Here is a 57,535-nt window from a genome sequence, read left to right on the forward strand (position 1 = left end):
ATGGCAATCAAATGCCACTCGATGCAGTCGAAATATCCGACAACCACTACGACGAACTGCTGGCGGCTCTGGCGTCCGGTTTGGAGATTGTTGCCGGTGAGGACGGCGGCCCTGTCGCTGTCGATCCGCCATCACTGACACTTGAACAAGGATGGTCCTGCCTGCGGCACAGACGTGATCAGTTGCTCGCGGCCTCGGACTGGCGTGTTGCGTCGGATAGTCCGTTGTCGGACGACGCCATGGCCGCATGGAAAAACTATCGCCAGGCGCTGCGGGATTTGCCGGACGTTACCCCGGACCCGCTTGCTCCAATTTGGCCAGAACCGCCAAGGTGAGCGGTCTGTATTTTCGACCCCATCCCCCGCGCAGGCGGGGGCCGGGCGGTTGCAGCCGCCCGAGCCGGGGGAAGCAGCCCCCACAACCAATCCGGCCAGACTGGCCGATCCCGCCACCCCGCACGGAGGCGGGGAAGTTTTAGGAAAAAATTTTGGAGGAGTCTATCCGGTGTCCCTCGTGTCATAAAATGCTCGCACAAATCGAGGGAATTCCTTATGGTCGAGTGACCATCAAGTGCCCAAGATGTCGGGCGACTTTAAGCTGGAGGGCCGTTCCGAGCCCCGACTCCGAGCGTCAATGCACGCCAAAAACAACGGAGAACGGGTATGATCCCGGTAAAGCCCCTGCGTAGTCTTGTGTCGTGGGTGGGCGGTAAGCGCCGCCTCGCCCCGCAGATCATCCGCCGCATCGAAGCCATCGACCACGATCTTTATGCCGAGCCGTTCATCGGTATGGGATCGGTCTTTCTGGCGCGGGAGCGGAAACCAAAGTTCGAAGCAGTCAATGACCGATCCGAGGACGTGGTCAACCTGTTCTGCATCGCCAAGCACCATCCCCAGGCGTTGGTGGATGAAATGAGGTTGGCGCTTGTGGCCAGGGCGGAATTCGAGCGTCTCCTGCTCGTGGATCCCGCGACCATGACCGATGTCCAGCGGGCGGCCCGTTTCTTCTTCCTGCAGAGGCTCAATTACGGGGGCAAGCCCACCTCGAAGAGTTTCCCGGCGCGGGGCAACGGCTGTAAAGGTCTATCCGTGGATCGGCTCCTCGCGAACCTGGGGGCCGTTCAACGCAGGCTGTCACATACCGTTATTGAGAATATGGACTGGACGGAATTCCTGCGCAGATACGATGGTCCCAGAGCCCTGTTCTACGCAGACCCGCCATACTTCGACTGCGAGGGCTACTACGGCCCTGGCCTTTTCGCGAGGGAGGACCATGCCCGCCTTGCGGATGCCCTTCTGGACCTTCGCGGACACTTTATTCTGTCCATTAATGACGTGCCACAGATTGAAGCTCTGTATGCAGGTCGGGCGACTATCGAGCGGGTCGAGACCGTTTACACGGTCTCGGGCAGGCCCAGGACGGTGGTGGAGTTGTTGATTTCGGGAGGCGGGGCTTAGGCCCCGCTTTCCTTGCCAGCCCGGTAAGCGGCCTCAAGGGCCCACTTCATCGACCACACTGAGGTATCGTGGAAGTCGAGGCTGTCGCTGTGCCGCTCTTCAAGCGTCTCGACATGGAAATACTCCTGGGCGATGGTCAGGAGGACCGCGTCGCGGTCCGAGCCGTTTTCGATTTTGGTTTGGATGATCGCCTCGATGCGTTTACGAGCTTCGGTCATAGTGATGCCCTTCTCGCCTTATTGATGACGATTGTGGCGCCCAACAGGGCTTCGGCCTCGACCAGCGAGGTTTTAATGGTTGAGAGCCAGCCAATAGCTTCATTGGTCCGGCCTTCTTCGCTGGCACTGGCAGCTTCGCTGGCATCGGAGGCCATTTGGTAGAGGATCCCGTCAAGAAGTTGAATATTAACGTCGATGGCTGCGGTGAGTTCGGAGGTCGTCATTGGCTTGTTCCTTGGGTTGGTTCAATGACTCACTCATCGCGCTGGTGGCCGCCCCAGCCCAGCTATTTTTCTCCAAAACCATGTGTCGCGCACTCCAAAATCAAGTGGCGCGCTACACATCCCCGCCTAGGCGCGAAAGGGACGCATGCTTGTTAAGCCCGCCCCGACGCCGTCTAAACGATTGTTTCTTTTCGTCATTCCCGCGAAGGCGGGAATCCAGGGCGGGGACAACGGACAGAGGCGGTTGACGTGACCCAAGCGCACTTCACCATCGACAGCGAAATCAACCCTGGATCCCCGCGTGCGCGAGGATGACGAAAGCAAAAAATATCAAGTTGAAATGAAGCTCTACGAATCCCAGCGAGCCTGCCCAGTGACGGACAAAATAACGGAGCCGTTCCGCCGTCTTCCGCCCCTCACGCCCCCGGTCGGGCCTTCAGGCGCACCCCGGATGAGGGCCGCTCCTGGCGGATTTCTGGCCGGAAGCGCATCAGTTTCGCCGGGCGGCCTCCGGTCTCGGAGAAGACCTCGCCGGTTTCCTCCACCAGCCGGTTCTGCTCCACCAACCGCCGGAAATTCTGCTTGTGCAGCCCCGCCCCGGCCAGGGCCTCCGCCGTGCGTTGCAGGTGCAGCAGGGTAAAGCTCTCGGGCATCAGTTCGAACAGAACCGGGCGGTATTTGATCTTCGCCCGCAAGCGCCCCGCCGCCGTCGCCAGAATGCGCCGGTGGTCCGCCGCCATGGGCCGTCCACCCAGTTCCCGCACCGCCTCGGGCACGGGCATATGGGCGTCGGCCCAGGCCTCGGGGATCAGCCGGGCCTCATACAGCAGTTCGTAACGTTCGAGACAGCGTTCCTCATCCCAGGGCTGGCCGTCCAGACCAAAGGCCAGAATGACCCGGTTCAGGCGGTCCTTGCGGGCATAGCGGTCAGACTCTCCCCGCGCCCAAGCCCCCAGGCGGGTCGCCAGCACCGACCGCTCCGCTGCGTCCCGATCGCGCCGGTCCTCCCAGGGGAGGTAGTCGTACCAGGACCGCCAGGTTGCCTCCATGGCACCCGTCTCCTCCCCGTTTCTGCCTTCCCCGTTTCCGCCAACAAGGCCCGCCTCCCGAGTCAGGGCCAGATAGGCCAGAGACAGGGCGCGGGCGTCCGGGCGTCGGTCCTCTACCAGGGTGCGGTCCCGGTCGCCGAAGGTGTAGAGCTGCTCCACATGGCCCAGGCGCAGACGGGTTTGGTGCTCCACCCAGGACCGCAGGCCCGCTTGCAGGGTCCGGTGCTCCTCACGCAGGGGGCCGGAGGGGAACCAATCCGCCGCCACATCGGACCTTCGAACCACCAGAACGCGCGGATCCGCAGCGGTCACCGCAACGATGACCGCCGTCAAGTCCACCGTAACGGTGCTGGCCCCTTGGGACACGCTCTCCTCCGCCATTGTTCAGCCCGGCGACCCTACACCAGCCTAAGGGTATCGGCCATATGAACAGGCCAGGTCGTCCTCTGACATCGATCTTGCCCACTTTGCCCCATTGAATTGGCCGCGGATTTTTTTTACCGGGAAAGGGATCGTTGCTCATGGGTGACAATTGCGAAAACCGATCGTCCATGCCAGTCTATTATGATCAACTTTTGCCGCCCCTAATTGGATCCATTCATGTCGCTTCGCCTGAAGGTCGCACTCCTATCCGCCGCCCTTTTGGCGTGTCTTACAGCCGTTCTCGCGACTGCCCTCTGGGTGGTCGTCCGTCCGACATTCGATGATATCGAGCGCATCAGCGCCCAGGAGAGCATGGCCACGGTCCTGGCAACCTTGAAAGGGGAAGCGGAAGGACTGCGACGGCTGACCAAGGTTTGGGCCCATTGGGACGACACCTATGAGTACGCCCTGACCCGGGATCGCGCTTTCGAGGCAGCCAATCTGGTGCCCTCGAGCTTCATCAATTGCGAGGTGCATTTCTTCGCCATACTGGACAGTGAGGGGCGGACAATCTGGTCGACGACCCTGGACCGAGCCCTGAACGCCCCCCTGAAACAAGGCATGGACTTCTCGCTGGACGGGGCAAAGAACGGGCCATCGGCCAAAACTCTTTTCCAGGAGGCCCTCAGCGCGCCCGAAGGGAGCGTTGGCCTCATCCCCTCGCCCATAGGGCCCCTTCTGGCCTCCGCCCAAGCCATCCTGACCAGTGGCGATGAAGGCCCCGCCCGGGGTGTTCTGATCATGGGGCGTCGGCTCGACTACATTATGAGCCAGCATATTCCCCAGTATACAGACATCGATGTAACGCTGTGGTCGGCCAACACGATCGAACCGGATGGGGAAGGCCAAGGCACAGGGGGGATAGCGAACAGATCACCGATCCCTGACCAGGCACGCGCCCTGCTGGTGGCCGATTCCCCAACCCAAAGCATCCGGAGCGTTGGGACAGCCGGAAAGCAGGTCTCCCTGGCCAACCGGCTGGACGGCCTGGATGGCACGCCGCTGGCCGTTGCCGTGATCACACTGCCCAAGCGGCTCGAACCCCTTGGGTTAGAAGCCATCCGGTTGGCCATCCTGGTCGCCACGGGAGGAGGGCTGCTGTTCATCCTCACCTTCGCGACCGCGACCCGACGCATCATCCTTGATCCCCTTGCGCGCTTGCAGCGGCACATCACAACCATTACCCAGACCGGCGATCTGAACACCCCCCTCAATCTTGAGCGCACAGACGAAATTGGTGCCTTGGCAGAAGCCTTCGAGACCATGCGCAAACGCATCCGCACCCTCGCCCAGCAGGATCCCTTGACGGGTTTGCCCAATCGGGAGTTCTTCCTGACCCTGGCCGACCGGTCGCTGCCCCTCGCTCGGAAAGATGGGGGGCTGGTGGCCATCGCCTTCATCGACATTGACCGGTTCAAGACCATCAATGACAGTCTTGGCCAGGAGAATGGCGACGCCCTTCTCGCGCTCGTCGCCCGCCGCCTGTCTGCTCTTGCCGGACCAAGTGACCTTGTCGCGCGTTACGGCGGAGACGAATTCCTCATGCTCCTCGGCGGATTGGAAACCCCCCTATCGGCCCGAAACATGGCAAGTCGCCTGATCGGTGCCTTCGAACATCCCTTCACCATCGGGGGCCAGAGTATCTATGTCACGACAAGCCTCGGCCTGGGTCTGTTTCCCCGAGACAGCGATGATCTGACGACCCTGATCAGTCACGCCAACGCCGCCATGAATCACGCCAAGGCCCTGGGACGGAACAATTTTCAGTTTTTCGATGGGGACCTGAACATCCGCGCCCGGGAAATCCTGGCGATGGAAAGCTCTCTCCGTCAGGCGCTGGCGGAGAACCGCCTGGAACTCCGCTACCAACCCCAAGTCGATGCCAGCACCGGTCGCCTAACCGGTTTGGAAGCCTTGGTCCGCTGGAATCACCCCAATCGAGGCCTTGTCGCCGCAGAAGACTTCCTGCCCTTCGTCGAACAGTCCGGTCTCCATGCGACTCTGGACCGTTGGGTGATGGAGACAGCCTGTCGCCAATCCCGAAGCTGGCGGGACAAGGGCTTGTCCTTTCCCCCGGTCGCGATCAACCTGTCTGCCCGCCATTTCGAAGCGGACGACCTATACGACTTCATGGCCAATATGCTGGCATCTACCGGTGCGCGGCCCCAAGATCTGGCCATCGAAATCACCGAAACAGTGATGATGCGCATTTCAACCCGAACGAAAGACCTCCTGCGTCGACTGCGCAGTCTTGGGTTCCAGGTGGTCATCGATGACTTCGGAACGGGCTTCGCGTCTCTCAGCTACCTGCGGGAATTCCCGCTGGACAGGCTGAAAATCGATAAAACCTTCGTTGGCGAACTCCCCGGCAATATGGAAGATAGCGCGATCATCCGCGCTGTCCTGGCCCTCGCCCGGGAATTGGGTCTGGATGTCCTCGCCGAGGGCGTTGAGCGTCAGGACCAAGCCGATTGGCTCAGGGAAGCGGGATGCCACATGCAGCAGGGATACCTGCATGGCCACCCCCTGACCCCGGAGGACCTGGAGGAACGCCTGAGCACCACCCCCCAATGGTCCCAGGGAAGCATCGACCAGACCTCTCTGCAATATATCGCCCCATAGAGTATTTCGAGATCAACTTGGGTCGCTTCGCGAGCAAACTTGGCCTCGGAGATACTCTAAAACTTATAGAATGAGAGGAAAACTGGATCATCTTGAGTAACGCACCAAGCAACCCACGGGACAGGACCGTGCCTTATACTTTTTGGGCGATTGCCCAAGCCCATTTGGGGGCAAATGCCCCCAAACCCCCATTTCTCTTCTGAGAATAAGATCCCAGTGGGGGACAGGGCACAGCCCCGTGGCGGGAAAACATCCCCTGTCATGTACCTTGCAGCCAACCAGGCGAATTGATCTCACCCCTCGAATCTTCTATCTATAGAGGAAACATCGTTTATCTTTGTGTTTGGTCCGTTGCATAAAACGCTCCTTCGGAGTGGGCAACGCTTAGAATGCTCCAAGGCCAAGTTAGGCCGAGAATTGGCCCAACTTGATCTCAGAGCACTCTAGATCAATATATCGGTCAAACATGACCCTACGACGGAGTTCCCGCTTCCACGCGTTTCTTCCAAATTGACCAGCCACCCCGGAACACCGCGTCTCCCCCGGTGGGCCGCCCATGAAATTGGAGCCCCATGCCCATGCGAGTCCTACTCGCAGATGACCATTCAATCATCCGCAACGCCCTGAAATTCATTTTCCAGGACCTGGAGGACGACACCGACTTCGAGGAGGTTCGAGGCTATCCCCAATTGGAGGAACGCCTGACCCACGCCAGCCCCCTGTTAGACATGGTCGTGATGGACCTGCAGATGCCTGGATACGAAGGCTTGGGGCAAATCCGTCGCATTGTCGATGCGGCAGGCCCCATCCCCGTCGCCGTCTTTTCCATGATGGAAAACGTCGATGACATACGCGCCGTCTTGCGCCAAGGCGTCAGAGCGTTCATCCCCAAATCCACCGACGAAGCCCTGATCGGAACCCTGCTCAAACTGGTCGCGGGAGGAGGCACCTACATTCCGGCCCAAGTGAGCGGTCTGACTGACAACAAGACCACGGCACCCGCCCTGGCGCTGGATGCCAGCCTCGCCCCCGGCCTGGATCGGTCGATGGTCACCCAGGCGCCCGAAGATCCCCGCCTGGCGGGCCTGACCCGACGTCAGCGGGAGGTCTTGGCCCTGATGAGCCAAGGTCTCTCCAATATGGAAATCGGCAACCGCTTGGGTTTGAATCTGTCGACGGTCAAAACCCATGTCACGGGGATCCTGAAGGCCCTTGACGTGGATAACCGGACCCAAGCCGTTCTCATGGCCCGGGGCCTCACTTCTGGCTGACCGGAAAGGGCGTGAGGGTCGGGACAGTCGGGCTGGTTCAGCGCCCCCCCTCCGCTCCAAGACACCCGTTACGCGCCCATCTTGGCTTCGGCCAATTTGACCATGGCCACCAACAACCGGTTGACCGGGGTCGACACCCCCAGATCCGCGCCCTTGCGCACCACATAGCCATTCAAGTGATCAATCTCCGTCGCCTTGCCCCGGGCCATGTCCTGGGCAGTGGACGAAAACTGGTTGGGCATGGTCCGGGCCAGCCCTAAAATATAATCAATCGTTGGGTCCTTCAGGGCAATCCCCAAGGCACCGGCCACCGCAATGCATTCCCTACGCACATCCTCCATGGTCTCCTTCACCCCTTCGACGGCAACGATCTGCCCATAGGGCATCTGGGTCACCGCAGACAAAGCATTGTAGGCGCAGTTCAAAACCAGTTTCTCCCAAAGGGAACGGATCACCGTATCGGAGACCGTCACCGGGATTCCAGCCTGGGGCAGGACCTTGGTCAGGGTGGCGTTGGCCGGAGAGTCGCCGATCACCAGCTCCCCCCGACCATGGTGCAGCACATGGCCCGGCCCAGCCATTTCCGAGGCTACATAGACCGCCGCAGGAACCACGGACCGCCCGAGAACCGCAGACAGGCGCTCGGCATTGTCCACACCGTTCTGCAAAGACAGAACCACCGTTTCCGGGCCCAGGTGCGGAAGAAGTTGGCGCCCCGCCTCCTCCGTATCACCGGACTTCACGCAAAACAGAACCACCTCGCATCCGGCCAAGGCCGAAGCATCAGAGGCACCGTCCACCGCCACGGCACCGTCAAACTCGGCTGTCTTCAGGCGCAAGCCATGGGCTGCGACCGCTTCGGCGAAGGCGGGGCGCCCAACAAGGGTCACCCGGTGACCCGCTTGGGCCAGACGCGCACCGTAATAGCAGCCCACCGCGCCCGCGCCCAGAATACCGAAATGCATGACACCGTCCTCCGATACAGACCCATCGGTCCCATTTCATGGAAATACTGTCTCATTAGCGGAATGAGGAAAAGTGGACACCGGTTTTCCGTCCTCATTCCGCTCTAACCATTTGATCCAGGTTAGATCCCCTTACCCCGCCCGAAAAGAGTCAAAACGGTAGGGGCGCGTTCTCCTTGACCTCTTTCATCACGAAAAAGGTCCGGGTTTGACGTACCCCGGGCAAGGCAATCAGCGCCGCCCCATGCAGCCTGTTGAACGCGGCCATGTCCCGGACCCGGATCTTGAGCAGATAGTCGAAATCTCCGGCCACCAATTGGCAATCCAGAACCATATCCAGTTTGATCGCTGCCGCCTCGAAGGCTGCGAAGCTTTCCGAGGTGGACCGGTCCAGCACCACCCCCACCATGACCAGGGTGCCCAGGCCGACGGCCTCGGGCGCCACTGCGGCGCGCACGCCGGTGAGCGTCCCCTCTTCAAACAGACGCTGGGTCCGGCGGTGGCAGGTGGCCGGGCTGATATTCACCCTTGTGGCCAATTCCGCGTTGGTCAGTCGGCCATCGGCCTGAAGGGCACGCAGGATGTTCATATCGATGCGATCCAGGGACGCCATGGAGTTTCTTCCCCTCTCCGGTTCAGTGCATTGATCCCGAAGGGCGCAGGCAGCTCCCATCACGGACCAACCGATCCCGCCCTTGTTCCCGCAGGCAACATGACCAATACTAACCCAGTCATCATTTCGCAACCCGAAGGGATCGCAACCCGTGGGGACGCCAAGGATCAGAGCCCGCCCGCTAATGTCCTTTCACCGGCGCCTGTCCCTCTCCGAGGGCCAGAGGGCCGATGTTCTGGGCCGTAACAACCTCGACGAAGGACGGTTGGCAGAGGGGGAGGAAAGCCTCATCCCCCTAAGCGCCTTCGTCGGTGCCATGGAAGATCTCAGCCAGATAACCGGTAATCCCATATTGGGCTGGCGCCTGGGTGAGACCATCGACATGGCCGACCTGGGTGAAACGGGTCTGGCCCTGTCCCTCGCCCCCACCTTGGGCGATGCCCTGACCTGCCTGGGCGACAGTTTCGCCTCCATTCAGACCAGCACCTATTTACGGTTCCAGGTCGACGGAGACGTGGCGACGATGAAATATGCCATCCTCGACCCGACCATCTGGCCCCGCCAACAGGACGCCGAATTGACCCTGGCCGTCATCGCCTGCCTTATCCACCGGTTCGCCGGGGCGGCCAGCCGAGACAGCTTGACCGTGGAACTGGAACACGACCGCAACCCCGGCAGCCGCGCCCTGGCCGGTCACATCAGGGGGACCATCCACCATGGCGCCGCCCTCAACAGCCTGAGCTTTCCCGTCTCTTTGCTAGACCAGCGCCAAACCGATGGCCCAACGACGGATTTTCAGGCCATCAGCGGTCATCTCGAACGAAGCACCCATGCCCTGGTCGCCGCCCAGCCCCTGTCCGCCCGGGTCCGTCTGCTGCTGTTCCAGGGCATGGATGACGGCGCCGTGGACCAGGAAACCATTGCGAAAACCCTCGGTATGTCTCCCCGAGGTCTGCGCCGTCACCTGGTGGAGGAAGAAGGCAAGACCTTCCAGGACATCGTCGATGAAACCCGCCAAGCCCTGGCCAGCGCCTATTTGACCCGCACCCGGTTGAGCCTGGGGGAAATCGCCCTCCACCTGGGGTATTCGGATCAAACGGCCTTCACCCGGGCCTTCACCCGCTGGTTCGGCACCTCCCCCCGATCCGTCCGGCGGAACGCGTTTCTGTCCAAGTCGACCACCTGATCGAAGGGGCCCAAGCGCTCGGCCCCCGCATGGGCGACCAGGATCCGGGTCCGCTCGGGATAGGCGCCGTCGATGGCCGCAACGATGGCCGCCGCCGAATCCCCATCCACTTCCGACAGGCTTTCATCCAGGATCAACACCCTGAAGGGCACCAGAAGCGCCCGGGCCAGGGCCAAGCGCTGCCGCTGGCCGCCGGACAGGTCCAGGCCCCGCTCCCGGGCTTCCGTGTCCAAGCCCTGGCGATCCCGTTTCAGCCAATCGCCCAGACCGACCAGATCCAGCACCCGCCACAGGTCCGCCTCGGTAGCGTCCGGCGCGGCAAGCCGCAGGTTATCGGCGATGGTCCCCTGGAAGACCCACCCCACCTGAGGCACCACAACCACCGCCCGCCGCAGGGCCTGGGAGTCCAGTCGGGCGATATCGACGCCCTCGAGGGTCACCCGCCCCCGATCGGGCAGAAGGCCGCCGGTCAACAAACCGATCAGGGTGGTCTTGCCCCGCCCGGACTCTCCCTTTAACAGGATTTTCCTGCCTGCGGGCAGGGTCAAGGAGAGGTCCTCCACCACCGGATCCAGGGTTGGGCCATGGGCAAAGCCAACGCCTTCCAGAGCCAGGACACCCGGGCCGGACGGCACCGGCTCCCGTGGTCGGGACTGCCCCGCTTTCTCCCCTCCGCTTTCCCCTTCGCCCAGCAGGTCCAGAATGCGGGCGACGGCCACCTTGACCCGCGCCTGGGCGTGGTACAGGCCGAGCAGAGTGCGCAGCGGGCCGGTCAGAAATCCCAAATAGCCGAGAAAGGCCACCAAAGAGCCCAGGGGCCATTGCCCCTGAATCACCCACCATCCCCCCAACAGCAAAGTCGCGGTCCGGGCCAGGGCGCCGAGGATGGAGGGAACCGCCGTGGTCACTTCCCGCCAGCGCCGTTGGGCCATCAGGGCGTCCACCTGAGCCTCCTGCGGCGCGTCCAGCGCGGTGCGCCGCGCCCCCTCGGCCCCCAAGGCACGGATCACGCCCAGGCCCGCCACACTTTCGGCCAGGAAAGAGGAGAGGACTCCCCGGCGCTCCCGGACCCGGGCGGCCATCCGCTCCGTGCGGGGGCGGGCCCAGGCGAGGAACACCAGCTCCAGGGGCGTCAGGGCAATGGCCACCAGGGCCAGCCGCCATTCCAGAACGGCCAGCATCACCGCCCCGCCGCTCAGGCGCAACACCGCCCCCAGACCCGAGAGCAGGGCGTCGAAGGCGAACTGTTGGACCTCCCCCGCGTCGCCATCCAGGCGGGTCATGACCTCGCCAATGGGGGCGGAGCCGACCTGTCCCCGCCGGGGCCCTTGCCGCAAGACGGCATCCAGAACCCGCCCCCGCACCTCGGCCAACATTCTTGCGGAAAAGCGCAGATGAACCAGACCGCTGAGCGCCCCGCCCCCCACCGCCGCCAACCCCACGGCGAAGGCCAGCCCGGCCCAAAGGACCAGGGCTCCGCCATCCTTGGCCAGCAAGCCCTCGTCGATGATCAATTTGGTCAAATAGGGCGTGGCAAGTCCCAGGGTAGCCACAGCCAGAGAGAGAGCCAGCACCAGACCAAGCCCCCCCAGGAAGCGGCGCAGGACCGGCGCCATCCACTCCCCGGCTTGGGGACCGAATAGCAACCGGGAAAAGCTCCGCGCCAAACGATCAGCCAAAGGGTTTTGTGGGGTCATACTCCGGCCCTCCGGACTTCCCGCCCACGATGAAGGACCCTGGCGCGCAAGGCGTCGGTCATGTTCAAGGGATCGGCCCCAAGACCATCCCGCAGCAAGACCGCCACATGGGCTGTCAACCGGGCGCAGGCAATGCTCGCGCCGCCGGGTCCGGGAGGGGCACCGGATACGGCTCTCTCCGGTGAGGCACACCAAGCCCCGAAAATCGGTTGGGCCTCCGTGCCAAGCAAGGTGATGTCATCGAAGGCACAGCGGGCATCCCCGGTGGCGGCGATCACCCCTGGATAGGCGGCCGGGAAACACGGCCCTCCCTGTGCCGGAAAGGCCGCGACCAACAGGACACCTGCGCCAAGGGCCCGCTCCACCGCCTCGCGCAGGACCGCCCGGTCATGGGGCAGTCCCAAACTGAGGCAAACGACGCGGGCACCCTCGCCCACCAACCAATCGAGGGCCGCAGCCACCCGGGCCGGAGAGGTGACCGGTCGGTCATCGAAGATCTGGGCATGGAGGGGAACGAGTTTGGGCAGCCCCCGGCGCAGAATAGCGTCCACCTGGGTTCCATGGCCCAGGCGGTCGGGATGGGGCGGCCCCATATGGACCGCCCCATCCTCGTCCGAAAAGAAGCGGCGGGCGCCAACCAAGGTGGCCGAAGGCCCGCCGCTATCCACGATTCCGACCGGGGGAAGCATGTCGAAAACCATGGAAGGTCGTCTCCTATTCGAAGGGCGTATCCCGGTTGATGACCCGTACCGCAGCCACGGACATATTGGCCTCGCCGGGCATGGAAATCCGGCCCAGCATGTCCAGGCTCTCCGCATCGAAAACGGCGATATCTCCCATGGCCCCGCCGACGAACACCTTGGAGCCGTCGGTGGAGACATTGACCGCGTAATAGCTATGCGGCAACTCCACCCGCTTCAGCGGCTTGCCTTCGCCCAGGTCGAATTTGGACAACTGGGTATAGGCACCGTATACGATGTTTTTGTCCACAGGACTGACCGCCGTGGAGAAATAGAAGATATCCGTGTTCTCCACGTTCTTCATGGCCATCTCGCCGGTGTCCAGGTCCAGGGTCAGCAGACCGGTCCAATAGGCCGTGGGATCGGCCATATCCATGTCACTGCGCGCCGTGTAGTATGGCGTGGCCATCACGCCCGCCTGCTCCCACTGACTCCAGACATCCAGAATATCGGTGGGGTAAAAGCCCTCCCGCCCCCAGTTCTGAGTCGGATGGGACGCGATCTGCTTCCCGGTCTTGGCGTCGAAAACATAGAGCTCTCGTCCCAGGCCATAGAGCTTGGAGCCATCCTTAGAGTACATGACCAAGGTCATCTGCCGGGGCGCCTCGGCCCGGCGGAGCAGTTTGCCGGTCTTGGCGTCGTAGAAGGAAATCCGGGTGGGCTGGACCTGATATTCATGGGTCAGCAGCTTCACCGGGGATTCGTTAACCGCCAGGGTCGTTCCGTCCGGTGACAGATCCACGCCGAACATGGCTTTCACCCGGGTGGTGTCGTCGGACAGGTTCAGGCGCATGATCTCCGCACCGCTGTCCAAGTCGATCCCGACGATGGTTTCCCATTTGTTGATCAGCACATAGGCCATCTTGCCATCGGCGGTGGGCACGATGTTCATGGGCATCGGGCCACCATCCTTCAAGGGGATGGTCTTGGTGATCGCCATGGCGTCGGGATCGACGATCACCAGTTTGTCCGGCTTGGCCGCCGTCAGGATGTAATCCTTGGCGAGCGCTGCGCCCGTGTACAAGGCCGGGACGGCCAGGGCAACGGCGAAGGTAGCGGCCATAAGGGCCGCTTGAAAGGGTGTTCTCATATCCGAAACTCTCCGTGTCTTCGTCTTCATGTCGGTCCAGGGAAAACGGGAACTATGCGCCGGAAGGCGCCTATCCCTTGTCCTTGGGGAAGACCGACTGGAGATTGCGCCAATCCTCCTGGGCTGCGGGGGCGTCCGAGCTCCAGTCCGGATAGGTGTTCAGGGTGTCAGCCACCTGGGCGGGCCACCAGCAGGGGTCGGAACAGCCGTACAGGTCGGCCTCCATGGGCTGGCAGAGGGCGGCGACACCGCCGAAGGCATCCACTTCCCAACCGGGGTCGAAGGAGGTGGTGCAGCCCACCAGAGTGGTCATGGCAACCACTTCCTCCTCCTTGCCATCCTTGGCGGCTTCGATCAGTTGGCGGGCTTTATCGTTGACGGGTTTCAGGTGCTTCATGACGCAAGACTCCTGGGCTCGACATGGTGGCGGAGGAAGGACGGATTGGCGCGGGTGATGCGCGTATAGGCGCTCACGCCAAAATCCACCCAATCCCGCATGAGGTCACAGTAATGGGTCACGGGAGCATGGGGATCCCCCGAGCGCGCATAGGATTCGTGGTAGCAGCCGCCGGCGCAGAAGGAGCGGATCCGGCAGGTGGCACAGTCCCGGCCCGTGCGGTCCTGGGCGGCCTCGACGAAGGCGCCGAGGCGCGTCACATCAATGCCGCCAGAAACCGAACCATAGGTCGGCTGGTCCGAGCCCACAAACCGGTGGCAGAGGTGCAGGTCCCCCTCTCCGTCCACGGCCAGCATGCCCAGACCGGCGCCGCAGGGAACGGCCTTGCGCGTCCCCCTGGCAATGTCGGTGAGCAGTTGGTGCATGTTGGAGAACCCGATGTTCCGTCCGGCGATGGCCGCTTCCACATAAGCCTCGCCCAAGTCCTTCATGGCCGCGAAAACCTGAAGCAGGTCGTCTTCGGGCAGGTTGAAGGAGGTCATGGAGCCGGAAGTCACCGGGCCGAAGCCCACTTCGTAAAAGCCCAGCTCGTCATGCAAGTGCTTGTGGATGGCCGCGACATCGGTGACGCCCCGGGTCAGGGTCACGCGCGCACCGATGGGACGGGACCGGTAGCGACCCAGCAACATGCGGACCTTCTCGACCACCACATCGTAACTCCCTTGGCCGCCAATGGTCCGGCGGTTCAGGTCATGGAGCGCCTTGGGGCCGTCCATGCTGACCGTGAGCGCGAAGGCATGGGCATCCAGCCAGTCGACGATCTCTTCCGTCAACAGGGTGGCATTGGTGGTCAGGGAGAAGTCCACCGCCTTACCCTCGGCCTTGGCTTTGTCTTCGGCGTAGGCCACCACGTCTTTAATGAGCGGCAGATTGGTCAGGGGTTCGCCGCCGAAGAAAACGACGTTGACCCGATCCCGGGCCGCCGCCTGGGTAAACAGCAGGTCCACCGATTGGCGGGCCGTCTCGAAGCCCATCCGCAGCCCCTTGGCCGGGGTGGTCAGGTCTTCCTTGTAACAATAGGTGCAAGACAGATTGCAGCCGGTATTCACGTTCAGCACGATTGTGCTGAGGGGAATATCCTCCACCGCCTGGATAACGGGCGGGGACTCGAGGACCGCAGCATCCCGGAGGATGTCCAGCCGTGTCAGGGACTCCACACAGTCGGCCAGATCCTCCAGCGCATGGCGCGCCCCCAGGTCCCGGCGGAGATCCTCCGCCGACACCCGGTCTTCCCGCCGGAAGAGATCAAGAACTGCGGCACTGACCGCGTCCATCTCGAACAGGCTGGAAGACGGGACATGAACCAGCATCCGTTGGCCGTCCACGGTGATGTCATGCACGTTGTGGGGAACCAGGGTCAGCATGCCCATGGGTCTCTCCTTCACATGTGACGGGGTTAGCGGATCGGCCAATCGACGAATCGTTGGACGGTGACATAAAGCTGACCGGAGCCCTCCAGGGTTTTCCCGCCATCTGCCACGGTGGCGACGATGGACAGGTTGCCCGTATTGTTGGTGCCCTTGACCCGCTTCGGATTGGGACCGGCCGGACCGGGGGTGAACAGACCCATGGGGGAGATCGCTCCGGCAAATGTGGCGTCGTTCATGGCCGCCGCAGTCTCGTCGAAGTCCTCGCTTCGCCAGGTCGCTGCCATGGCGCCAACGCGGATATCGTCCTCCGTTTCCGGCACCCCATCGGGACCGTTCAGGTAACCGATCGCCTCGAACTGGGCGGGAACCTTGGGAATGGGACCACCGTTGCCGCCCACCCGGGCGAAGGTCACGGCGGGTTCCACGGCCACCCGATCCAGAGCGTCATAGACCACCAGGGAGCCAGGCAGTTCGGCCCCGCCCAGGGAGATGTCACGGGATCCAACCGCTGCGTCGGCGGCGGCTGTCACATCGAGCACCACCGTTCCCGCAGAGGCCTCGACCACCTTGGCCTCCAGGCCCGCCCCCAAATCGGGATCGCCGGAAAGATCCGTGCCCGTGAGGGTGACCCGAGTGGTTTCGCCGGGCTTCAGATAGGCCGGAGAAGCGGCCAGGAGCGCCGGGCCGGAGCCGACCTTGACTGCGGCCAAGGGTGCGCCCACCACGTCGTCGTCAACCATGAACCAGCGGCCTGTCAGGCCGGATCCATCGTCGGAGCGGGCCAGAACCTGCCGGATCTTGCCGCCCTCGCCGGACAGGCTGGCGCGCCATTCCCCGGCGCCGAAAACCCGGGCGGTTCCTTCGAAGGTCACCGGCTCCTTGCCCGCAACGGACAACGTCATGGACACGGAGAGGTCTCCGCCCTCCTTCGGGGTGGCGGTCATGCTGCCTTCGTAGTCCCCATGGCCCGGCCAGTGCCCGGCAAGACGCCAGTCCCCGGACAGGCTGGCGGGATCGATCTTGGCGGGGGCCTCGCCCAAGGGGAACATCTCGGCCAACTGGTCGACCATGTCAGTGCTGGCGATGCGCCACCAATCCCGATCCCGGGCAAGGGCCTGGTATTCGGCGGTCGGAAACTGCCCCAGATGGAAATTCATGAGACGGCGCCAGTCGTCCTTGGTCCGGCGCTGCAGCCCCACCCGGGCGAAGCTATGGCAGCGCGAGCACATCTCGGTGAATTCCTGCGTCGGACCAACGTCCTCGGCCACGGGCATCTTCTCCAGGATGTAGCGGTAGCTTTCGGTTTCGGCGATGGACAGGCCCCGCGTGTCGGCCAGATACTGCACGACGGTCGTCCGCTCCTCCGGCGTCAGGTCCACGCCGTTGTTGCGCATCATGCGCACCACTGTCATGTCCCACCCCTCGGGCGTGCGGCGCCCCTCGTCAATGCGCGGGATCAGGCCGCTGGCGTCCTTCTGGTGACAAACGCCGCATTTGGTGGCGACGATCTGCTCCCCGGTCAGCCCCTCAGCGGTCGCCACCCCCGCCGACAGGCTCAGCGGCGCCATAACACAGGCCCCAAGCACCAATGCTCTTGAAAACACTCCCATTCCTCCATCCTTTCCTGACGGACCCCAAGGGGAAAAAACCAAAGCGACACACATATTGCCGATGCAATCAATGGAGGCCCACCCTTCACAATGATCACTATTTCGGCACCGCACAATTGTGAACAAGAAATAGGCTACCCAGCTTTCAATGCCCGTTCTTGACATTTTCGGCCAGGACCAGCCAAACCGGACGCTTGGCCGAAAATGTCAAGACGGCCCTCATCAGACGGGGCGCCATGGGGGGCCACCAGGAACCGGATAGGGGGAGCAAAGCGATGATCGCCGATTTAGTCGTCTTGGGGGGTGGACCAGCGGGAGCCGTCGCGGCACGGTTGGCTTCAACGCGGGGCGCCCATGTTATCCTGGTGGATCCGGACCGGACCCCCGAACGCCTGGAGGGTCTGAGCGAGCGGTTGCTCGGCTGGCTACGGAGCCAAGGCCTGGACTCTCACCTGCCCGAGGACTCGCCCTTTGTCCCCCGCAAGGCCCTTTGGGCCGGACGGGAAAGCGCCCACAATGGGGAATACTTGGTGGAGCGAGCCAGCCTCGACCGGAACCTGCGCACCGCAGCGAAGGACGCGGGCGCCAAAGTGGTCACGGCCAGCGGCACGGTGGACCGATTGGGGCCAGGACCTGACGTCAACGTCATCCTGTCGGACGGTCGCCAGATCCTCACCTCGCGGATCCTTGATGCCCGGGGCCGCAAGGCCCATGGAAAGCGCCCGGTTACCCGCGGTCCGGCGACCTTGGCCATCGGCAGTTGGTTCAAAGACCGAAGCGACGCCGCCCCCGAAGCCCGAATCCTGCCCTTCCCCGAAGGCTGGCTGTGGATCGCCCGCCCCGGGGGAGGGCGCCTCTGGGTTCAGGCCACCCTGGATGCCCGGGAGGGAGACGGAGCCTCCCCCGCCACCCGTCTCCACGACGCCCTCGAGAGCGCCTCGCGGGTCGGTGCCCTGCCCGATGGCGGGCCCGGCGGCTGGCCCAATGGCGGGTCCGAGACGACACCCCTTGGGGATCCCTTGGTCCGGGACTGCGCACCGGTCCTGCCGACCGACAGCATCGACCTTCGCCAGATCCCTGCGGGGGATGCGGCGGCGGGCATGGATCCCCTATCGGGCAATGGGATGTTCTGGGCGGTCTCCGGAGCGCTGGCCGCCTTCGCCGTGCTTGAAACCCTGGCCGCCCGCCCGGGACCGGACAGCGAGGCCCTGAGCCGACGGTATTTGGAGGAACGGATCCGCGAGACCTATCTGCGCCAAGCCCGCCTGGGTCGGGATTTCCTTCTCCAGGAAACCCGCTACGCAGAATATCCTTTTTGGGCAAGACGCCGATCCTTCCCGGACAGCCTCCCCCTCCATGGCCCAGAGGAACCGCCAACCGGATCCATCACGATCAAACGGACCATCGTGGTCGAGAAAGGCCTCCTGGTGGAACGGGATATCCTGGTCACGGACCAGGAACCCTCCGGCGTGGCCTGGCTGGCCGACATTCCAGCGGTGGAAGCCTATCACATGCTGCAAACCGGCGCCGGAGAGGACGCCCTCGCCTGGCGCTGGGGACCGGAGGCGACCCGAGCCGCAATGGCTTGGTTTCGGGCCCGGGGTCTTGCGCCCCTTAGAGCGGAATGAGGAAAAGTGTGTGCGGTTTTCCGTCTCATTCCGCTCTAACTATACTCTGTCTCCTTGAAAAACCAAAAAACGCGGGTCTTTGCCCCGTCCCCCACCGGGGCCTGAGGCCCCGGACCCCCATTCGCTTTTTTACCAATGGGATCAAAGGGTCGGTGACCCTTTGCAGGTCTGGGCAGAGCCCAGAAACTGCGAAGCAGGGTTTCCGGATTTTCAAGGACACTGAGTATATATGATTTAGATCACGTTTATGAAATCAGGTCGGACAGACCTGATTTCATCGTGATCTAGAGTCTGTGGACAATTATCGCATGGCGATGATGGTTGCCGCGAGGTTTACGGTTACGACAAAGCTGGTATCGGTTTTGTCATATCGTGTATTCACTGCTCTGAAGTCTTTGATTTTAGAGAAATAGTTCTCCACCAGGTGTCGCTTCGATACTTGTCCACATCATGCGGGATCGGGACTTTCCGATCCCGTTTGGATGGGATAACCCGATCCCGTTTGGATGGGATAACGGCCTCGGCTTCCGCATCTTTGAGAATTTTGCGGAGTGCGTCGTTATCAAAGGCCTTATACCAAGCGGCGCGGGTTGAAACCCACGCCGCTTTTCTTGCGTTCAAACGCCAGGCGGGCTTTTACGCGCCATAAGGCGCGGCGGCCGCTTGGCCGCTTCCAAGGTGCGGTGAGGCAAACTCACCGCACCTGGGTATTATCCGCAAGGAGAGCCCCAAAAGTCAGGCCCGAAATCAAGTCAGGCGCTCCAACACTGTCATGTCGCTGTCCTGGCCATAGGGAAAATCGGATCAAATTGCCCAGCGCATCCACGAGGGCCAGGATTTTGGTTGTCAGTCCGCCTTTAGAACGGCCAATGGCCTGATTCTAAGTCCCCCTTTTGCGCCGCTTGCCTTTTGGTGCACGCTGACGATTGTTCCATCAATCAAGACATACTCGAAGTCTGGATCACCAGAGACTGCGGTGAAAATCCGTTCGAAAACACCGTCTTCCGCCCAGCGCCGGAAGCGTCGAAAGATACTGTTCCAGTTGCCAAAACTTGGCGGCAAATCTCGCCAAGGCGCGCCAACACGGACCCGCCACAAGACAGCCTCGAGAAAAAGACGATTATCCCGCCCCGAACGCATGCTTCCCTCCCCAAAAGGGAGGGTGAATCACAAATAACGACCGCACACAACACTATTGTCCACAGACTCTAGCCTTGAAAGGGATCGTGTTGAGCAGGACTATTCGGCACAGATCGTCGTCAACTCTCTGGTGGTCATTAGAAAATTCCGGTTCCTAAGGCTGGATTCACACTTGTGTTGCTGGGACTCTTTATCGCACTTGCCATCACCTTCTTGAGCCAAATCTGACGAGACTGGCTCTCAGCGGAAGGGGATGCCGCGCGAGAGGGAGTGAAAATCGCGAACAATCTGAAACAGATTGGGACAGACGGTAGGTTCGCCCTTGGTGTGACTATTTGCATTAAACAAGGTGTCCGCTTCCTTTTTCCAACCTAGCCTCACATGATGACCAGTTTCCCCACCTGTCTCCGACGCCCTCACCCGTGAAGGCCGGGGGCTTCCTGGCCGGTGTTCTCCACGTATTCCGTGTAGCCGCCGCCATATTGGTGAATGCCGTCCGGGGTCAATTCCAGTACGCGGTTGGACAGCGCCGCCAGGAAATGGCGGTCGTGGGATACGAACAACATGGTGCCTTCGTAGCTCGCCAGGGCCTTGATCAGCATTTCCTTGGTGTCGAGGTCCAGGTGGTTGGTCGGCTCGTCCAGCACCAGGAAGTTGGGTGGGTCAAACAGCATGAGGGCCATTACCAAGCGGGCCTTTTCACCGCCAGACAGGACGGCGCATTTCTTCTCCACGTCGTCGCCGGAAAAGCCGAAACAGCCCGCCAGCGACCGCAAGGACCCCTGGTTCGCTTGCGGAAAGTGGTCCTCCAGGGACTCATAGACCGAGCGGCTGCCGTCCAGAATCTCCATGGCATGCTGCGAGAAGTAGCCCAGCTTGACGCTGGGACCTACCGTCACGCTGCCGCTGTCGGGCTGTGCGGTCTGGGCGACCAGCTTCAGCAGCGTCGATTTCCCCGCCCCATTGACCCCCATGACACACCAGCGCTCTTTGCGGCGGATGGTGATGTCGAGCCCGTTGAGAATGACCTTCTCCCCATAGGCCTTGCGCAGGTCCTTGAGCACGGCCACGTCATCGCCCGAGCGGGGCGCGGGCCGAATGTCGAAGGCCACGGTCTGGCGGCTGCGGGGAGGCTCGAAGCGCTCGATTTTGTCGAGCTTCTTCACCCGGCTCTGCACTTGCGAGGCATGGGAGGCCCGCGCCTTGAAGCGCTCGATGAACTTGATCTCCTTGGCCAGCATGGCCTGCTGGCGCTCGAATTGGGCCTGTTGCTGCTTTTCGTTTTGCGCCCGCTGCTGCTCGTAAAAGGCATAGTCGCCGGAATAGCTGTTCAGCGTTCCCCCGTCGATTTCGATGATCTTGGTGACGATCCGGTTCATGAATTCCCGGTCGTGGGAGGTGATCATCAGGGCGCCGTCATAGCCCTTGAGGAAGTCCTCCAGCCAGATCAGGCTTTCCAGGTCCAAGTGGTTGCTCGGTTCGTCCAACAGCATGACATCGGGCCGCATGAGCAGAATGCGGGCCAGGGCCACACGCATTTTCCATCCACCCGACAGGGCGCCCACGTCGCCGTCCATCATCTCCTGGCTGAAGCTCAAACCCGCCAGAACCTCCCGCGCCCGGCCCTCCAAGGCGTACCCGCCCAGGTCCTCGAAGCGGGCCTGGGCCTCGCCGTAGCGTTCGATGACTGCGTCCATGTCGTCGCGGTCCGGGTCGCACATGGCGGCTTCCAGTTCGGCCAATTCCGCAGAAATGGTGCTGACCGGCCCGGCGCCGTCCATCACCTCGGCCACCGCGCTTTGCCCTGCCATGTCTCCCACATCCTGGTTGAAATAGCCGATGGAGATCTGCTTTTCGACGGACATCTGGCCCGCGTCCGGCGTTTCCTCGCCCGTGATCAAGCGAAACAAGGTGGTCTTGCCCGCGCCATTGGGGCCGACCAAGCCCACCTTTTCCCCCCGGTTCAAAACCGCAGAGGAATCAAGGAAGAGGATGCGATGGCTGTTCTGCTTGCTGATGTTTTCGAAACGGATCATGGGAGGCTTTATTCCAGGAGAAGAAGAGCCCCCTTATGCCACAGGATGCGGGAAAGGACAGAGTCCCGATCCACCGCTCGGCCTCTCTCAATCGCCGAGTCTACCCCTTATACCAAGCGGCGCGGGTTTAAACCCACGCCGCTTTTCTTGCGTTCAAACGCCATGCGGGCTTTTACGCGCCATAAGGCGCGGCGGCCACTTGGCCGCTTCCAAGGTGCGGTGAGGCAAACTCACCGCACCTTGGTATTAGGTGGCGGGCAGGGCTCCGGTTCGCTCAGGTGGCTTTTCGGGCAGGTTTCCACATCCCGGGGCGCCGCCTCGGCGAGGCCGATCCAGGCCTCCACCTCGGCCATGTCGAAGCCAGCGCGTTTTTCGCCTGCAACCGCCATCAGGGGGCGGCGGATCAACAGGGGCTCGGCCACCATCAGGGCCAGGGCTTGCGCTTCGGTCAGGCTGGCGGGATCAATCTCGCCGCTTTTGACCTTGGGATTGGCTTTGTTGAACCACTCGGGGACGGGCTTGGCCCCGAAATAGGGGCGGAGAGTCTCCGCCGTCCAGGGTTCGGTCAGCAGGTTCCGGGGGAGCAGAGCATGCCCGGCAGAGGTCAGCAGAGCCTTTTGCTGGCTGTTGTTCTTGCACCCGGGCTTTTCAAAAAACGTCACTGTCGCCATTGTCGCAGACTCCCGACTAGATCAAACCGCCTTAAATCGGAATCGATTTAAGGCGGAAAATTTGATCTAGAATCCTATAGTTAGAGCATCGAGTGCACCGGAAAACCGGGTCCACTTTTCCGCTCGATGCTCTACACCATGCCAGAATCGAGGCCCGATTGGGCCAGCAGGTCGTCCACTTGACGGCGGATTTCCCGCTCGACCTTGGTGTCCAGCCTGGTCAACCAGCCATAGGGGATGGCGTGCACGCCATAGGTGGCGCCCGCCAACATGCCCACCAGCGCGCCGGTGGTGTCGGCATCGCCACCCTGGTTGACGGTCTGGATCACGCAGCTTTTGAAACTGTCGGTCACGAAATAGTAGTGCAGGACCGTTTGTACGGTATCGACGATATAGGCCGAGGACTGACCCTTGTAGGGTTCGAAACGGAATGTCTTATGCTGCTCCACCAGACGATTGGCTTCTTCCCGGCAGGCCTTCATGCCGGCCCCGGCGATCAGCATGTGGACCATGCGGCCAAACATCAGGGTCGCTGCGTCGGACAGGGGGTGGTTATGGGTGATATGGGCCTGCTCCAGGGTCCATTTCTCGAGCGTCTCAGGCTGCCCCAGGGTGGCCAGGGCCACGGGAAGGTTGCGCATGGCCGCCCCGTTGCCCCCATCCCCATCGTGATAGGGGGTGAAGGTGGTGCCCTCGGTCATGTAGCGGCGGATGCCCCGGCGGCAGGTGTTGCCCACGTCGACGGGTTTGGACTTCAGCCACCGGGCGAATTCCTCGCAGATGTCGACAATGTCAAAGGTGCCTTTGTTGGCCAGGGACCGGCCGATGGACAGGCACATTTCCGTGTCATCGGTCACCTGACCGGGCTTGAGCCGCAGCCAGCCGCCGCCGATCATCTTGCGGTGCAGTCCATATTGGGTGGCGATCTCGCCCGGGGTCATGAATTCGACCGTGGCGCCCAGGGCGTCGCCAACCGCGAGGCCCAGGTAAGCCCCGAGGGCACGGTCATGGGGTGTGGGTCCACTCATCAGAAGTAGCTCGCCTTCACAAGATAGTCGCCCCCGATCACCAGATATTCCCCCTCGCCCTTGAGGGGGTGGATCGGAAGCAACGTGTTGAAGAAGATCACCTTGGATAGGGGGACTTGGGCCTCCAGGATGGTATCTCCGAAACAGTCCGCGACACTGCGATCGTCGGTGAACGACACCAGATTGTTCATGCGGACCACGCGGGTAGTTTTGTCAATTTTTTCAACGAGAGGGTGTTCCGAGAAGTCGTTGACCCCTCGGTACAGGGTCAGCCTTGGTCGTAGCGGAGAGACGAACCGTCTCAACGACCACTGACAGAACTCGTACATAATGTCCAGTTGCATATAGATGGAATTGTTGTGGAAACGGGAGGACATTTTCTCCTCCACATATTCGATCCAGGCGGTCGAGGAAAATTTGTCGATCCGAGTCTTATGGTAGGTCGGAATCAGGCCGAAGCGGCTTTCCACCCAGCCCTTGAGCACGGCGCCTTCCTTGGCGTTGCTGTCATAGCCCCACCCCTTCAGCAGGCGCAGATAGCTGGACCGGAAGCGGCGGACCGTCGGGTCTTCGTTTTTCTTCGGCTTCTCCCTTTGCTCGGGATCAAGGCCGAAGACCGCAGCCATGTATTTGTGGATGGCCTCTGCCGCGCTGTCCAGGTCCGGGGCTTCGGCCAGCATTTCGAATAGTCCCCGGTTCATTTCCCGGACGCCCGAGATATGCAGCTCCGGTGCGGCCTCGTTGAACCGGGAACAGGCCAGCACCCCCGTGGGAATCCCCACAAGGTTGGTGCTGTGGCCAATGGACCGGCTATCGGTGTCGATGTCCTTCACCCCTTGGTTCCCCCCCACGCTGGTGAAAAAATCGGCGTCTTCTCCGTCTGCCCTTTCCCTTAGCACTAATAGGGACTCCGGTGGAAGCGCCTCGCGGGCGGAGCTGTCATGTTCGGGGGGAAGGCGAGATCCGACATCCTGTCGGGAGTCCGCGTAGAGCGCGACGGACTCCCGACAGGATGTCGTGTTTGTCGCGTTTCCGACAGCCCTTATAAAAACCTTACAAACCGTATGAGAAAACGGCAATGTATTGAAAATAAACAAATAAACACAGGTGAGGCGATTTTTTTCTGATTTGGCACGGGTCGTGCAAAGAGGGGTCCGAGCGTGGCGGAGGCGAGGCCCCGCCGAACAAATCGACCAATCAGTGTAAAGGACCGATTTCATGACCGCACTGCGTCAGATCGCTTTCTACGGTAAGGGTGGCATTGGCAAGTCCACCACCTCCCAGAACACCCTGGCCGCCCTGGTCGATATGGATCAAAAGATCCTGATCGTTGGTTGCGACCCCAAGGCCGACTCCACCCGCCTGATCCTCAACACCAAGCTGCAGGACACCGTGCTGCACCTGGCCGCCGAGGCCGGTTCCGTTGAGGACCTGGAACTCGAAGACGTTTTGAAGATCGGCTACAAGGACATCAAATGCGTTGAGTCCGGTGGCCCCGAGCCCGGCGTCGGCTGTGCCGGTCGTGGCGTGATCACCGCCATCAACTTCCTGGAAGAAAACGGTGCCTATGACGACGTCGATTATGTCTCCTATGACGTGCTCGGCGACGTGGTCTGCGGCGGCTTCGCCATGCCCATCCGCGAGAACAAGGCCCAGGAAATCTACATCGTCATGTCCGGTGAGATGATGGCGCTCTATGCCGCCAACAACATCTCCAAGGGCATTCTGAAGTATGCCCACACCGGCGGTGTCCGCCTCGGTGGCCTGATCTGCAACGAGCGTCAGACCGACAAGGAAGTCGAGCTGGCCGAGGCCCTGGCCGCCCGTCTCGGTTCCAAGCTGATCCACTTCGTACCCCGCGACAACATCGTCCAGCACGCCGAGCTGCGCCGCCAGACCGTCATCCAGTACGACGGCACGAGCAAGCAGGCCGGTGAATACCGTCAGCTGGCCGAGAAGATCCACAACAACTCCGGCCAGGGTGTCATCCCCACCCCGATCACCATGGAAGAGCTCGAGGACATGCTCATGGAGTTCGGCATCCTGAAGTCCGACGAGGAAGCCCTCGCCGAACTGGAGGCCAAGGAAGCCGCAGCCAAGGCTGCCGCCAACTAAGGCTCGCCACGCGTGACCGCCCCCGGCACCGAACGATCGGGGGCGGACGCAGCGGGCCCAAGGGCCCTCAATAACAGGCTGGACACCCGTAACTTAGGAGAGAGGACCATGAGCCTCGATTACACCAACGACGCGGACCTTGGTAAAAAGGCCATTGAAGAGGTCCTTGAGGTCTATCCCGACAAAGCCAAGAAGAAGCGCGCCAAGCACCTTGGCACCATCGAATCCGACGGCGAGGGCGCCAGCTCTTGCGGTGTGAAGTCCAACGTCAAGTCCGTCCCCGGCGCCATGACCGTCCGTGGCTGCGCCTACGCCGGATCCAAGGGCGTGGTCTGGGGTCCGATCAAGGACATGATCCACATCTCCCACGGCCCCGTTGGCTGTGGTCAGTATTCCTGGTCCCAGCGCCGTAACTACTACATCGGCAACACGGGCGTGGACACCTTCGTGACCATGCAGTTCACTTCCGATTTCCAAGAGCGGGACATCGTCTTTGGCGGCGACAAGAAGCTCGAAAAGATCATGGACGAAATCAAGGAGCTGTTTCCGCTGGCTCGCGGTGTGTCCATCCAGTCCGAATGTCCGATTGGTCTGATCGGAGACGACATCGAGGCCGTCGCCCGCAAGAAGTCCAAGGACATCGGTCTGCCGATCGTCCCCGTCCGCTGCGAAGGCTTCCGCGGTGTGTCCCAGTCCCTGGGTCACCACCTGGCGAATGACGCCATCCGCGACTGGGTCTTCTCCCGCGATGAAGTGACCGAGGACGGCTTCACCCAGGGCGCCTATGACGTCAACATCATCGGTGACTACAACATCGGTGGCGATGCCTGGGCCTCGCGCATTCTGCTGGAAGAGATGGGCCTGCGGGTCGTCGCCCAGTGGTCCGGTGACGCGACCCTGTCCGAAATCGAGCGCGCGCCCAAGGCGAAGCTGAATCTCATCCACTGCTACCGGTCGATGAACTACATCTGCCGCCATATGGAAGAGAAGTACAACATTCCCTGGATCGAATATAACTTCTTCGGTCCCTCGCAGATCGAGAAATCGATTCGCACCATCGCCAAGCAGTTTGACGAGACCATCCAGGCGAAGGCCGAGGAAGTGATCGCCAAGTACCGTCCGCTCGTGGACGCGGTGATCGCCAAGTATGAGCCCCGGCTGAAGGGCAAGTCCGTCATGCTGTACGTGGGCGGTCTGCGTCCCCGTCACGTGATCACCGCCTACGAAGATCTCGGCATGGAGATCTGCGGCGCGGGCTACGAATTTGCCCATAACGACGACTACCAGCGCACCACCGAATACGCCAAGGAAGGCACGCTGATTTTTGACGACGTGACCGGTTTCGAACTGGAGAAGTTTGTCGAGAAAATGCGCCCCGATCTGGTTGGTTCGGGCATTAAGGAAAAGTACGCCGTCCAGAAGATGGGTGTGCCGTTCCGCCAAATGCACTCCTGGGACTACTCGGGTCCCTACCACGGTTACGACGGGTTCGCGATCTTCGCGCGCGACATGGACATGGCCATCAACAATCCGGTCTGGGCCATGCACAAGACTCCCTGGGCGACCAAGGAAGCCGCCGAATAAACCCGTAACCAGTCGTCATTGACCCACCAGTCATGGGAGAAAATCAGATGCCCCAGAGCGCTGATAAGATTAAGGACCACATGCCCCTTTTCCGCGAGCCTGAGTACAAGGACATGCTCGCCAAGAAACGGGCCACCTTTGAAGGCGCCTACTCCGACGAGAAGATCGCCGAAGTGGCCGAGTGGACCAAGTCCTGGGAATACCGGGAGAAGAATCTGGAACGGACGGCGCTGACCGTCAACCCCAACAAGGCCTGTCAGCCTCTCGGGTCTCTGTATGCCTCCGCCGGTTTCGATGGCACCCTGGGCTACGTCCATGGCTCGCAAGGCTGCGCGGCCTACTTCCGGTCGCACCTGTCCCGTCACTTCAAGGATGCCTCCTCCCTGGTATCCGACTCCATGACCGAAGACGCGGCGGTGTTCGGTGGTCTGAACAACATGATCGACGGTTTGGCCAACGCCTATGCGCTGTACAAACCCAAGATGATCGCAGTCTGCACCTCCTGCATGGCCGAAGTCATTGGTGATGACCTGTCCGCCTTCATCGGCAACGCGAAGGAAAAGGGCAGCATCCCCGCCGACTTCAAGGTCCCCTTCGCCCACACCCCGTCCTTCGTCGGCAGCCATGTCACCGGCTACGACAACATGATGAAGGGCATTCTGACCGCGTTCTGGGCCAAGGAAACCCGGGGCGAGGTCACCGGCAAGATCAACGTGATCCCCGGTTTCGACGGCTACGGCGTGGCGAACATCCGCGAACTGAAGCGCGTCCTGAACATGATGGAGGTCGACTACACGGTTCTCTCCGACACCTCGGATGTCTATGACACCCCGACCGACGGCGAGTTCCGCATGTATGACGGCGGGACCACCCAGGAAGAGACTTTGGAGGCCCTGAACGCCAAGGCCACCCTGTCCTTGACCGAGGCCTGCACCCCGCAGACCCTCAGCTACATCAAAGGCTTGGGCCAAGAGACCGCCGCCTTCCACTACCCGATGGGTGTGCAGGCCACCGATGAATTCCTGATGAAAGTCGCCGAGCTGACCGGCAAGGCGATCCCCGAGGAACTGGCCAAGGAACGCGGTCGTCTGGTTGATGCCATGGCCGACTCCATGTCCTGGCTGCACGGCAAGAAGATGGCCGTCTACGGCGATCCGGACTTCTGCATCGGGATGACCCGCTTCCTGCTGGAGTTGGGCATCGAGCCGGTCCACGTTCTGTGCACCAACGCCAAGAAGCCCTGGGAAAAGAAGATGAAGGCGATGCTGGAAGCCAGCCCCTTCGGAAAGGATACCCAGGTGTGGGCAGGCAAGGATCTGTGGCACCTGCGCTCCCTGCTCGCCACCGAGCCCGCCGATTACCTGATCGGCAACTCCTACGGCAAGTACCTGGAGCGGGATCTGGGCATCCCCTTGATTCGCCTGACCTTCCCGATCTTCGACCGGCACCACCACCACCGGTTCCCGACCATGTTCTACCAGGGCAGCCTGCGCGTGCTGACCACCCTGCTGGACAAGATCTTCGATACCATGGATCTGGACACCATCGACACGGCGGTCACCGATTACAGCTACGATCTGACCCGCTAGTCACCTGTCGAATATGGGGTGGAGAGTGGGAGCCCATCCTTCCCTCTCCAAACCAAAACAACCGCCCGGGAGCCCATCCTCCCGGGCGGTTTTTTTGTTCCAGATCCTCCAATATGCCTCCGGCTGAAAGGAAGGGCGAGGCAAGCCATTCGATGGAATGAGAGGGGGAGGTCGACTTGTCGAATCCATTGCGTCGTCTTTGGAGGAAGGAGCCTGTTTCTCTGAAGTGAGGACCGAATGGAATGAGTCCCATTTTACTTTCTGAAATTAGAATGAATAAAATTAGTTCGGAAAGACCCTTTTTTTGAACGATTTTTTTCCTTCTGAAAACATGTGCTGATGTCTCGTTTTTTAAATTAAGGGCTTGCAATTCATGAAAAGACGGCATGCTGTTCTATTTTAGTTGTAATTTCCAAATTACATAGGCTTCTATGATTTCGGCAGTTACTGTTTCCCGTCAATGAAGCGACAGTATATGTCAGAATTTGAATCTGTCCTTTCTCTAACCTGGAGATGAAAATGAATATAGGTGTGTCTATTAGGATATCTGCAGGTTTTTTTGCTTCATTGATCGCTCTCTTAGGTATTTGTGTCCTGAGTTATGTTTCTATCCAAAAGCTTTCCGCCCTTCAGGACGAAAGTACACAAAGAGTGACGAATACGTTCTTAATTTTCGAGTTGTCCGATATGGTTCCTCGTTTGTACCAAATTATTGCTGATGCCGAGATTAATCGTGATTTCAAGGCCACGGCGGAGGCCTGGGAGGCCGCGAAGACTCACATGGAGCGGCAGATCGGCCTTGTCAGCGGAATTGTCATTCAGCCTGAGAATGTGCATCTCAATCAAGACGCGAAAAAGGCCTATCTCGCTTTGGTCGATCTTTTTGAAGGGAAGATGTTGCCCCTGTTGAAGGAGAGTGATCAGTTCACGTCCGATATCCGGGATCTGGACGGAGAAATTGATTCTCAAGTCAGTATAATGGCGGAAAAATACAGAGCTATCCTCCAGTCTTTGCGTCACGAGGCCGACGATGCAGGCGGTGTTTTCGATCGTGTCTCATCAAGTACGACGACGATGACCGCAACGGTGGCGACTGTTGCCTTGTTTCTTGTTGTTCTGATTGGGGGCTTTACCGTCCGAAGCATTGTTGGTCCGATCCGGGCGATGGTAAACGCCATGCTTCGCCTGGCCGAAGGCGCATTGGATACCGATGTTCCCGCGACCAACCGCCGAGATGAAATCGGGCAGATGGCCGGTGCCGTCCAGGTGTTTAAGGCGAATGCCGTCGAAAAGGTTCGGCTGGAGGCGGAACAAGCGGAGGCAGAGATCCGAGCCAGGGAGGAAAAGCGTGTCGCCATGGACCAGATGGCTGACCAATTCGAAGCTTCGGTTGGTGATGTCGTGAGGGCGGTGACGGGGGCGGCCGTCGAAATGGAGGCAACGGCTCAGGCGATGTCGAAGGCGGTGGAGCATGCGGGAATGCGGTCATCGACCGTGGCAGCGGCGACCGAACAGACAGCGGCCAATGTTCAGACGGTGGCGTCCGCGACGGAAGAATTGACCTCGTCGATTGGCGAAATTGGTCGGCAAGTGCAGCAGTCGGCGCGCGTTGCTTCTGGCGCGGTTCAGGAAATGGACGTCACGAACAGGCAGATACAAAGTTTGGCAGAGGCCGCGCAGGAGATTGGCGAGGTGCTTGGCATGATTACGGATATTGCCTCGCAAACGAATCTTCTGGCGCTGAACGCCACGATTGAGGCGGCGCGCGCGGGCGAGGCGGGCAAGGGGTTCGCCGTGGTTGCCAATGAAGTCAAAAGTTTGGCGGGGCAGACAGCCAAGGCGACGGATCGGATCAGTGGTCAGATCGCCGACATTCAGGCGGCTTCGGACCAGGCCGTCAAGGCGATGAGTTCGATTGGGCAGACAATCAGTGAGATTGACTCCATTGCCGGTGCCATTTCATCCGCAGTCGAACAGCAGGCGGCGGCAACGCGGGAGATCGCTTGCAATATCGAGCAGGCTGCGAAGGGAACCCAGGACGTAACGGTCAATATCACTGACGTGGCCAAAGCGACGACGGAAGCCGGTGTTGCCTCGAATCAGGTGCTTGGATCCGCCAGGGGGGTGTCCCAGCAATCTGAAAAATTGGGCCGGGAAGTCGATGCTTTCGTTTCACGGGTTCGCGCCGCCTGACGATTGTTACATCAAGCGGCGCAGGCTGAAACCTGCGCCGTTTTTTCCTGCGTTCACATGTCACGCAGGCTTTACCGTGCCGGAAGGCGCGGCGGCTCCTTGGCCGCTTCCAAGGGGGCGCCTTTTCGTGGCCGGATGAACGGTACACGACAGGGGTGGCCCATCACGGGGCTTTGCCCCGTCCCCCACTGGGGCCGTCGACCCCAGCAGACCCCGAGCTTTTATTTGTTAAAGAAAAATGGGGGTTTGGGGGCATTGGCCCCCAAATGGGCTTGGGCAATCGCCCAAAAAAGACGAGACACAGTCGTGTTGTGTACCGGGGCAGGGTGCGTGAATAGATTTGATTTACGGCCTCCACTGCCTAAAGCTAGGGATTTTTTACCCTCTCCGGGGAACGTCTCCAAGCAGGTTGTGGTCTTCGTTGAATAGCGGGAAATGTTTTGCATTTTCTTTGGGGAGAAAGCGGGAGGAAAACTGGTTTTCCCTTTCCTTCCTTGAAAAGGGTGGGCTGATCTCATGAATAAATACTACCTAGTATTGTTAATGTGTTTCTAAATTTTCTCCATGGGTTTTATCCTGATCTTTAATGTGGTTGTGCTTTTCTTATTTTAGGGTTTACTTATTTCAGGGCGGCTATCGGATGTGAGAGGATGGCCGTTAGAGGGTAGGAACAGTGAACTTGAGAAGGTGGGCCAAATTTGAGGCTTGACCTTGGATAATAGAGCCGACGCCAGCCTTGAGGCGGTTCGTGTGGAGCCGAGATATGAGTCTGAACGAAACGGGTGTTGCCTCACCTGCGGAAGCGGGTGGCGCGCTGTTCATGGGGGAAAAGGGGGGAGAAAATGTCCCGTCTGGCCCTGATTACCTGACTCTGGGCGTTGAGGACCTCGCCAATTGGCCGGGCGGTGCGCGGCTTCTGGTGGCTGGGGACTATGGTCGTGACGGGAATGACCTGATCCTTCATGGTCCGGACGGCCCTCCCGTTCTCATTTCGGATTACTTTGGTTCGGAAACCCCTCCGGCCCTGGTGGGACCTGGGGGGGTGACCATATCTGCGGCTTTGGTAGACCGCCTGACCGGGGGCATGGCTCCGGGGCAGGTGGCTCAGGCTGCTACGGTCAACGAAGGAATTGGCGCCATCGGTTCCGTAACCCGGGCCGAGGGGACCGTGACGGTCATTCGAACCGATGGGACCTTGGTCGAAGTCCAGGCCGGCGATCCCATTTACCAAGGCGATGTCGTTTCCACCTCTGGGGATGGTGCGGTGGGCATTACCTTTGTTGATGGTTCGGCTTTCTCCCTTGGGGGAAGTGGCCGGATGGTCCTGGACGAGATGGTTTATGACCCGGGCACGGGAGAGGGGACGTCTGCGGTCAGTCTCGTTTCCGGCGTCTTTTCCTTTGTGTCCGGCGAGGTCGCCAAGAATGGTCCGGACGCCATGACCGTGGCCACCCCCGTGGGCACCATCGGCATTCGGGGAACCAAGGGCGTTATCACGTTGGTGGTGCCCGAGGGGACGAACCTGGAGGATTTGAACGGCTTGGCTGGCCGGGCCAATGCCTTGGGCCTGAACTTCCAAGTGGTTCTGCTGCCCGAAGCCAATGACACGACGGGCGAGATCATTTTTACCGGTTTGAACGGGCAAAGCCAGACCCTGAATCTGCCCTATGACGGTATCAAGGTGACCCTGTCTGACGTACTGGATCAAGTGGAATTAAATGTCTCTCGGTTCTCAGCCAATGAACTGGAGATGCGCCAGGATGAAGATCTGAACCGTTCCCTGGACTTTTTGCCATCGGACGGTGGCGAGGACGGCAAGAGCGGGGACCAGGGAAATCTGGATACAAATTGGGATGGTCTGTCGAATGTGGCGGAGATCATTGATCAGGATCCCAGTTATGTCGATCCCTTCGATGTGGTGGGCAGGGGAACAGGCCAGGGCAGTGGCGGGAATACGGGTAGTGTGGCGGATCTGATCAACAAGATCACCAATTCCGTCCTGGATATCTACAAGAGCACCTCCGGCGATATCGTTCGGACTGATGGCTATGGGGAGACATGGCAAAATGAGGAGACCGGTACTGAGGAAACCGCCGACTCCTCCGGGACGTCACTCAACAATGGGCGGTATGTGGTTGCGTTTTCCGGGGGGGTCTATAACGATCCGAATTCAACGCTTCCCCTTGAAATCACCGGCGGCAGCGGCGGTGATGAGATCACGACCGGCAGCGGAAATGATCTGGTTTTCGGAGGGGCGGGAAATGACATTCTGAAGACCAACGGTGGTGACGATATTGTCTATGGTGGATCGGGCGACGACATCATCATCGGTGGCTCCGGGCATGGCAATGACACCTATTTCGGGGGCTCAAGCGAGACCGACGATGACAGTGTCAATGACTGGGTGAAGTATCCCTCCGCGACTCATGCGATCACCGTCAACCTGACCACGGGGCGGGCCAATGGCGTAGATATCGACACCGATGTTCTGTACGGCATTGAGCATGTTTTGGGCGGCGACGGATCCGATAGCATCACCGGTAACGCTGCCAACAACATTCTGCAGGGCGGCGCGGGGGGCAACGATACTTTGGACGGCGCTGGGGGCACGGACACCCTGGAAGGCGGAAGCGGAGATGACGTCTTGGTCTATTCCGCTGGCAATGACCTCTATCGGGGCGGGGACGGGACCGATACCATCCTGGTGCAGAACGGAGCCACGCTAAACCTGACCTCTACTTGGTATTCCGAGATTTCCAGCATGGAGCGGATGGAGTTGGGGACAGGGGCCAATACCCTGGTGGTTGGATCTTCCACCAGTTGGTCGGCCATCTTCGGTAACACGCTTTATGTGAAGGCCGGAGGGGACGATACGGTTTCTGCGACCGGGTGGTCGTTCAGCGGAACCACTACCGAATCTGGTGTCACCTACAATACCTTTACCTTGGATGGCAAAACCCTGGCCATCCAGGACGGAGCCCAGTTGAGTGGGATCTCCACGGTCGAGGAGACCCCCTCCACGGTCGAGGAGACTCCTTCCACGGGCCAGGAGGCCCCCAAGGCCACCTTCGCTGTGGCCGATGCGTCCGGGGCCGAGGACACAGCTATTTCGCTAAATCCCACGCTTTCGGCCAATGGGTCGGAGGATACGCTGACCAAGGTGTTGGTGACGGGCCTCCCCAGTGGCGCCTCCCTGTCCTTGGGAACCTATGATGCGGCGGTCGGTGGGTGGGTGATTTCCTCCAGCGCTGACCTCGGAAATATGGCTTCTCTGAAGGTCACCCCGGCGTCCAATAGCGACGCAGATTTCACGCTGACCTTCACGGCGACCTACGGCGCCACGGGCTCCTCTTATACCGTGACGGACACGGCGGCCGTGACGGTTGCGGCGGTGGCGGATGCGCCCAGTCTGACGGTTGGCGGGGAAGGGGGCCTGATTTCGAGCGGTTCCATCGTGGTTTTCGATAACGACACCTACGTGGATTCCTCGCCGGATGGCAGTTCCGAGGCCGAGGCGGACAACCTGTTTCTGACGTTTCAGGACAATGGGCACGCGGTGTCCAAATTGACGGCTTTCGACGAGTCATCCTTGACAGCGGCACTGGCCAACGCTGATGTGTTTGCGATTCCGGAACTGGGAGAAGGGCGGTCGTCCTGGGTTGACGCCTTGACCGAGGGTGCGAAGGCAGCCATCCGGAATTACGTCAGCAATGGCGGGACGTTGATCGTCATGGGGGCGCACTCTTCTGGCGACGCGGATCTTCTGAACGATCTCTTCGATTTTTCCTTGACCCATGTTGCGGTTCCCGGCGCGTCGACCAAGACCGAGGCGGCGGCGGAGACGGTTTTTTCCTCCACGGCGTCGACCATTCCCTGGCTGAATGCCACGCGGGGGTTCACCACCTCCACCCTGCCGTCGGGTAGCACGTCGATCTATACCAACGGGGCCGTCACGACGGTGGCCTTGATGTCCTATGGCACTGGCCAGATCAGCTATTTGGGCGCGGACTGGTATAATACGGCGCCCAATGGAACACAGGATGGGGGGTGGCTGGATGTCCTGAAGGCAGCGACCTCCAGGACGGGGGCGGGTCTCACGGTTGATCGGGGAGAGCAGGTGACCCTCTCGCTGTCCGCGTCCCTGACGGATACGGACGGCAGCGAGACCATGGGGCTGGTGCTGTCGGGCATTCCCAATGCGGTCTCGGTCACCGTCGACGGAGAGACAATCGCCAAGAACGCGGACGGGACTGTCTCCCTGACCGCAGAACAGGCAACCAAGGCGATCAAGCTGGTGCCGGACAGCTCCTATACGGGCTCGTTTACCCTGACGGTCACGGCAACGGCGACGGAAACCTCCAACGGGGATACGGCCTCCACGGTTCAGACAGCGACGGTCACGGTCAATGATGTGACCACCGTTTGGCAAGGGGACACGGCACATGCCGACTTCCAATCTGCGGGCAACTGGTCGGGCGGTGTTGGTGTCAGTGAACTGGTGAAATGGATCATCAAGACCACCGATCCGGCCAGCTTCACGGTCGGATCGGTCACAACCCGGGGAGGGATCATTTCCGATGGGGGGCACCTGACTGTTTCGGGCGGGAACCTGATCCTGAACAGCGGGACCTCGACGGTGGAAAGCGGCGCCTTCCTCACGGTGTCGGGGGGAGGCTTGACCGTAAACGGCAGCCTGTCGTCCACAGGAAGCTTGAGTCTTTCTTCTGGCCTGATCGATGGGACCGGGGTGCTCACCTCCTCCGGAGATTTCGCCTTTAGTGGCGGAACCCTGGATTTGGACCAGACGGTTGCCCTGAGCGGGACGTCGGCTTTCTCCGGTACGGACCTGACCCTGAAGGGCAATCTGACCAACACCGGGCATCTGACCGACAGCGCCAGCCGGATCCTGCTCCAGGACAGCGCCATATTGACCAACGACGGAACCTTCACCGTCGCGGGCACGGTTACCCTGGAAAGCACCGATGACGCCAATAATGGTGCCTTTGTGAACAATGGCCTGCTCAATGGCTCGGGCACCCTGACCGTGAACGACGGTTTCACCCTGCATGGAACCATCGATCCGGGGACGTCGGAGGGCATCGGCAATCTGACGATCAGCCGTCCCGGGACCCTGTCCCTGGATACCAATCTCCACCTGAGCTTCGATCTGCAGGGGGGGACTGCGGCGGGGACGGATTACGACGCCCTGCATTTCATCGGAGGAACCTTGTCCGTGGAAGGGACGGAGGTCACGCTGGTCTCCGGAACGGACTCCGGGAGTTACCATATTCAGAACGGGGATTCCCTGGACCTGATCAGTTGGGCCAATGCCACTCGGACGGACTTCACCTTCAACGATGAGTCCCTGATCACTCGGGTCGCAGGGGTGGCCAATACCGTGGCCAAGCCCACCTATGACGGGACGGGCCTCCACATGGAGGGGCTTTCCGTTACGGGGGGATCCGCCACCAGTGGTCAGGATGTCTACGTGGGAACCACTGGTGCCGAAAGTTTTGACGGACAGGGCGGGAACGACGTGGTCCTGCTGCTGGATGGCGCAGACAGCTTCACCCTGCGGGGAGATGTCTCGGAATTCAACGGTTTCCTGGATGGGGGAAAGGGGCTGGATACCTTGGTCCTGGGCGACGACATGACCGGATTCAGCCTTGAGGCCATCGCCGAAGGCAAGGTGGAGCAGTTTGAGGTTTTGACCCTGGCCGACAGGTCGGGAGGGCTCTCCCTGGGGATCAGCCAACAGGGAGTACAAGCCCTGAACGGCGATACGGATGCTCTGGCGGGCATTCTGCCCAGTGGGTCGGGACTCACAGCCTCGTCCCTTGACGGGTTTGCCATCGTCACCGGTGATGCCGACGATACGATCATTCTGTCGGATGGGGGCTGGACTGCAGGGGGAACCGTTTCCATGGATGCCGTTGCCGACTCGGACAACACCCCGGAGTCCTATACGATATACACCAACGGGAATACGGCATTGTTCGTGGATTCTGACGTGGCGGTCACCACACCGAGTTGACCTTTTGTACCAAAGCGGCGCGGGGTGAAACCCACGCCGCTTTTAAGGTGCGGCAGGTTAAACTCACCGCACCTGGATATCACCGTTCCCGGAAGGCCTCGTGCCGGAGTTTCAGCACCGGTTTGATCAGGAACTCCATAACGGTACGCTCTCCGGTATGAATATCCACCGTGGCTTCCATGCCCGGTTTGATCTCGTAGTCACCGGGCTTGTCCCCCAGGTAGGTTTTATCCGTGCGGACCTGGACCCGATAAAAGGCCTGCCCCTTGTCGTCGATGGTGGTGTCCGGTGCCACTTGGGTCACGGTTCCCTCCAGACCGCCATAGCGGGCGTAGTCGAAGGTGGAGACCTTCACCGTGGCCTTTTGCCCCTCGGTCACATAGCCCCGGTCCATGGGATTGAGGCGGGCATTGACGATCAGGGTGTCTTCCACGGGTACGATTTCCATGATCGCTTCGCCGGGGTTGATCACGCCGCCGATGGTGCTGTGCTTGACGTTCTTGACCACGCCCTTGTTCGGTGCGGTGATCAGGGTCCGGCCCTGTTGATCATCGGCCCGGCTCATCATTTCCATGAGACGACCGATTTCCTGTTCGGCCTGACCGGTCATTTCCAAGGCTTCCCGGCGGAAGGAGAGCAGGGTCTCCCGCTCCCGCTCCTCTGTCTCGCCAATGGACGCCTTGGCCCGCTCGATGGCCGGTTCCAGGGCCTGGATTTGGCCTTTCAGGTCGGTGAGCGCCCCGGCGATTTCCAGGTGATTCATGCGGTTGGTCAACCCATCCTTCATCAGGCTGGCAGAAATGCCATAGCGCTCCTGGGTGATCTTCAGGTTGGCCTGGGCCGAGTCCAATTGGGCCTCCAGTTCCTTGGCTTCGTTCTGCCGTTGAGTCTTCTGGGTCGCGAGAACCTTCAAGGAGCTGTCCAGTTCCTTCAACCGGGCTTCATGGGCTTCCCGTTCTGTCTTGACCAATTCGGGACGCCGCGCGGCGATCTCCGGGGGGAAAGACAGGGGGGTGCCTTCCGCTTCGGCGGTCAACCGGGCCTGACTGAGACGCAGGGCATCCAGGCGGACGGTGATCTCCTCCGGGTTCATGGCCGTGGTGGGCAGGGTCAGTCGGACCAGCGGATCGCCCGCCTCGACCGAATCCCCTTCCTGAACAAAGATCTCGGTGATGATTCCTCCTTCCAGGTGCTGGATGATCTTGGTCTTGCCTTCCGGGGCGACCTCGCCCGGGGCGGTGGCCACCTCGTCCAATTGGGCCTGGCTGGCCCAGATCAGGAAGGCAGCGAACAGGGCCATCACCGTCCAGGCGAAGGTCCGCCAGGTGGGCAGGGGGTGGGATTGGCGCAGGGCTTCCAGTGGGGAGGGAGGAGGGGCAGAGGGAGGGGAGGGAGGAGAAGGAAGAACGGAGGCCTCTGCAGCCTTTGCGTCGGTGTTCATCGAAACCCTCCCTGGATGGTTGTCGAAGTGGTCATGGCTGTGGGGGCAGGGGTGGGTGCCGGGGCAGGGGGTGGAGGGGAGGGAGGGGGCGTGGCGCCGGACCCAAGGCCACCGGAGGGCACGACCTGGACCTGACCGGGGAACAATTTGGGCAGGACTTCCACTGCTGGTCCGGCCATGGCCAACCGCCCCTTGGCCAGAACCAGGACCCGATGGCAACGGGCGAGCAGGAGGGGACTGTGGGTGACCACCACCACGGTTCGGGTCTGGGCCATCTCTAGCAGGGCGTCACGCAGGGCTTCTTCTGCGGCCCGGTCCAGGCTGGCTGAGGGTTCGTCCAACAGGATGACAGGGGGTGATCCGGCGAGGGCCCGGGCGAGGGCCACTCTCTGACGCATGCCGCCCGATAGGGTGCGGCCCCCTTCGCCCACAGGTGTGGCATAGCCGTCGGCCAAGTCGATGATCATGTCATGGACGCCGGAAGCCTTCGCCGCCGCAGTGATCGACGCGTCGTCCAGTTCCGGGAGACCCATGGCGATGTTATCACGGATGGTGCCTTCGAACAGGGTGGTTTCCTGGGGCAGGTAGCCCATACGCTTGGCGATATCCGCCCGAGAGAATTGGGCGATATCGGCCCCATCGAGCAGGACGCGTCCTTTTTCCGGTGGATAGAGGCCCATCAGGATTTTCAAAAGGGTACTCTTGCCCCCGCCATTGGGGCCGATGATGGCCGTCAAACCGTTGGGGGTGATCTCGGCGGAGATGTCCTCCACTTGGGGCGCGCGGTCGCTGGTATAGCGGAAGGTCACCCCTTCCAGGGTGAGTCTGCCTTGGGTTTCGCCCAGGTCGACCGTGCCCGCTTGCCGATCCTCGGTCAGGGCGAAGACTTCGGCCAGGCGGTTGGCGGATTGGCGGAACCCAGCGAAGGTCCGCCAAGTTCCCATCAGTTGGTTCAAAGGCGAAAGAAGCCGCCCGCCCAACATATTCGCTGCGATCAGCCCACCGATGGTCATGGCCTGATCCATAATGGCCAGCGCACCGACAGTGGTCATGGAAAGGGTCGTTAGAATCGACAGCACCGCGCCCAGATTCATGAAGCCGTCGACCCGTCCTCCCCGGTTGATGGCGTTGCCCACCTGGGTCGCCAAGCGCCTTTCGTAATCGTCTCGCAGGGTGCGGTCCAAGGCCAGGGCCTTGACCGTGGTGCGGCCGTTGAGCAGTTCGGCTAACAGGGTATCCCGGCTGCCCAGGGAGTCCTTCTCCTGCTCGGCTGCGGACCGGACGGATCGACCGGAAACCAGGGCCAGGGTCATGAAGACGACCGCAGCGCAGACCAGCACCCAGCCAACCGGTTGGGCGATGACAAAAACAAGCCCCAGGAACAGTAGAGTGAAGGGCAGGTCGCAAAGCAGCAGGGCCGACGCACCGGACAGGGTGTTGCGGATGACGTCCACGTCCCGGAAGACCCGGAGCCAGTATTCCGCTGGCCGGTGTTCCAGGACGCGCAGGGGCAGGGCGGTCAATTTGTCGAACAGGCGTTGGCCCACTTGGCTTTCCAGGCGCAAGGCAACCGTCTGCATGATCCGCGCCCGGGATTGGCGGAGGATGAAGTCGAAACAGAGGAGCACGACCATGCCCAGAACGAGCCCTTGCAGGGTGGACAGGCCGGCATGGAAGACCACCCGGTCATAGACCTGTAGGACGAAGACGGGCGTGGCCAAGGCCGCAATGTTGATGAAAAAGGACATGAGCGCCACTTCCCGGAACGTGGGGGCCAAGGGGCGCAAGATCTCCTTTAGCCAACCCCTCCCCTCTCCTATGGTTGCCCCCTCCGCCTTGATCGGAGGGGTGGTCCCGTTGCTCATAGGTGCCTTCCTTCATGCATGTCCTGTTTGCGTGGCCCGCGTTTTGTTCGTCGACCAAAGAGGAGGATACCACGATCCGGAATGGGAACCAGGGGAGGCTGTTCACGCGAATGTTATATGAGTGACTCTTGAAATACTGCGTCGCAGCGAGCATCCTGTATCGAGGGGTGCGTGGAGTTCTGATTACAAGCCCTGTTTGCCACGCGCCAAATCAACTTGGGGACTCTGACGATATGAATAAGACGATGATTGCTCTGGCCACCGCTGCCGTTTTCGCTGCGGGTCTTGCCCAGGCCGCCGATCCGGATGCCTATGTGGATTACCGCAAGGCCACCATGGGCGCCGTTGGCGGTCACATGAAGGCCATGGCCACCCGGATGAAGGCTGGTCTTGATGTGCCAGACGACACCGCCCTGCACGCCACGGCCATTGCCGGGATCCTGGAAAGCTTCCCCGCCGCCTTCCCAGAAGGCACGGCCGGTGTTGGCAAGACCAAAGCCAAGGACGCCATTTGGGCGAATATGGATGACTTTAAGGCCAAGTCGACGAAGGGCGCAGAAGCCGCCAAGGCTTTGGCCGCTGCCGCAGAGTCCGGTGCGGATATGTCCGAGATCGGCGCCAAGCTGGGCGATCTGGGCAAGGCTTGCAAGGGCTGTCACGAGGACTATAAAAGCAAGTAAGTCCTCTGGCTGCACGGAAAAAAAGGGAGAGCCCAGCTTGGGCTCTCCCTTTTCTTGTCTTTATTGGGAGATAAGCGCTATCTTACAGACGCCTCCTGGGCGGTCGCGGAAAAGTCACCGCCGCGCAGGCGCTTGATCAAGCCACGGCACAGACCCCGCATGAAAGCACCGTGGTCAAGCCGAGCCTGACGAAGCAGGGCGTCGTGGTCGACGTGTTCGCAGGGCAGGTCGCCCAGGGACCGTCTTTCCATGATGTTGATACCCTTCGTCTTAGCAAGATTACTGGGCGGCAACTTTGGCCGTCTCGGCGGGCGCTTTGGCTGTCAACAAACGCTCCAGCATGCCGTGAAACCACGCGCGGATGGCTCGGGATTGCTCAAGGCGGGCCTGGCGGACAATGAGGTCGACGTCGGCACGGCCATCGATGGCGCGGTAGAAAGACTTGTGATCCATTTTGGTACCCATGATGTTGAAACTCCTCTGAGTGCAAGACTGTCCAGAGGCGTTTCCTCCAATGTTTCGTTGAGGTGAAAATAGGCCGGGACGCTTGGAATGAGAACGCACGATATGGGACAATCTCCTGTGCGTTTTTTGCAAAGCAGCATAAATGCGCATAAGGCTATGGTTATGCTGAGTTTTTCCTTTTTTTGAAGTGATCGGACGGGGTCTTGCATGGATATTCTGACCGGAATGCGCCTTTTTACCCGGGTTGTGGACGCGGGTAGTTTTTCCGAGGCGGGACGCGTCCTGGGCATGGCGCCATCGTCCGTTTCCCGACAGATCAGTGGTCTGGAGGACAGTCTGGGAACCCAGTTGTTCAACCGGACCACCCGCAAGCTGAGCCTGACCGAGGCCGGGGGTCTGTTCCACGAGCGGGTCCAGCGCATTCTGTTGGACGTGGAAGACGCAACCCAGGCGGTGACCTCTTTGGAATCCGCTCCCCGGGGTACCCTGCGGTTGAATGCGCCGGTGGGGTTTGGCAATTACCATGTGGCTTCAGCCCTGCCCCTGTTTCTGGCTCGCTACCCGGATGTGACGGTGGAGCTGTCCCTGTCCGACCAGTTCATTGATCTGGTTGACGAGGGCGTGGACGTGGCCGTGCGCATTGGCGCCTTGCGGGATTCCACTCTGGTTGCCCGGCGTTTGGCGGATAATCGGCGGCTGGTCTATGGCGCGCCGGATTACCTTCGACGCCACGGGACGCCGCAGACACCTCAGGACTTGGTAAACCACCACTGTGTGGTTTACCGATATCGTCCCGGACATCAAAGCTGGGTCTTTGAAAAGGATGGCGAGCGTCTGGAAATGACCGTGACCGGTCCGGTGTCGAGCAACAACAGTGAGTGTTTGCACAAGATGATCCTGGGGGGCGCCGGTTTGGCGATGTTACCCACCTGGATGGTCTACGAGGATGTGACCGCAGGGCGGCTTGTGCCGTTGCTGAAGGATTGGTTGATGTCCCCAACCAGTCTGGAAAGCGGCATTCACGTGGTTTTTCCGGAAAGCCGCCATCTGTCGCCCAAGGTCCGGGCCTTTATCGACTTCCTCGCCGACCACATTGGTAAGCCCCCCTATTGGGATCTAGAGTGAAACGGGATCAGTTTGAGTCAAGCTGGCCACAGTACACGACAGTGGGTGTTTTCCAATCTCGGGGCTTTGCCCCCAAATGGGTTTGGGCAATCGCCCAAAAAAGACGAGACACTGTCGTGTACTGTGCAAGCTGGCCCCGTTTCACTCTCGTTGTATAGATTTTAGAGTGCCTGCGAGGCCAAAGCCGCATCCAAGGCTGCCCCCAGACGGTCGACGATCTCCCGGGCATCAACCTTGGTGAGAATGAAGGGTGGCGCAAGCAGGACATGGTCCCCCCGCCGACCGTCGATGGTTCCCCCCATGGGATAGCAAATGAGGCCCCGCTTCAGGGCTTCGGCCTTGATTCGGGCATGGAGCTTCAAGGCTGGGTCGAAGACCGCCTTGGTTGTCCGATCGGCCACCAGCTCGACCCCCAGAAACAGACCTCGCCCACGGATATCTCCGACGGCCGGGTGGTCGCCGAAGCGCGTTTCCAAAAGCCCCCGCAGGTGAGCCCCCTTGCCCGCCACCTTGGCCAGCAGCCCGTCATCATGTAGACGCTTCTGCACAGCCAGGGCCGCAGCGCAGGCGGTCGGATGGCCCATGTAGGTATGACCATGCATGAACGCGCCGGATCCGTCGCGGATGGCCGCATACAGATGGTCTCCCACCAACATGGCACCGATCGGCTGATACCCGGCCCCCAGTCCCTTGGCCGTGGTCAGGATATCCGGCGCCACCCCGTCCTGTTCGCAGGCGTACAGGGTGCCCGTGCGCCCCATGCCACACATGACCTCATCAAGGATCAGCAGCACGCCGTGACGGTCGCAGATCTCCCGGATCCTCTTCAGGTAGCCCGGCACAGCGGGCACCGCACCGGAGGTTGCCCCCACCACCGGCTCGGCGATGAAGGCCGCAACGCTGGTCGGCCCCTCCCGCTGAATCGCGGCCTCCAGCTCATCGGCAGCGCGAAGACCGTAGGCCTCGGTGCTCTCGCCCTCGGCCCGGTCGCGGTAGTCGTAGCAGGGGGCGATATGGGTAACCGGCATCAACAGGGGTTCGAAGGGCTCCCGACGCCAGAGATTCCCCCCCGCAGCGAGCACGCCCAAGGTGTTGCCGTGGTAGCTCTGCCGTCGGGCAATGACCTTGTGGCGGGCCGGTTGACCGATCTCCAGGAAGTATTGGCGAGCAAGCTTGAGGGCTGCCTCGTTGGCCTCGGATCCGCCGGAAACGAAATACACCCGGGACAGGGTATTTCCCGGCAGAGTCTCCTCAGCCTTGGCAATCAGGATATCGGCCAGGTCTTCGGCGGGTTGGCTGGTGAAGAACCCCGTATGGGCGAAGGCCAGGGCGTCCACCTGGGCTTTCAGGGCGCGGCGGACCTTGGCGTCCCCATGCCCCAGGCAGGAGACCGCCGCCCCACCTGACGCATCCAGGTAAGACCGCCCCTCGGCATCGAACAACCGCATTCCCTTGCCGCCCACCGCCAAGGGGGGGCGGGCGGTACAGGAGCGGTGAAACACATGATCGCCGGACCGATCTGCGTTCGGGGGAATCAGGGTTGGGCTAGAAGACGGGAGAGAGGAAGTCATCGCTGGATCGTCCGTATGGAAGGATCACGCCAAAAGACGTCGAACGCGGCCAATTGCCGCTCGCTGGCCTTGATGCGGGTCAGGGCGTCTTCGCCCCCCCGGGCCGCCAGATGGGCCAGAAGCATCTGGACGACGCAAAGCGCGGGGCCAAGCCCCGGAAAAAACGTCCCGCCCCCTATGGGCAAGATCACCAGGGCCGCAGCCCCAGCCGCAAGCGGAGACCGGATGGAATCGGTCAGGGCCACCACCTTCGCCCCCTGGGCCAAGGCATGATCCCGGGCCATCACCGTCAACCGGGCATAGGGCCGTTCGCTGACGGCCAGCAGGACATCCCCAGGGCCAATCCCTCGCAAGCCATCCATGAAAGTCGCCCCTCCACCCTCCACCAACACCGCGTTCTCACGCATCAATTGGTACCCGTAGTGGAACACATAGGCCGGAGCATGACTGGCCCGCACCCCCAGGCAAAACACCCGGCGGGCAGCGAGAATCTCCTCTGCTGCTTGGGCCACGGCGGCCTCTGCCTCCGTAACGGCCAGGGTGGACAGGGCCATCAACTCTGCCCGGACAACCGCCCGGGCCGCGTCGCCCTCTCCCGTTTTCTCCCGCGCGGCAGTGGCCTGGAACCCGGCTGTAAAAGCGCCATCTCCCTCCCCCGCCTTTTCACGCAGTCGAGCCAGAAAGGGCGCCCGCAGGGCATCGAACCCGCTCCACCCCAGGGCGCGGGCCAACCGGGTCATGGTCGCGGGGGGCACGCCCGCCGCTTCGGCCAAGCGGCGCATGGACAGAAGGGCCACATCTTCCGGATGATCCAGAAGCCAAGCCGCCGCCCGCCGTGCGCCGGAGCCGAGCCCCTGCGTGTCGCGCAACCGGTTACAGGCGTCAGCATAGCTCATGGTGTCTTTGGTCATCTTTTATATGAAACATTTGATTCAGGCAGAGTCAATAAAAACGAAACAACTGTTTCAGTTCAGGGCAGTTGTTGGCCTGAATGGCAAAACCCTGGATTTTAAGCTTGCCTGGGTGGCGGGGGGCGGTAGATTCCCTCCTCCCCTGCGTCGGTTCCATCTGGATACCGAAGTCCCATTCCTTCCCAGGAGACCCCGATGGATCTGAAAGACCATATCCGCGAAGTACCCGACTTCCCGAAGCCGGGGATTTTGTTCTATGACATCTCCACCCTTCTGGCCCATCCCGACGCTTGGCAAGTCGCCATGGGCCGCATGGCCAAAGTGGTTGGCACCAAGGCGCCGGACGTCCTCGCGGGTATCGAATCCCGGGGCTTTCTGATGGCCGCCCCACTGGCCCTGAAGCTCGGTTTGGGCTTCGTGATGGTGCGCAAAAAAGGGAAGCTCCCCGGCCCCACGATCAGCCACGAATATGCCCTGGAATACGGCTCAGATGTGGTCGAGGTTCAGGAGGGCGCCATCGAGCCAGGACAGCGTGTGGTGATCCTGGATGACCTGCTGGCCACCGGCGGCACCTTGAACGCGGCGGCGGAACTGCTGACGAAGGTTGGTGGCAACGTGGTCGGCGCCGCCTGCCTGATCGAGCTGACTTTCTTGGGGGGTAGGGAGAAAGCCAAAATCCCCGTCGACAGCCTGATTTCCTACGATTCCTAGAGTATCTCGTCTTTTTTGGGCGATAGCCCAAGCCCATTTGGGGGCAAATGCCCCCACCCCCCACCCCCAACCGGGGCCTGAGGCCCCGGACCTCCATTTGGGATCAAAGGGTCCGCCGACCCTTTGCGGGTCTGGGCAGAGCCCAGCAACTGCGAAGCAGGGTTTCCGGATGTTCAAGGACACAGAGTATAAATTAAAACTTGGGGAGTGTTCGCCCCCTATATCACCTGAGCGTATCGGCCTGGTGTGATGCCAACAACCTCCTTGAAGCGCTTGGCGAAATGACTTTGCCCGGCAAAGCCGCAGGCTCCGGCCACCTGGGCGAGTGGCATCCCCTGGGCGATCAGGGCCCGGGCCCGTTCCATGCGCAGGCGGGTCACATGGGCATGGGGACTCTCTCCCGTTGATTGCTTGAACATCCGTGAAAAATGGAAAGGGCTGAGGCCTACCTCCCGCGCCAGATCCTCGGTGCTCAGGGGATCGGCCAAACGGTCGCGGATATAGCCGTCCAGCCGCCGTAAGGCCTGGGGCGACAAGCCGCCCTTGGCAAGCACCGCCCCTGCCCGGTCAGCCTCCCGTCCGACCAGATAGGCCGCGACCATGCGTCCCGCATGGGTCACCGCCAACCGATCTGCCGGTTCATCCCAGGTCAGGGGAAGAATGGATGAGCGGATCATCCCTTCCAACACCGGATCCCTCAGGAAACTCTGGTCCCGGGGGGTGAAGTGGGCCGGATCCCGGTCCAGGGTCTCCACCACCGCCCGCTCGAACACCGGCTTGGGAATGTACAGGTGGAACAGGCTCACCGCCCCATCCACCTCCCATTCCGAGTCCAATCCGGCGGGCATGACGCAGAGACTGCCCCGACCAAACCCGGACCGGGCCCGCCCTCCTTCAACCCGGCGGATACCCTCGCCACCCTCCACGTAGAGACTGACGGTATGCTGTTCCGGCGCGTCATAGCGCTGATGGACCCGCTCTTCCCGGTACCAAAGGGCCGCAGCCATGCCATCGCCAAAACGCGCCGACGCCCGCAGGGGCACCCCCGCGTTGTGCAAATGGTCATGAATGCTATAGCCCGTCAGGGACTCCATGGATTTTTCGGCCCAGGCGATCAAAGGGTCATCCGCTTACGGTGACACGAGAAAGCGGTCCCGGGCAAGCCGACAGGTGTGTTTGCCGCAAGAACGCGACAAGGACCGCAAGGGAACGGAAGACGGCGACGCCTCTCAGGAGCATGTTTGGCCTCACCCCTTTCCCCGTAACAGGACCTGACTATGAGCCTATCACCCGTCACGCCGTCAAAAGTCACCTTATCTGCCGCTTTCGCCAGTTTCAACGAAGCCTGGGCGCCCCGGGAGGGGGGCCGGATCAATGATGCACAGATCCGACTGGCCAAGCTTCGTGGATCCTTCGTCTGGCACCACCACGAACGGGAGGACGAGATGTTTCTGGTGGTCAAAGGATCGATGATCCTCCATTTCCGAGACGCCTCTGTTCCCTTGAACACGGGCGACTACATCATCGTCCCCCGGGGTATGGAGCATTGCCCCGAAGCCCCCGAGGAATGCCATGTCCTGTTCGTGGAACCCGCCGACACGGTGAACACCGGCAATGTCGGCGGAGAGCGCACCTGTTCTGTTCAATCTTTGTAATCCCGGATACCCAGCCATGAATGCCCTGCTTTTCGCCACTGTCGTTTTCACCTGGGGATTCACCTGGTTCGCCGTCCACCTGCAATTGGGGACCGTACCGCCAGAGGTCTCCATCTTTTGGCGGTTCCTGGCCGCAGGCACTCTGCTCGGCCTCTGGTTGGCCGCGACGGGCCGTTTGCGCCGGGCGAAGCTGGCCGATCACCGGTGGTTCGCAGCCATGGGGCTTTGCCTGTTCGGCGGCAATTTTCTGCTGATCTATTCCGGAACCCTATTCGTGGCCAGTGGCATCGTTTCCGTTCTTTTCACCCTGGCCACAGTCTTCAATGCCTTCAACCAGTGGATTTTCCTGGGCAAGCGTCCGGCCGTCCGGGTGGTTGGAGGCGCGCTCTGTGGGATCTTGGGGGTGGGGCTTCTCTTTGGCGAGACCCTGGCCTCTGCCCATTTGGGCACGGAGACGGCCTTGGGCGTTGGTCTCGTTCTCGCGGGGACCTTCACCTTCTCCCTGGGGAACATGGTCTCGTCGCGCATGGGAACCATCGGCATGGATCTCCCCAACGCCGCCTTCCGTGGCATGCTCTGGGGCTCCGCCCTGTTGGGCTGCTTCGTCGCGGTCCGGATCGGGTCCTTTCCGGTCGATTGGTCCTTACGCTACCTGGGCAGCCTCGCCTATCTGATCGGTCCGGGATCCCTGGTCGGCTTCCTGGCCTACCTCAGCCTCGTCAATCGGGTGGGACCGGACCGGGCGGCCTATGCGACCGTGCTGTTCCCCCTGGTGGCCCTGACCGTCTCCACCCTGTTCGAAGGGTATCACTGGACGCCCTGGTCCCTGGCCGGACTGCCGATGATCCTGCTCGGAAACCTGATCCTGTTTGCCCGCCTCCCCAAGGCGTGGCGCCCAGAGCCAGAAGCCGCCTAGGGTTTTCCGAGATCAAGTTGGGTCGCTTTTGAGTCACCGGTCAACCGGCCAAGCGACAGGACAGTGTCACGGTTGTTTTGGGCGATTGCCCAAACCCCCGTGACGGGAAAATACCCCAGTCGCCCGACAGGTCCGAGGCCGAAAACCGTTGGTGCGCCCGCAATTGGTTCGACCGCAAACGCGGTCACATGTACCAAGCCATCGCCGCTGCGGCGATGGTGAGGATGCCGACCAGCATCCAGCCCCGTTTCCGGTTGTCGGCCTCCGCGTCCTCGCCCTTGCCGACACCGGACAACAGGTGAATGGCAGCACTGACGATAGCGAACATCAGGGCGAACTTGATGAGAATCGGGATCAGCGTGGACAAAGAGCCATCCTTCGATCCGGCATAGGGTGCTTCGAGATCACGTTTATATGGTTAGAGCGGAATGAGACGAAAAACCGCGACACAGGTTTCCTCATTCCTCTCCAGGCCCCCATATCCTACAATGGGGACTGACCGTTCAGAAGGCTTAAGGTATCCGAGTTAAAGCGGATCTGGGACAGCCCCAGGCGGGCAGCCACGGTATTCGTATTCGCACCAGTCGCCCCATCGGGCAGGGGAACGCCATTGAACAGCGCGTCGGTGATCTCGCCTACGGTTGGGGCCGTGCCCTCCTTGAAGACGACACTCTCGACCTTGCCCGCACCGTAGAAATTGCCCAATTCCTCCTTAAGACGGTCAGCCTGATAGGTGGTTGCGGCAATCCCGGTCAACCCCTGTTCATCCACTTCGTTCTGGATGGCTTTCACCGAATCGGCTACGGCATCGTCTGTGAACACCGTACCGGAGTCCGAGTGATAACCGATAATCTCGCCATCCACCTTGAACAAGGAGGTGATGGGTTCGGCCTTCAGGGCCTCGCTGGCCTTGTTGAGGCGGCCCTGAGCCAATCCCTGGATATTGGCGAACAACTGGTCGAGTTGCTTCTTGAACGTCTCCTGATCCGATTGGCTCGCATTGGAGATATCCTTGGCGCTATTGCCAAGGCCGAGGAATTGGAGCGCCTGTTGGCCTAGGCCCTCGAAGTCGATGGACATGACTGTCTCCCTTTGGAGTCGCGATCCGTTGACCAATTCTTAAGCAATAGGAATGCCAAAACATAAGGTCTTGAAAACATGGAACTCTCTATTGGAAAAGGGGAGTTGACTGGGTATTTCCGTCGCACCGTCCTGTCCGCACCCGGCAAATATGTCCCCCTGAACCGGGCAACTGGTGCAACTCAACACTACTCGGAGTCAACCGAAGCAAGCCGAGGGCACGCCTTTTCACTTTGACCGGCGGCAAATGAATCGCCGCCTGCTTCACACTTTTCCTTGGCGTTCTATACAAGGTATCGAGTACAACCACTTCCAACCCTTGCTTTATTTAACCTGTCGAGTTAAAATATAGCCATGAATGAGACCCTGACATACAATCCGGAACGGTCGCTCGGATACATGTGCAACATGGTCGCGCGACAATTCAAGCAATGCCTGGACCGACAGATCCAGCCCTTGGGGCTGTCTTCCGGCGTCTTTCCCGTCCTTTTGCAGCTCTGGGTGAAAGACGGCCAGTTTCAATCGGAATTACTGAAAGCCATTAAGGTGGAACAGCCCACTTTGGCGAACACCCTATCCCGCATGGAACGGGACGGTCTGGTGCGACGGGAAGCCGATTCCGAAGACCGCCGACGCTCTCGGGTTTTCTTGACCGATCAGGCGCGGGAGGTCGAGCAGGAGGCCATGGCCCAGGCCAAGGAGATCAACGACCGCGCCGCCCAAGCTCTCACCTCCGAAGAACACGACACATTACTCGCGCTTCTGGCCCGGCTTTCCAAAAGCTTCGCGGAAAGCTAGGTCAGGCCGCCTTAAATCGGAATCGATTCAACAAGAATAAATCGATTCAACAAGAATAATTTGATCTAGACTCTTATGGTTAGAGCATCGCGTGGAGCGGAAAACCGCGGCCCACTTTTCCGCTCGATGCCATAGGGGCGCATGGCCGTTTGGTGCGCATCCTTTTGCTTTGTCGCGGATTTTCTCTTCCCTATGCCTTGTAGGATGGCAGGGGAAGGCGCACATTTGACCCATCGTGAAAGCGCTGCCGTGGTTTCGCGACCGTTTTTTTTGGGGCAGACCAAGGGGTGTCGGTCCCAGGAAAGCTTGGTCTTCGGTGGCGCTGATCCAAGATGATTCGAAATTTGGAGGATAGTCATGAAAACCATCGCCGGCTTTTCCCTCGGTGCTATCGGCGCCATTGGCTTGATGGCCACCCTGGGTGGCTCTCCGGCTGCGGCCCAGGAACAGACCTTTATCACCATCGGCACCGGTGGCGTGACGGGCGTGTACTATCCCACCGGTGGGGCCATCTGCCGCCTGGTGAATAAGAACCGCAAGGAGCACGGCATCCGGTGCTCCGTGGAATCCACCGGTGGCTCGGTCTACAACGTCAACACCATTCGCGCGGGCGAGCTGGACTTCGGTGTGGCCCAGTCCGATGTGCAGTACAACGCCTTTCATGGCGTGTCCCAGTTCGCCGATGCCGGTCCTTTTGAAAAGCTGCGGTCCGTTTTTTCGGTCCATGCGGAGCCGTTCACCGTGGTGGCTCGGGCTGATGTCGGTGCCAAGAACTTTACGGATCTGAAGGGCAAGCGGGTCAATGTGGGCAACCCGGGATCCGGTCAGCGCGCCACCACCGAGGTGCTGCTGGACGCCATGGGATGGACCATGGATGACTTCTCCCTGGCTTCCGAGCTGAAGCCGGCCGAGCAGTCCCAGGCGCTGTGCGACAATAACGTGGATGCCATCGTCTACACCGTGGGGCATCCCAACGGCTCGATCAAGGAGGCGACCACCTCCTGTGACGCGACGTTGGTGAATGTGACCAACGATGGCGCCAAGAAGCTGGTCGAGGAAAACCCGTTTTACTCCTGGGCCACCATTCCCGGTGGCATGTACCGGGGCAACGACGAAGACACCAAGACCTTCGGCGTGCGCGCCACCCTGGTGACCTCCGCCGATGTGCCGGAGAACGTGGTCTACGAGCTGGTCAAAGCGGTTTTCGAGAACTTTGATGATTTCAAAAAACTGCATCCGGCGTTTGCCAACCTGACCAAGGAAGAGATGGTGTCTGCCTCCCTGTCCGCGCCCCTGCATCCGGGAGCCGAAAAGTACTATAAGGAAGTGGGTCTCCTGAAATAAGGGAGGTCTTAACGGGGAGGGGGGCAACCACCTCCCCGTTGCCTTTGGTGAGGGACACGGTCTCCTTGATGTCCCGACCCGCCCTTTTGAAAGACTCTGGGCGCTGTCCAGACCCGCAAAGGGTCACGGACCCTTTGATCCCATTTCAGTTGAAGGACTGGAGCGGGACAGTCTTTTTGCGAAGGTGCATTTTTCCGATGACCGGAACGCGGTTTCCGTCGTCCGAAAATCAGGGGTTTTTGGTGTTGGTATCGGTGGCGGTGATCCCGTGGCTTTTCGGGGGGCCGCCCCTTGTGGAGGGAATGGGCAAATGGGCAACGTGGCGCATGACGAGGGGGGAGGCGGTCAGGGCAAGGCGCAAGCGGCCACTGCAGAAGATTTCGTCGCTTCTGTTGATACGGGCGCCCGGACACCCGCGGGTCCAACCGGCAAGGTCCTGATTGGGGTGGCCCTGCTGTGGTCCCTGTTTCAACTGTGGTATTCTTCTCCCCTGCCGTTCATGTTTGGTTTTGGCGTCTTCGATTCGACCGAGGCCCGGTCCATCCATCTGGCCTTCGCCGTCTTCCTGACCTATACGGCCTATCCAGCCTTTAACAGTAGTCCCAGGGACCGGATTCCCCTTCTGGACTGGCTCTTGGCCCTGGTGGCGGCCTATTGCGCGGCCTACCTGTTCCTTTTTAAAAACGAATTATCTACCCGACCGGGCGCGCCCATTCCCTTGGACGTCTACACGGCGGTTATCGGTGTGATCCTGCTGCTGGAGGCTACCCGCCGGGCCCTGGGGCCGCCGCTGATGGTGGTTTGCATCGTTTTCCTGAGCTACACCTTCTTCTCGGAGTACATGCCCAGTGTGTTGGCCCGCACGCCGGCCAGCCTGAACAAGGCCATGTCCCACCAATGGCTCAGCACGGAAGGCGTCTTCGGTGTGGCTCTGGGGGTCTCGACCTCCATGGTCTTCATGTTCGTGTTGTTCGGGGCTTTGCTGGAGAAGGCCGGGGCGGGCAATTACTTTATCCGGGTGGCCTTTTCCATGATGGGTCACATGCGGGGCGGACCGGCCAAGGCGGCGGTGGTCTCCTCGGCCCTGACTGGCATGATCTCCGGATCGTCCATTGCCAATGTGGTGACCACGGGGACCTTCACCATTCCGCTGATGAAAAAAGTGGGGTTTTCCGCCGAAAAGGCTGGGGCGGTGGAGGTGGCCAGCTCCACCAATGGCCAGCTCACTCCACCGATCATGGGGGCGGCGGCCTTCCTGATGGTCGAATACCTTGGTATTTCCCTGGTCGAAGTGATGAAGCATGCGGTTCTGCCCGCCTTCATCTCCTATGTGGCGCTGGTCTATATCGTCCACCTGGAGGCCTGTAAGCTGGAGCTGAAGGGCTTGCCCCGGAAAATCCCCATCTCCGGTCTGAGACTTTTGGGCAGTTTCCTTATCAGTTTCGTGATCTTTTCCCTGGTCTGTCTGGCGGTCTATTATGTTTTTGGCTGGATGAAAGGGACGTTGCTGTCAGGCGGAATTTTCTGGGTGGCTGTGGCGGCAATTTTCTTTGCCTATGTGGGATTGCTTTGGGTTGCTACCAAACAGCCCCCTCTGGAGACCTCGACGGATATCACGGAATTGCCCGATCCTGGACCCACGGTGCGGGCGGGGCTGCATTATCTGGTGCCGGTTTTCGTGCTTGTCTGGTGCCTGATGGTGGAGCGCCTCTCTCCGGGACTGTCGGCCTTCTGGGCCACGGTTTTGATGATGTTCATCGTTGTCACCCAGAAGCCGCTCGCTGCCCTGTTGACCGGAGTCGGCGATCGGGTTGGCCTGCTCAAAGAAGGCGGGCGTGACCTGTTCGACGGCTTGGTTTCCGGGGCGCGCAATATGATCGGCATCGGCGTGGCCACGGCTGCTGCGGGTGTGGTGGTCGGGACCATCACGCTGATGGGATTGGGTCAGGTCATGACCGAGTTCATCGAGGTGATTTCCGGCGGCAATCTGATGCTGATCCTGGTCCTGACGGCGGTCATCAGCCTCCTTCTGGGGATGGGCCTGCCGACCACGGCCAATTACATCGTGGTTTCTTCGCTGATGGCACCGGTGATCGTCAGCCTGGGAGCGGCCAATGGCCTGTTGGTGCCCCTGGTGGCGGTCCATATGTTCGTCTTCTACTTCGGGATCCTGGCCGATGACACGCCGCCTGTGGGGCTTGCGGCCTTTGCTGCGGCGGCCATATCGGGGGGCGATCCCATCAAAACCGGTATCCAGGGCTTCATGTACGATATCCGGACGGCCATCCTGCCCTTCCTGTTTATCTTCAATACCGACCTGTTGCTGATTGATGTCCACTCGATCTGGCATGCCGCCCTGGTGTTCTTCTTTGCCCTGGTGGCCATGCTGACCTTCGCTTCTGCCACCCAGGGGTTCCTGATTGTCCGCAATAAGATCTGGGAAAGCCTGATCCTGCTGTTGGTGGCCTTCACCATCTTCCGTCCGGGGTTCTGGATGGATCAGATCGTTCCCCCCGTGATCGAAGTGCCTGCCACACGGATCTTTGATGTGGCAGCAGGTCTGCCCGATAACGGCCGTCTCCGTGTTCAGGTGGAGGGCGAAACCCTGGAAGGGAAACAGGTTTCGAAGGCCGTGATGCTGCCCCTGGGAGCCCCGGGATCCGGTGAGGATCGGGTGACCCACTCCGGGCTGGAGCTGATACCCGGAGAAAACGACACCATGGTGGTGGACAATGTGGTCTTTGGCTCGACGGCGGAACGCCTGGGAATCGACTTCGATTGGGTGATCACAGCCGTGATCCTGGACAACAATGGTCCGCCAAAGGAGCTGTTCTATATCCCTGCCTTCGCAGGGCTGGTGTTGGTCTGGTGGTTGCAGCGGCGGCGCCGAAGCCGGACTGCGGAGATGGCATGACGCCTTGAAGGGGCCGTTTTTCCATCGGACTCTTCACGGGTAGATGAAAAAGCCGAATGACATGCGCCTCCGAAGCCGGTCTCGGGGGCAGTCTCGGATGGATCAATAAGGAAGGACGTCATGTACAAGCATATCCTGGTGCCTGTTGACCTCGACAGCTCCTACGACTGGGAGCATACCCTGCCCATGGCCATCGGTCTGGCTCAGGCCCATGGCGGCAAGCTGCATATTATGACGGTGGTGCCAGAGTTCGGCATGAGCATTGTTGGTCAGTTTTTTCCCGGTGGTTTCGAAAAAGATGTGGCGACCAAGATTCTCGCCACCCTGAAGGACCGCACCAAGGAGGCCGTGCCTGAGGATCTATCCGTGCAGAATATTGTCAGCGAAGGAAGCGTTTACGAAAGCATCATTCGCATGAGCAAGCAGACAACGGCGGATCTGATTGTCATTGGCGCGCATCGTCCGGAGTTACGGGACTATCTGCTTGGACCAAACGCCGCGCGGGTGGTCAGGCATGCCGACTGTTCCGTCCTGGTCGTGCGGGATTGATCGATGCGTCCTTTCCAGGCTGGAAAGGAGTCTGTGAAATCGGCTTCGGTTCTTTCTCGTATGCTTGGCTTTAATGGGATAAGATGGACCGGGCCATCCATAGGGCTGGTGTTCCTGGGACGGGTGGCCGGACGTCAGGTCCGGTCGCCGCCTTGGTTGGATTTTCGGATGGGGTCCCCCTTCGCGGTGTGGAGCCCCCCGCATTTGGTGAACAGAAATGGGCGAGACAAACCTCTCCGAAAACGATGTTAAACGGCTTCTGAGCGATCCCTCGCCGGAAAACCGGGCGGTGACGGCGCAAAAGCTGGCTCAGGGTTTCGATGGTCAGCATCTCTCCCCGTCCGAGCGGGCATTGGCGGAGGAAATCTTCCGCCTGTTCACGAAGGATGTGGAAGTTCAGGTTCGGCGGGCCCTGGCCACCAATCTGAAGGAAAACCCCTTCGTTCCCCATGACGTTGCCATGAGTTTGGCCAGTGATGTGGACGACGTCGCCTTGCCCATGCTGGAATATTCCAAGGTCCTGGACGACAAGGATTTGATGGAAATCATCCAGGGGCAGGATCAATCCAAGTTGACGGCTATTGCCCGTCGGCAAGAGGTGTCCGAGATGCTATCCGACGCCTTGGTCGACCAGGGTGGGGAAGGGGTGGTGGCCACCCTGGTGGCCAATGAGGGGGCACAGATCACTGATGCTTCCATGAACAAAGTCTTGGACAAGTTTGGGGACAGCGAAGAGGTTCAGAAACCCTTGGTGGTTCGACCCAAGCTGCCGATTACTGTGGCTGAGAAGCTGGTAACCAAGGTGTCCGAAGGGCTGCGCGAGGCGCTTCTCGCTCGTCAGAAGCTATCCCCTGAGTTGACTGCGGACCTGATCCTGCAAAGTCGTGAAAGGGCTACTCTCAGCTTCTCCATCGATAGCTCCGAGGAGGAGGTGGAACGGCTGGTCCAGCAATTGGCGAGCAACAACCGCCTGACGCCCTCCATTGTGTTGCGGGCCCTCTGTATGGGCGATTTGAAGTTCTTCGAATATGCGCTTGCCTGCCGGTCGGGCATTCCCGTGGTGAATGCGCGCATGCTGATCCATGACAGTGGAAGCTTTGGTTTGCAGGGCATCTACCGCAAGGCGGGTTTGCCTGAGCAGTTCTATCCGGCCATGCTTGCCGCCGTGACCGTGGCCCGGGAGATGGACTATGACGGTCGGGAGAACGATAGGGGGCGTTATGCCCGGCGTATGTTGGAACGGGTTCTGACCCAATACGGGGATCTGGGCGTGGAGTTTGAAAATGACGACCTGGAATATCTGCTGGCCAAGATGAACCAGCTTCCTTCTGACATCAGATAGGTTTTTTTAGGGCGTTTCCGACAGGAAACATGGTTTACCGCATTGTCGAACCGAGACGGTGGGGCTATTTTCCCTGAAATGGTCCGAACCAATGCCGCCTGACATGGGAAAGACTGCCCACCCCCCTTTAAGGATAAGTGTCGTTTTCCATGAGTGAACTTCCTCCCTGCCCCAAGTGCCAGTCCACCTATGTTTACGAGGACGGTGCCTTGTTGATTTGCCCCGAATGCGCACACGAATGGGCCAAGGACGCCGCTGGACCGGATGGGGACGAGGACGCTCTTGTGATCCGCGATTCCGTCGGCAATATCCTGGCAGACGGGGATACGGTGACGGTGATTAAGGATCTGAAGGTGAAGGGATCGTCATCCAGTGTGAAGGTGGGGACCAAGGTGAAGAACATTCGCTTGGTCGGCGGAGACCACGATATCGATTGCACCATACCCGGTTTCGGCGCCATGGGGTTGAAGTCGGAATTCGTCAAGAAGTCTTCCTAACCCAGGTTCAGGGTCCCTTCCCGCTCAGGGCCTGGAGCACTGAGATGACATCCGTGCTCAATAGGAAGGTGAAAACGGCCCAGACCGCACCGGCACCTGCCGCGGCCCCGATGAGAAGTGCGGTCTGGGTTTTCATCCGGCCGCGCAGGCCTTCGACGGCTTCCAGCATGACACGGTGTGCTTGCAAGTTCTCCTCTTCCTGGCGGTCCTGGCGGCGCTCGATGTCCTCGATCCGCGCGAAGGCCCGGCCCAAGCTGTCTTTATGGTGGTTCTGATCGGTTTGAATCCGCGTCACCGCCGTCAACAGTGCATCCAGTTTGTCCAGCTTTTCTCTTATGTAGTCCAGACTGGCCTCTAACCGGCTCAGCCGTCCTTCCTCTTGCATGTCGAAATCCCTTTGTCGGCTGCTGTGCGGAAAAATGACGTTTTATCATTTTTTGTGGAAGAATGAATGGATTTATTAACGTGGATCCGTAATTAAAAAGACAGAAGTCGGGTTTGTTCCGGGATAACGGGGCAGCTTGTGTCAAAAACGTTCTGTATCCCCGTTCCCCAGGTTGACAGGGATGGGGCTGCGACTTACCGATGCCATGCGGCCTGGAGGTCCCCTGTGGGGTCCGTCGCATTCGGAATGAATCATGGTGATATGTAAAGAGAGCAG

The 57,535-nt window shown here is 60.6% G+C and carries 48 protein-coding genes and 1 pseudogene; 23 read left to right on the forward strand and 26 right to left on the reverse strand.

The features are described 5' to 3' along the window. From ACLIRY_RS15460 to ACLIRY_RS15470, 3 genes are all read left to right on the forward strand, one after another. Positions 1 to 335 (forward strand): tail fiber assembly protein (locus tag ACLIRY_RS15460; RefSeq protein ID WP_413206315.1); only part of this gene is annotated, 335 nt, incomplete at its 5' end. Between the two features lie 152 nt (positions 336 to 487). Then, a complete protein-coding gene (locus tag ACLIRY_RS15465; RefSeq protein ID WP_413206316.1) occupies positions 488 to 688 on the forward strand; it encodes a Com family DNA-binding transcriptional regulator in 201 nt (66 codons plus the stop codon). Further along, on the forward strand, positions 663 to 1,457 hold the full coding sequence (locus ACLIRY_RS15470; protein ID WP_413206317.1) for a DNA adenine methylase: 795 nt from the start codon (positions 663 to 665) through the stop codon (positions 1,455 to 1,457). Before ACLIRY_RS15465 ends, ACLIRY_RS15470 begins: the two co-directional genes overlap by 26 nt. Here the strand turns inward: ACLIRY_RS15470 and ACLIRY_RS15475 are convergent. The 3 genes from ACLIRY_RS15475 to ACLIRY_RS15485 form a co-directional block, all read right to left on the reverse strand. Further along, positions 1,454 to 1,675, reverse strand: a complete 222-nt coding sequence (locus tag ACLIRY_RS15475; protein ID WP_413206318.1) for a DUF6900 domain-containing protein — start codon at positions 1,673 to 1,675, stop codon at positions 1,454 to 1,456. The genes ACLIRY_RS15470 and ACLIRY_RS15475 overlap by 4 nt on opposite strands. After that, positions 1,672 to 1,899 carry a hypothetical protein gene (locus ACLIRY_RS15480; RefSeq protein ID WP_413206319.1) on the reverse strand — a complete coding sequence of 76 codons (228 nt, stop codon included), beginning with the start codon at positions 1,897 to 1,899 and terminating at the stop codon, positions 1,672 to 1,674. Before ACLIRY_RS15480 ends, ACLIRY_RS15475 begins: the two co-directional genes overlap by 4 nt. Positions 1,900 to 2,315: 416 nt before the next feature. After that, positions 2,316 to 3,314, reverse strand: a complete 999-nt coding sequence (locus ACLIRY_RS15485; protein ID WP_413206320.1) for an NUDIX hydrolase — start codon at positions 3,312 to 3,314, stop codon at positions 2,316 to 2,318. Between the two features lie 234 nt (positions 3,315 to 3,548). Between ACLIRY_RS15485 and ACLIRY_RS15490 the strand changes: the two genes are divergently transcribed. Together ACLIRY_RS15490 and ACLIRY_RS15495 are read left to right on the forward strand one after the other, a co-directional pair. Continuing rightward, positions 3,549 to 5,993, forward strand: a complete 2,445-nt coding sequence (locus ACLIRY_RS15490; RefSeq protein ID WP_413206321.1) for an EAL domain-containing protein — start codon at positions 3,549 to 3,551, stop codon at positions 5,991 to 5,993. A gap of 578 nt (positions 5,994 to 6,571) precedes the next feature. Further along, a complete protein-coding gene (locus tag ACLIRY_RS15495) occupies positions 6,572 to 7,264 on the forward strand; it encodes a response regulator (protein ID WP_413206509.1) in 693 nt (230 codons plus the stop codon). A 68-nt stretch (positions 7,265 to 7,332) separates the two neighbouring features. Here ACLIRY_RS15495 and ACLIRY_RS15500 read toward each other — a convergent pair whose 3' ends face one another. Then, on the reverse strand, positions 7,333 to 8,229 hold the full coding sequence (locus ACLIRY_RS15500; RefSeq protein ID WP_413206322.1) for a ketopantoate reductase family protein: 897 nt from the start codon (positions 8,227 to 8,229) through the stop codon (positions 7,333 to 7,335). A 151-nt stretch (positions 8,230 to 8,380) separates the two neighbouring features. Continuing rightward, positions 8,381 to 8,842, reverse strand: coding sequence for an Lrp/AsnC family transcriptional regulator (locus tag ACLIRY_RS15505; protein WP_413206323.1), 462 nt, complete (start codon positions 8,840 to 8,842; stop codon positions 8,381 to 8,383). Between the two features lie 184 nt (positions 8,843 to 9,026). On the opposite strand from ACLIRY_RS15505, the gene ACLIRY_RS15510 reads away from it, so the two are divergent. Next, positions 9,027 to 10,028: a helix-turn-helix domain-containing protein gene (locus ACLIRY_RS15510; protein WP_413206324.1), complete on the forward strand. Its 1,002-nt coding sequence runs from the start codon at positions 9,027 to 9,029 to the stop codon at positions 10,026 to 10,028. On the opposite strand, the gene ACLIRY_RS15515 is transcribed toward ACLIRY_RS15510, so the two are convergent. From ACLIRY_RS15515 to peaA, 6 genes are all read right to left on the reverse strand, one after another. Next, a complete protein-coding gene (locus ACLIRY_RS15515) occupies positions 9,935 to 11,725 on the reverse strand; it encodes an ABC transporter ATP-binding protein (RefSeq protein WP_413206325.1) in 1,791 nt (596 codons plus the stop codon). The genes ACLIRY_RS15510 and ACLIRY_RS15515 overlap by 94 nt on opposite strands. Then, positions 11,722 to 12,426, reverse strand: a complete 705-nt coding sequence (locus tag ACLIRY_RS15520) for a hypothetical protein (protein ID WP_413206326.1) — start codon at positions 12,424 to 12,426, stop codon at positions 11,722 to 11,724. Before ACLIRY_RS15520 ends, ACLIRY_RS15515 begins: the two co-directional genes overlap by 4 nt. 13 nt (positions 12,427 to 12,439) lie before the next feature. Further along, positions 12,440 to 13,555, reverse strand: coding sequence for a quinohemoprotein amine dehydrogenase subunit beta (gene peaD / locus ACLIRY_RS15525; RefSeq protein ID WP_413206327.1), 1,116 nt, complete (start codon positions 13,553 to 13,555; stop codon positions 12,440 to 12,442). A 70-nt stretch (positions 13,556 to 13,625) separates the two neighbouring features. Further along, positions 13,626 to 13,952 (reverse strand): quinohemoprotein amine dehydrogenase subunit gamma, encoded by a 327-nt coding sequence (qhpC, locus tag ACLIRY_RS15530; RefSeq protein ID WP_413206328.1) that lies wholly within the window; start codon positions 13,950 to 13,952, stop codon positions 13,626 to 13,628. Beyond that, positions 13,949 to 15,382, reverse strand: a complete 1,434-nt coding sequence (gene peaB, locus ACLIRY_RS15535; RefSeq protein ID WP_413206329.1) for a quinohemoprotein amine dehydrogenase maturation protein — start codon at positions 15,380 to 15,382, stop codon at positions 13,949 to 13,951. The genes qhpC and peaB overlap by 4 nt, the downstream gene beginning before the upstream one ends. A gap of 26 nt (positions 15,383 to 15,408) precedes the next feature. Beyond that, a complete protein-coding gene (peaA, locus tag ACLIRY_RS15540; protein ID WP_413206330.1) occupies positions 15,409 to 16,992 on the reverse strand; it encodes a quinohemoprotein amine dehydrogenase subunit alpha in 1,584 nt (527 codons plus the stop codon). Between the two features lie 275 nt (positions 16,993 to 17,267). Here peaA and ACLIRY_RS15545 point away from each other — a divergent pair, with 275 nt between their 5' ends. Beyond that, complete coding sequence (locus tag ACLIRY_RS15545; RefSeq protein WP_413206331.1) at positions 17,268 to 18,620, forward strand: NAD(P)/FAD-dependent oxidoreductase; 1,353 nt, start codon at positions 17,268 to 17,270, stop codon at positions 18,618 to 18,620. Between the two features lie 712 nt (positions 18,621 to 19,332). Here ACLIRY_RS15545 and ACLIRY_RS15550 read toward each other — a convergent pair. The 5 genes and pseudogenes from ACLIRY_RS15550 to ACLIRY_RS15570 all read right to left on the reverse strand — a co-directional run. Continuing rightward, positions 19,333 to 19,757: pseudogene (locus ACLIRY_RS15550) on the reverse strand (IS5 family transposase); the annotation flags it as partial. 419 nt (positions 19,758 to 20,176) lie between these two features. Next, positions 20,177 to 21,796, reverse strand: a complete 1,620-nt coding sequence (locus ACLIRY_RS15555; RefSeq protein ID WP_413206332.1) for an ABC-F family ATP-binding cassette domain-containing protein — start codon at positions 21,794 to 21,796, stop codon at positions 20,177 to 20,179. A gap of 230 nt (positions 21,797 to 22,026) precedes the next feature. Beyond that, a complete protein-coding gene (locus ACLIRY_RS15560; RefSeq protein WP_413206333.1) occupies positions 22,027 to 22,467 on the reverse strand; it encodes an ArsC/Spx/MgsR family protein in 441 nt (146 codons plus the stop codon). 131 nt (positions 22,468 to 22,598) lie between these two features. Then, positions 22,599 to 23,495, reverse strand: a complete 897-nt coding sequence (gene draG, locus ACLIRY_RS15565) for an ADP-ribosyl-[dinitrogen reductase] hydrolase (protein ID WP_413206334.1) — start codon at positions 23,493 to 23,495, stop codon at positions 22,599 to 22,601. Further along, on the reverse strand, positions 23,495 to 24,328 hold the full coding sequence (locus tag ACLIRY_RS15570) for an NAD(+)--dinitrogen-reductase ADP-D-ribosyltransferase (protein WP_413206335.1): 834 nt from the start codon (positions 24,326 to 24,328) through the stop codon (positions 23,495 to 23,497). Before ACLIRY_RS15570 ends, draG begins: the two co-directional genes overlap by 1 nt. Positions 24,329 to 24,713: 385 nt before the next feature. Between ACLIRY_RS15570 and nifH the strand changes: the two genes are divergently transcribed. The 5 genes from nifH to ACLIRY_RS15595 all read left to right on the forward strand — a co-directional run bounded on the left by nifH (position 24,714) and on the right by ACLIRY_RS15595 (position 37,010). Further along, positions 24,714 to 25,610: a nitrogenase iron protein gene (gene nifH, locus ACLIRY_RS15575; RefSeq protein ID WP_413206336.1), complete on the forward strand. Its 897-nt coding sequence runs from the start codon at positions 24,714 to 24,716 to the stop codon at positions 25,608 to 25,610. Between the two features lie 108 nt (positions 25,611 to 25,718). Beyond that, on the forward strand, positions 25,719 to 27,194 hold the full coding sequence (gene nifD, locus ACLIRY_RS15580) for a nitrogenase molybdenum-iron protein alpha chain (RefSeq protein ID WP_413206337.1): 1,476 nt from the start codon (positions 25,719 to 25,721) through the stop codon (positions 27,192 to 27,194). Positions 27,195 to 27,241: 47 nt separating this feature from the next. Then, positions 27,242 to 28,783 (forward strand): nitrogenase molybdenum-iron protein subunit beta, encoded by a 1,542-nt coding sequence (gene nifK, locus ACLIRY_RS15585; RefSeq protein WP_413206338.1) that lies wholly within the window; start codon positions 27,242 to 27,244, stop codon positions 28,781 to 28,783. Between the two features lie 513 nt (positions 28,784 to 29,296). Continuing rightward, on the forward strand, positions 29,297 to 30,976 hold the full coding sequence (locus tag ACLIRY_RS15590) for a methyl-accepting chemotaxis protein (protein WP_413206339.1): 1,680 nt from the start codon (positions 29,297 to 29,299) through the stop codon (positions 30,974 to 30,976). A 763-nt stretch (positions 30,977 to 31,739) separates the two neighbouring features. Next, positions 31,740 to 37,010, forward strand: a complete 5,271-nt coding sequence (locus ACLIRY_RS15595) for a FecR domain-containing protein (RefSeq protein WP_413206340.1) — start codon at positions 31,740 to 31,742, stop codon at positions 37,008 to 37,010. Between the two features lie 79 nt (positions 37,011 to 37,089). Here ACLIRY_RS15595 and ACLIRY_RS15600 read toward each other — a convergent pair whose 3' ends face one another. Both ACLIRY_RS15600 and ACLIRY_RS15605 read right to left on the reverse strand, forming a co-directional pair. Further along, positions 37,090 to 38,451, reverse strand: a complete 1,362-nt coding sequence (locus ACLIRY_RS15600) for an HlyD family type I secretion periplasmic adaptor subunit (RefSeq protein ID WP_413206341.1) — start codon at positions 38,449 to 38,451, stop codon at positions 37,090 to 37,092. Then, positions 38,448 to 40,316: a peptidase domain-containing ABC transporter gene (locus tag ACLIRY_RS15605; RefSeq protein WP_413206342.1), complete on the reverse strand. Its 1,869-nt coding sequence runs from the start codon at positions 40,314 to 40,316 to the stop codon at positions 38,448 to 38,450. The genes ACLIRY_RS15600 and ACLIRY_RS15605 overlap by 4 nt, the downstream gene beginning before the upstream one ends. Before the next feature lie 233 nt (positions 40,317 to 40,549). Here ACLIRY_RS15605 and ACLIRY_RS15610 point away from each other — a divergent pair, with 233 nt between their 5' ends. Then, positions 40,550 to 40,996, forward strand: coding sequence for a c-type cytochrome (locus ACLIRY_RS15610; protein WP_413206343.1), 447 nt, complete (start codon positions 40,550 to 40,552; stop codon positions 40,994 to 40,996). A gap of 77 nt (positions 40,997 to 41,073) precedes the next feature. Here the strand turns inward: ACLIRY_RS15610 and ACLIRY_RS15615 are convergent, their stop codons facing one another. Next, a complete protein-coding gene (locus ACLIRY_RS15615) occupies positions 41,074 to 41,247 on the reverse strand; it encodes a hypothetical protein (protein WP_413206344.1) in 174 nt (57 codons plus the stop codon). A gap of 28 nt (positions 41,248 to 41,275) precedes the next feature. Further along, the gene (locus tag ACLIRY_RS15620; RefSeq protein WP_413206345.1) at positions 41,276 to 41,461 is read right to left on the reverse strand and encodes a hypothetical protein; all 186 of its coding nucleotides are present in this window, start codon (positions 41,459 to 41,461) and stop codon (positions 41,276 to 41,278) included. A gap of 207 nt (positions 41,462 to 41,668) precedes the next feature. On the opposite strand from ACLIRY_RS15620, the gene ACLIRY_RS15625 reads away from it, so the two are divergent. Next, positions 41,669 to 42,586 carry a LysR family transcriptional regulator gene (locus ACLIRY_RS15625; protein ID WP_413206346.1) on the forward strand — a complete coding sequence of 306 codons (918 nt, stop codon included), beginning with the start codon at positions 41,669 to 41,671 and terminating at the stop codon, positions 42,584 to 42,586. 161 nt (positions 42,587 to 42,747) lie between these two features. On the opposite strand, the gene ACLIRY_RS15630 is transcribed toward ACLIRY_RS15625, so the two are convergent. After that, on the reverse strand, positions 42,748 to 44,157 hold the full coding sequence (locus ACLIRY_RS15630; protein WP_413206347.1) for an aspartate aminotransferase family protein: 1,410 nt from the start codon (positions 44,155 to 44,157) through the stop codon (positions 42,748 to 42,750). Continuing rightward, a complete protein-coding gene (locus ACLIRY_RS15635; RefSeq protein ID WP_413206348.1) occupies positions 44,154 to 45,068 on the reverse strand; it encodes a MurR/RpiR family transcriptional regulator in 915 nt (304 codons plus the stop codon). Before ACLIRY_RS15635 ends, ACLIRY_RS15630 begins: the two co-directional genes overlap by 4 nt. A 195-nt stretch (positions 45,069 to 45,263) precedes the next feature. Here ACLIRY_RS15635 and ACLIRY_RS15640 point away from each other — a divergent pair, with 195 nt between their 5' ends. Then, complete coding sequence (locus ACLIRY_RS15640) at positions 45,264 to 45,779, forward strand: adenine phosphoribosyltransferase (protein WP_413206349.1); 516 nt, start codon at positions 45,264 to 45,266, stop codon at positions 45,777 to 45,779. Between the two features lie 218 nt (positions 45,780 to 45,997). Here the strand turns inward: ACLIRY_RS15640 and ACLIRY_RS15645 are convergent, their stop codons facing one another. After that, on the reverse strand, positions 45,998 to 46,873 hold the full coding sequence (locus tag ACLIRY_RS15645) for a helix-turn-helix domain-containing protein (RefSeq protein WP_413206350.1): 876 nt from the start codon (positions 46,871 to 46,873) through the stop codon (positions 45,998 to 46,000). 183 nt (positions 46,874 to 47,056) lie between these two features. On the opposite strand from ACLIRY_RS15645, the gene ACLIRY_RS15650 reads away from it, so the two are divergent. Both ACLIRY_RS15650 and ACLIRY_RS15655 read left to right on the forward strand, forming a co-directional pair. Then, on the forward strand, positions 47,057 to 47,434 hold the full coding sequence (locus tag ACLIRY_RS15650; protein ID WP_413206351.1) for a cupin domain-containing protein: 378 nt from the start codon (positions 47,057 to 47,059) through the stop codon (positions 47,432 to 47,434). 16 nt (positions 47,435 to 47,450) lie between these two features. Then, positions 47,451 to 48,350: a DMT family transporter gene (locus tag ACLIRY_RS15655; RefSeq protein ID WP_413206352.1), complete on the forward strand. Its 900-nt coding sequence runs from the start codon at positions 47,451 to 47,453 to the stop codon at positions 48,348 to 48,350. A 184-nt stretch (positions 48,351 to 48,534) separates the two neighbouring features. On the opposite strand, the gene ACLIRY_RS15660 is transcribed toward ACLIRY_RS15655, so the two are convergent. Together ACLIRY_RS15660 and ACLIRY_RS15665 are read right to left on the reverse strand one after the other, a co-directional pair. After that, positions 48,535 to 48,717, reverse strand: coding sequence for a hypothetical protein (locus ACLIRY_RS15660; protein WP_413206353.1), 183 nt, complete (start codon positions 48,715 to 48,717; stop codon positions 48,535 to 48,537). A 116-nt stretch (positions 48,718 to 48,833) separates the two neighbouring features. Continuing rightward, positions 48,834 to 49,430 (reverse strand): hypothetical protein, encoded by a 597-nt coding sequence (locus ACLIRY_RS15665; protein WP_413206354.1) that lies wholly within the window; start codon positions 49,428 to 49,430, stop codon positions 48,834 to 48,836. A gap of 354 nt (positions 49,431 to 49,784) precedes the next feature. On the opposite strand from ACLIRY_RS15665, the gene ACLIRY_RS15670 reads away from it, so the two are divergent. From ACLIRY_RS15670 to ACLIRY_RS15695, 6 genes are all read left to right on the forward strand, one after another. Next, positions 49,785 to 50,228 carry a MarR family winged helix-turn-helix transcriptional regulator gene (locus ACLIRY_RS15670; RefSeq protein WP_413206355.1) on the forward strand — a complete coding sequence of 148 codons (444 nt, stop codon included), beginning with the start codon at positions 49,785 to 49,787 and terminating at the stop codon, positions 50,226 to 50,228. A 357-nt stretch (positions 50,229 to 50,585) separates the two neighbouring features. Beyond that, the gene (locus ACLIRY_RS15675) at positions 50,586 to 51,572 is read left to right on the forward strand and encodes a TAXI family TRAP transporter solute-binding subunit (protein WP_413206356.1); all 987 of its coding nucleotides are present in this window, start codon (positions 50,586 to 50,588) and stop codon (positions 51,570 to 51,572) included. Positions 51,573 to 51,882: 310 nt separating this feature from the next. Next, positions 51,883 to 54,486, forward strand: coding sequence for a TRAP transporter permease (locus tag ACLIRY_RS15680; protein ID WP_413206357.1), 2,604 nt, complete (start codon positions 51,883 to 51,885; stop codon positions 54,484 to 54,486). A 120-nt stretch (positions 54,487 to 54,606) separates the two neighbouring features. Continuing rightward, entirely contained in the window at positions 54,607 to 55,035 is a 429-nt protein-coding gene (locus ACLIRY_RS15685) for a universal stress protein (protein WP_413206358.1), read from the forward strand. 217 nt (positions 55,036 to 55,252) lie between these two features. Continuing rightward, the gene (locus ACLIRY_RS15690) at positions 55,253 to 56,377 is read left to right on the forward strand and encodes a DUF2336 domain-containing protein (RefSeq protein WP_413206359.1); all 1,125 of its coding nucleotides are present in this window, start codon (positions 55,253 to 55,255) and stop codon (positions 56,375 to 56,377) included. A 149-nt stretch (positions 56,378 to 56,526) separates the two neighbouring features. Beyond that, the gene (locus ACLIRY_RS15695) at positions 56,527 to 56,874 is read left to right on the forward strand and encodes a zinc ribbon domain-containing protein YjdM (RefSeq protein WP_413206360.1); all 348 of its coding nucleotides are present in this window, start codon (positions 56,527 to 56,529) and stop codon (positions 56,872 to 56,874) included. Between the two features lie 7 nt (positions 56,875 to 56,881). On the opposite strand, the gene ACLIRY_RS15700 is transcribed toward ACLIRY_RS15695, so the two are convergent. After that, entirely contained in the window at positions 56,882 to 57,259 is a 378-nt protein-coding gene (locus ACLIRY_RS15700; protein WP_413206361.1) for a hypothetical protein, read from the reverse strand. Positions 57,260 to 57,535 lie beyond the last annotated feature (276 nt).

Source organism: Rhodospirillum sp. A1_3_36 (assembly GCF_047263945.1).
Lineage (GTDB): Bacteria > Pseudomonadota > Alphaproteobacteria > Rhodospirillales > Rhodospirillaceae > Rhodospirillum.

Coding starts and splice junctions, on each gene's coding strand:
- ACLIRY_RS15500 (WP_413206322.1), bottom strand. CDS start 8,229: ATGCATTTCGGTATTCTGGGCGCGGGCGCGGTGGGCTGCTATTACGGT.
- ACLIRY_RS15635 (WP_413206348.1), bottom strand. CDS start 45,068: ATGACCAAAGACACCATGAGCTATGCTGACGCCTGTAACCGGTTGCGC.
- peaD (WP_413206327.1), bottom strand. CDS start 13,555: ATGAGAACACCCTTTCAAGCGGCCCTTATGGCCGCTACCTTCGCCGTT.
- ACLIRY_RS15490 (WP_413206321.1), top strand. CDS start 3,549: ATGTCGCTTCGCCTGAAGGTCGCACTCCTATCCGCCGCCCTTTTGGCG.
- nifD (WP_413206337.1), top strand. CDS start 25,719: ATGAGCCTCGATTACACCAACGACGCGGACCTTGGTAAAAAGGCCATT.
- ACLIRY_RS15515 (WP_413206325.1), bottom strand. CDS start 11,725: ATGACCCCACAAAACCCTTTGGCTGATCGTTTGGCGCGGAGCTTTTCC.
- ACLIRY_RS15670 (WP_413206355.1), top strand. CDS start 49,785: ATGAATGAGACCCTGACATACAATCCGGAACGGTCGCTCGGATACATG.
- ACLIRY_RS15645 (WP_413206350.1), bottom strand. CDS start 46,873: ATGGAGTCCCTGACGGGCTATAGCATTCATGACCATTTGCACAACGCG.
- ACLIRY_RS15690 (WP_413206359.1), top strand. CDS start 55,253: ATGGGCGAGACAAACCTCTCCGAAAACGATGTTAAACGGCTTCTGAGC.
- ACLIRY_RS15655 (WP_413206352.1), top strand. CDS start 47,451: ATGAATGCCCTGCTTTTCGCCACTGTCGTTTTCACCTGGGGATTCACC.
- ACLIRY_RS15675 (WP_413206356.1), top strand. CDS start 50,586: ATGAAAACCATCGCCGGCTTTTCCCTCGGTGCTATCGGCGCCATTGGC.
- ACLIRY_RS15665 (WP_413206354.1), bottom strand. CDS start 49,430: ATGTCCATCGACTTCGAGGGCCTAGGCCAACAGGCGCTCCAATTCCTC.
- qhpC (WP_413206328.1), bottom strand. CDS start 13,952: ATGAAGCACCTGAAACCCGTCAACGATAAAGCCCGCCAACTGATCGAA.
- ACLIRY_RS15700 (WP_413206361.1), bottom strand. CDS start 57,259: ATGCAAGAGGAAGGACGGCTGAGCCGGTTAGAGGCCAGTCTGGACTAC.
- ACLIRY_RS15620 (WP_413206345.1), bottom strand. CDS start 41,461: ATGGGTACCAAAATGGATCACAAGTCTTTCTACCGCGCCATCGATGGC.
- ACLIRY_RS15650 (WP_413206351.1), top strand. CDS start 47,057: ATGAGCCTATCACCCGTCACGCCGTCAAAAGTCACCTTATCTGCCGCT.
- ACLIRY_RS15480 (WP_413206319.1), bottom strand. CDS start 1,899: ATGACGACCTCCGAACTCACCGCAGCCATCGACGTTAATATTCAACTT.
- ACLIRY_RS15560 (WP_413206333.1), bottom strand. CDS start 22,467: ATGGCGACAGTGACGTTTTTTGAAAAGCCCGGGTGCAAGAACAACAGC.
- ACLIRY_RS15640 (WP_413206349.1), top strand. CDS start 45,264: ATGGATCTGAAAGACCATATCCGCGAAGTACCCGACTTCCCGAAGCCG.
- ACLIRY_RS15510 (WP_413206324.1), top strand. CDS start 9,027: ATGTCCTTTCACCGGCGCCTGTCCCTCTCCGAGGGCCAGAGGGCCGAT.
- draG (WP_413206334.1), bottom strand. CDS start 23,495: ATGAGTGGACCCACACCCCATGACCGTGCCCTCGGGGCTTACCTGGGC.
- ACLIRY_RS15595 (WP_413206340.1), top strand. CDS start 31,740: ATGAGTCTGAACGAAACGGGTGTTGCCTCACCTGCGGAAGCGGGTGGC.
- peaA (WP_413206330.1), bottom strand. CDS start 16,992: ATGGGAGTGTTTTCAAGAGCATTGGTGCTTGGGGCCTGTGTTATGGCG.
- ACLIRY_RS15680 (WP_413206357.1), top strand. CDS start 51,883: ATGGGCAACGTGGCGCATGACGAGGGGGGAGGCGGTCAGGGCAAGGCG.
- nifK (WP_413206338.1), top strand. CDS start 27,242: ATGCCCCAGAGCGCTGATAAGATTAAGGACCACATGCCCCTTTTCCGC.
- ACLIRY_RS15495 (WP_413206509.1), top strand. CDS start 6,572: ATGCGAGTCCTACTCGCAGATGACCATTCAATCATCCGCAACGCCCTG.
- ACLIRY_RS15470 (WP_413206317.1), top strand. CDS start 663: ATGATCCCGGTAAAGCCCCTGCGTAGTCTTGTGTCGTGGGTGGGCGGT.
- ACLIRY_RS15685 (WP_413206358.1), top strand. CDS start 54,607: ATGTACAAGCATATCCTGGTGCCTGTTGACCTCGACAGCTCCTACGAC.
- ACLIRY_RS15545 (WP_413206331.1), top strand. CDS start 17,268: ATGATCGCCGATTTAGTCGTCTTGGGGGGTGGACCAGCGGGAGCCGTC.
- ACLIRY_RS15505 (WP_413206323.1), bottom strand. CDS start 8,842: ATGGCGTCCCTGGATCGCATCGATATGAACATCCTGCGTGCCCTTCAG.
- ACLIRY_RS15590 (WP_413206339.1), top strand. CDS start 29,297: ATGAAAATGAATATAGGTGTGTCTATTAGGATATCTGCAGGTTTTTTT.
- ACLIRY_RS15605 (WP_413206342.1), bottom strand. CDS start 40,316: ATGAGCAACGGGACCACCCCTCCGATCAAGGCGGAGGGGGCAACCATA.
- ACLIRY_RS15625 (WP_413206346.1), top strand. CDS start 41,669: ATGGATATTCTGACCGGAATGCGCCTTTTTACCCGGGTTGTGGACGCG.
- ACLIRY_RS15520 (WP_413206326.1), bottom strand. CDS start 12,426: ATGGTTTTCGACATGCTTCCCCCGGTCGGAATCGTGGATAGCGGCGGG.
- peaB (WP_413206329.1), bottom strand. CDS start 15,382: ATGGGCATGCTGACCCTGGTTCCCCACAACGTGCATGACATCACCGTG.
- ACLIRY_RS15610 (WP_413206343.1), top strand. CDS start 40,550: ATGAATAAGACGATGATTGCTCTGGCCACCGCTGCCGTTTTCGCTGCG.
- ACLIRY_RS15615 (WP_413206344.1), bottom strand. CDS start 41,247: ATGGAAAGACGGTCCCTGGGCGACCTGCCCTGCGAACACGTCGACCAC.
- ACLIRY_RS15695 (WP_413206360.1), top strand. CDS start 56,527: ATGAGTGAACTTCCTCCCTGCCCCAAGTGCCAGTCCACCTATGTTTAC.
- ACLIRY_RS15630 (WP_413206347.1), bottom strand. CDS start 44,157: ATGACTTCCTCTCTCCCGTCTTCTAGCCCAACCCTGATTCCCCCGAAC.
- nifH (WP_413206336.1), top strand. CDS start 24,714: ATGACCGCACTGCGTCAGATCGCTTTCTACGGTAAGGGTGGCATTGGC.
- ACLIRY_RS15555 (WP_413206332.1), bottom strand. CDS start 21,796: ATGATCCGTTTCGAAAACATCAGCAAGCAGAACAGCCATCGCATCCTC.
- ACLIRY_RS15600 (WP_413206341.1), bottom strand. CDS start 38,451: ATGAACACCGACGCAAAGGCTGCAGAGGCCTCCGTTCTTCCTTCTCCT.
- ACLIRY_RS15475 (WP_413206318.1), bottom strand. CDS start 1,675: ATGACCGAAGCTCGTAAACGCATCGAGGCGATCATCCAAACCAAAATC.